This window comes from Limosilactobacillus caccae (genome assembly GCF_900156885.1).
In the GTDB taxonomy this organism is placed as follows: domain Bacteria; phylum Bacillota; class Bacilli; order Lactobacillales; family Lactobacillaceae; genus Limosilactobacillus; species Limosilactobacillus caccae.
Window position 1 is genome coordinate 57180 of record NZ_FTOY01000008.1, and the last position, 55646, is coordinate 112825.

The 55646-nt window shown below is 45.4% G+C and carries 66 protein-coding genes and 2 other annotated features (2 of these 68 cut by a window edge); of the genes, 55 read left to right on the forward strand and 11 right to left on the reverse strand.

What is annotated here, in order from left to right; all coding sequences use genetic code 11:
- A protein-coding gene (locus tag CZ502_RS01265) for an HIT family protein (protein WP_200804208.1) crosses the window boundary here: on the reverse strand, nucleotides 1-101 show its start. It extends 334 nt beyond the left edge of the window; 101 of the gene's 435 nt are visible here — the first part of the coding sequence; the start codon lies at nucleotides 99-101; its stop codon lies beyond the left edge, outside the window.
- A 140-nt stretch (nucleotides 102-241) separates the two neighbouring features.
- Here CZ502_RS01265 and CZ502_RS01270 point away from each other — a divergent pair, with 140 nt between their 5' ends.
- The 3 genes from CZ502_RS01270 to trmB are packed head-to-tail and all read left to right on the forward strand — an operon-like array spanning nucleotide 242 to nucleotide 2826.
- A complete protein-coding gene (locus tag CZ502_RS01270; protein WP_076459303.1) occupies nucleotides 242-979 on the forward strand; it encodes an ABC transporter ATP-binding protein in 738 nt (245 codons plus the stop codon).
- Nucleotides 972-2174 (forward strand): ABC transporter permease, encoded by a 1203-nt coding sequence (locus CZ502_RS01275; protein ID WP_076459304.1) that lies wholly within the window; start codon nucleotides 972-974, stop codon nucleotides 2172-2174. The genes CZ502_RS01270 and CZ502_RS01275 overlap by 8 nt, the downstream gene beginning before the upstream one ends.
- 13 nt (nucleotides 2175-2187) lie before the next feature.
- Nucleotides 2188-2826 carry a tRNA (guanosine(46)-N7)-methyltransferase TrmB gene (trmB, locus tag CZ502_RS01280; RefSeq protein ID WP_076459305.1) on the forward strand — a complete coding sequence of 213 codons (639 nt, stop codon included), beginning with the start codon at nucleotides 2188-2190 and terminating at the stop codon, nucleotides 2824-2826.
- A 41-nt stretch (nucleotides 2827-2867) separates the two neighbouring features.
- On the opposite strand, the gene CZ502_RS01285 is transcribed toward trmB, so the two are convergent.
- Nucleotides 2868-3200, reverse strand: coding sequence for a hypothetical protein (locus tag CZ502_RS01285; protein WP_076459306.1), 333 nt, complete (start codon nucleotides 3198-3200; stop codon nucleotides 2868-2870).
- A 160-nt stretch (nucleotides 3201-3360) separates the two neighbouring features.
- On the opposite strand from CZ502_RS01285, the gene CZ502_RS01290 reads away from it, so the two are divergent.
- The 25 genes from CZ502_RS01290 (at nucleotide 3361) to CZ502_RS01410 (ending at nucleotide 24099) form a co-directional block, all read left to right on the forward strand.
- The gene (locus CZ502_RS01290; RefSeq protein ID WP_076459307.1) at nucleotides 3361-3681 is read left to right on the forward strand and encodes a thioredoxin family protein; all 321 of its coding nucleotides are present in this window, start codon (nucleotides 3361-3363) and stop codon (nucleotides 3679-3681) included.
- Between the two features lie 101 nt (nucleotides 3682-3782).
- Nucleotides 3783-4427, forward strand: coding sequence for a YtpR family tRNA-binding protein (gene ytpR / locus CZ502_RS01295; protein WP_076459308.1), 645 nt, complete (start codon nucleotides 3783-3785; stop codon nucleotides 4425-4427).
- A gap of 135 nt (nucleotides 4428-4562) precedes the next feature.
- Nucleotides 4563-5870: a UDP-N-acetylmuramate--L-alanine ligase gene (gene murC / locus CZ502_RS01300; RefSeq protein WP_076459309.1), complete on the forward strand. Its 1308-nt coding sequence runs from the start codon at nucleotides 4563-4565 to the stop codon at nucleotides 5868-5870.
- Nucleotides 5871-5958: 88 nt separating this feature from the next.
- Nucleotides 5959-6672, forward strand: coding sequence for a Bax inhibitor-1/YccA family protein (locus tag CZ502_RS01305; protein WP_076459310.1), 714 nt, complete (start codon nucleotides 5959-5961; stop codon nucleotides 6670-6672).
- Between the two features lie 162 nt (nucleotides 6673-6834).
- A complete protein-coding gene (gene polA, locus CZ502_RS01310) occupies nucleotides 6835-9495 on the forward strand; it encodes a DNA polymerase I (RefSeq protein WP_076459311.1) in 2661 nt (886 codons plus the stop codon).
- Nucleotides 9496-9507: 12 nt separating this feature from the next.
- The gene (mutM, locus tag CZ502_RS01315) at nucleotides 9508-10341 is read left to right on the forward strand and encodes a DNA-formamidopyrimidine glycosylase (protein WP_076459312.1); all 834 of its coding nucleotides are present in this window, start codon (nucleotides 9508-9510) and stop codon (nucleotides 10339-10341) included.
- A 2-nt stretch (nucleotides 10342-10343) separates the two neighbouring features.
- Entirely contained in the window at nucleotides 10344-10943 is a 600-nt protein-coding gene (coaE, locus tag CZ502_RS01320) for a dephospho-CoA kinase (protein WP_076459313.1), read from the forward strand.
- A gap of 45 nt (nucleotides 10944-10988) precedes the next feature.
- On the forward strand, nucleotides 10989-11453 hold the full coding sequence (nrdR, locus tag CZ502_RS01325) for a transcriptional regulator NrdR (protein ID WP_076459314.1): 465 nt from the start codon (nucleotides 10989-10991) through the stop codon (nucleotides 11451-11453).
- A gap of 15 nt (nucleotides 11454-11468) precedes the next feature.
- Entirely contained in the window at nucleotides 11469-12848 is a 1380-nt protein-coding gene (locus tag CZ502_RS01330) for a replication initiation and membrane attachment family protein (RefSeq protein WP_234982432.1), read from the forward strand.
- A 14-nt stretch (nucleotides 12849-12862) separates the two neighbouring features.
- Complete coding sequence (gene dnaI / locus CZ502_RS01335; protein WP_076459316.1) at nucleotides 12863-13804, forward strand: primosomal protein DnaI; 942 nt, start codon at nucleotides 12863-12865, stop codon at nucleotides 13802-13804.
- A gap of 46 nt (nucleotides 13805-13850) precedes the next feature.
- Nucleotides 13851-13983 (forward strand) — a sequence feature (ribosomal protein L20 leader region).
- 43 nt (nucleotides 13984-14026) lie between these two features.
- Entirely contained in the window at nucleotides 14027-14539 is a 513-nt protein-coding gene (gene infC / locus CZ502_RS01340; RefSeq protein ID WP_076459317.1) for a translation initiation factor IF-3, read from the forward strand.
- A 24-nt stretch (nucleotides 14540-14563) separates the two neighbouring features.
- Complete coding sequence (gene rpmI / locus CZ502_RS01345; RefSeq protein ID WP_076459318.1) at nucleotides 14564-14761, forward strand: 50S ribosomal protein L35; 198 nt, start codon at nucleotides 14564-14566, stop codon at nucleotides 14759-14761.
- A gap of 44 nt (nucleotides 14762-14805) precedes the next feature.
- Entirely contained in the window at nucleotides 14806-15159 is a 354-nt protein-coding gene (gene rplT / locus CZ502_RS01350) for a 50S ribosomal protein L20 (protein ID WP_076459319.1), read from the forward strand.
- A 130-nt stretch (nucleotides 15160-15289) separates the two neighbouring features.
- A complete protein-coding gene (locus CZ502_RS01355) occupies nucleotides 15290-15820 on the forward strand; it encodes a YqeG family HAD IIIA-type phosphatase (RefSeq protein ID WP_076459320.1) in 531 nt (176 codons plus the stop codon).
- The gene (gene yqeH, locus CZ502_RS01360; protein WP_076459321.1) at nucleotides 15813-16937 is read left to right on the forward strand and encodes a ribosome biogenesis GTPase YqeH; all 1125 of its coding nucleotides are present in this window, start codon (nucleotides 15813-15815) and stop codon (nucleotides 16935-16937) included. The genes CZ502_RS01355 and yqeH overlap by 8 nt, the downstream gene beginning before the upstream one ends.
- A gap of 17 nt (nucleotides 16938-16954) precedes the next feature.
- Entirely contained in the window at nucleotides 16955-17266 is a 312-nt protein-coding gene (gene yhbY, locus CZ502_RS01365) for a ribosome assembly RNA-binding protein YhbY (RefSeq protein WP_076459322.1), read from the forward strand.
- A 19-nt stretch (nucleotides 17267-17285) separates the two neighbouring features.
- Nucleotides 17286-17930 carry a nicotinate-nucleotide adenylyltransferase gene (locus CZ502_RS01370; RefSeq protein ID WP_076459323.1) on the forward strand — a complete coding sequence of 215 codons (645 nt, stop codon included), beginning with the start codon at nucleotides 17286-17288 and terminating at the stop codon, nucleotides 17928-17930.
- Nucleotides 17884-18537: a bis(5'-nucleosyl)-tetraphosphatase (symmetrical) YqeK gene (gene yqeK, locus CZ502_RS01375; RefSeq protein ID WP_438267728.1), complete on the forward strand. Its 654-nt coding sequence runs from the start codon at nucleotides 17884-17886 to the stop codon at nucleotides 18535-18537. The genes CZ502_RS01370 and yqeK overlap by 47 nt, the downstream gene beginning before the upstream one ends.
- Nucleotides 18537-18893 (forward strand): ribosome silencing factor, encoded by a 357-nt coding sequence (rsfS, locus tag CZ502_RS01380; protein ID WP_076459325.1) that lies wholly within the window; start codon nucleotides 18537-18539, stop codon nucleotides 18891-18893. Before yqeK ends, rsfS begins: the two co-directional genes overlap by 1 nt.
- Nucleotides 18893-19627 carry a class I SAM-dependent DNA methyltransferase gene (locus CZ502_RS01385; protein WP_076459326.1) on the forward strand — a complete coding sequence of 245 codons (735 nt, stop codon included), beginning with the start codon at nucleotides 18893-18895 and terminating at the stop codon, nucleotides 19625-19627. The genes rsfS and CZ502_RS01385 overlap by 1 nt, the downstream gene beginning before the upstream one ends.
- A gap of 12 nt (nucleotides 19628-19639) precedes the next feature.
- Nucleotides 19640-20776, forward strand: a complete 1137-nt coding sequence (locus CZ502_RS01390; RefSeq protein WP_076459327.1) for a nucleotidyltransferase — start codon at nucleotides 19640-19642, stop codon at nucleotides 20774-20776.
- Between the two features lie 128 nt (nucleotides 20777-20904).
- Nucleotides 20905-21462, forward strand: a complete 558-nt coding sequence (locus CZ502_RS01395) for a DUF177 domain-containing protein (protein WP_076459328.1) — start codon at nucleotides 20905-20907, stop codon at nucleotides 21460-21462.
- A gap of 52 nt (nucleotides 21463-21514) precedes the next feature.
- Nucleotides 21515-21694, forward strand: coding sequence for a 50S ribosomal protein L32 (rpmF, locus tag CZ502_RS01400; RefSeq protein ID WP_003664092.1), 180 nt, complete (start codon nucleotides 21515-21517; stop codon nucleotides 21692-21694).
- A 222-nt stretch (nucleotides 21695-21916) separates the two neighbouring features.
- Nucleotides 21917-22603 (forward strand): response regulator transcription factor, encoded by a 687-nt coding sequence (locus CZ502_RS01405; protein ID WP_076459329.1) that lies wholly within the window; start codon nucleotides 21917-21919, stop codon nucleotides 22601-22603.
- A gap of 11 nt (nucleotides 22604-22614) precedes the next feature.
- Complete coding sequence (locus tag CZ502_RS01410; RefSeq protein ID WP_076459330.1) at nucleotides 22615-24099, forward strand: HAMP domain-containing sensor histidine kinase; 1485 nt, start codon at nucleotides 22615-22617, stop codon at nucleotides 24097-24099.
- 155 nt (nucleotides 24100-24254) lie between these two features.
- On the opposite strand, the gene CZ502_RS01415 is transcribed toward CZ502_RS01410, so the two are convergent.
- The 4 genes from CZ502_RS01415 to CZ502_RS01430 all read right to left on the reverse strand — a co-directional run bounded on the left by CZ502_RS01415 (nucleotide 24255) and on the right by CZ502_RS01430 (nucleotide 27525).
- Nucleotides 24255-25589 carry an MATE family efflux transporter gene (locus CZ502_RS01415; RefSeq protein WP_076459331.1) on the reverse strand — a complete coding sequence of 445 codons (1335 nt, stop codon included), beginning with the start codon at nucleotides 25587-25589 and terminating at the stop codon, nucleotides 24255-24257.
- 140 nt (nucleotides 25590-25729) lie between these two features.
- Entirely contained in the window at nucleotides 25730-26140 is a 411-nt protein-coding gene (locus CZ502_RS01420) for a peptide deformylase (RefSeq protein ID WP_076459332.1), read from the reverse strand.
- Between the two features lie 64 nt (nucleotides 26141-26204).
- Nucleotides 26205-27158 carry a membrane protein insertase YidC gene (yidC, locus tag CZ502_RS01425; RefSeq protein WP_076459333.1) on the reverse strand — a complete coding sequence of 318 codons (954 nt, stop codon included), beginning with the start codon at nucleotides 27156-27158 and terminating at the stop codon, nucleotides 26205-26207.
- 91 nt (nucleotides 27159-27249) lie between these two features.
- Nucleotides 27250-27525: an acylphosphatase gene (locus CZ502_RS01430; RefSeq protein ID WP_076459334.1), complete on the reverse strand. Its 276-nt coding sequence runs from the start codon at nucleotides 27523-27525 to the stop codon at nucleotides 27250-27252.
- A 96-nt stretch (nucleotides 27526-27621) separates the two neighbouring features.
- On the opposite strand from CZ502_RS01430, the gene CZ502_RS01435 reads away from it, so the two are divergent.
- The 9 genes from CZ502_RS01435 (at nucleotide 27622) to CZ502_RS01475 (ending at nucleotide 35855) form a co-directional block, all read left to right on the forward strand.
- On the forward strand, nucleotides 27622-28401 hold the full coding sequence (locus CZ502_RS01435; RefSeq protein WP_076459335.1) for a TrmH family RNA methyltransferase: 780 nt from the start codon (nucleotides 27622-27624) through the stop codon (nucleotides 28399-28401).
- 75 nt (nucleotides 28402-28476) lie between these two features.
- Complete coding sequence (locus CZ502_RS01440; protein ID WP_076459336.1) at nucleotides 28477-28983, forward strand: HD domain-containing protein; 507 nt, start codon at nucleotides 28477-28479, stop codon at nucleotides 28981-28983.
- An 18-nt stretch (nucleotides 28984-29001) separates the two neighbouring features.
- The gene (locus CZ502_RS01445) at nucleotides 29002-29340 is read left to right on the forward strand and encodes a winged helix-turn-helix transcriptional regulator (protein WP_076459337.1); all 339 of its coding nucleotides are present in this window, start codon (nucleotides 29002-29004) and stop codon (nucleotides 29338-29340) included.
- 57 nt (nucleotides 29341-29397) lie between these two features.
- Nucleotides 29398-29604: a binding site (T-box leader), on the forward strand.
- A 39-nt stretch (nucleotides 29605-29643) separates the two neighbouring features.
- Entirely contained in the window at nucleotides 29644-30690 is a 1047-nt protein-coding gene (pheS, locus tag CZ502_RS01450; RefSeq protein ID WP_076459338.1) for a phenylalanine--tRNA ligase subunit alpha, read from the forward strand.
- Between the two features lie 6 nt (nucleotides 30691-30696).
- On the forward strand, nucleotides 30697-33114 hold the full coding sequence (pheT, locus tag CZ502_RS01455; RefSeq protein ID WP_076459339.1) for a phenylalanine--tRNA ligase subunit beta: 2418 nt from the start codon (nucleotides 30697-30699) through the stop codon (nucleotides 33112-33114).
- 209 nt (nucleotides 33115-33323) lie between these two features.
- The gene (locus CZ502_RS01460; RefSeq protein ID WP_076459340.1) at nucleotides 33324-33983 is read left to right on the forward strand and encodes a C40 family peptidase; all 660 of its coding nucleotides are present in this window, start codon (nucleotides 33324-33326) and stop codon (nucleotides 33981-33983) included.
- Between the two features lie 120 nt (nucleotides 33984-34103).
- Nucleotides 34104-34760, forward strand: a complete 657-nt coding sequence (gene udk, locus CZ502_RS01465) for a uridine kinase (protein WP_076459341.1) — start codon at nucleotides 34104-34106, stop codon at nucleotides 34758-34760.
- Nucleotides 34761-34825: 65 nt separating this feature from the next.
- Nucleotides 34826-35302 (forward strand): transcription elongation factor GreA, encoded by a 477-nt coding sequence (greA, locus tag CZ502_RS01470; RefSeq protein ID WP_076459342.1) that lies wholly within the window; start codon nucleotides 34826-34828, stop codon nucleotides 35300-35302.
- 142 nt (nucleotides 35303-35444) lie between these two features.
- A complete protein-coding gene (locus CZ502_RS01475) occupies nucleotides 35445-35855 on the forward strand; it encodes a HesB/YadR/YfhF family protein (protein ID WP_076459343.1) in 411 nt (136 codons plus the stop codon).
- 60 nt (nucleotides 35856-35915) lie between these two features.
- On the opposite strand, the gene CZ502_RS01480 is transcribed toward CZ502_RS01475, so the two are convergent.
- Complete coding sequence (locus CZ502_RS01480; protein WP_076459344.1) at nucleotides 35916-38525, reverse strand: YfhO family protein; 2610 nt, start codon at nucleotides 38523-38525, stop codon at nucleotides 35916-35918.
- 228 nt (nucleotides 38526-38753) lie between these two features.
- On the opposite strand from CZ502_RS01480, the gene CZ502_RS01485 reads away from it, so the two are divergent.
- From CZ502_RS01485 to CZ502_RS01515, 7 genes are all read left to right on the forward strand, one after another.
- Nucleotides 38754-40832: a peptidoglycan D,D-transpeptidase FtsI family protein gene (locus tag CZ502_RS01485; RefSeq protein WP_076459345.1), complete on the forward strand. Its 2079-nt coding sequence runs from the start codon at nucleotides 38754-38756 to the stop codon at nucleotides 40830-40832.
- A gap of 139 nt (nucleotides 40833-40971) precedes the next feature.
- On the forward strand, nucleotides 40972-41121 hold the full coding sequence (gene rpmG, locus CZ502_RS01490) for a 50S ribosomal protein L33 (RefSeq protein ID WP_076459346.1): 150 nt from the start codon (nucleotides 40972-40974) through the stop codon (nucleotides 41119-41121).
- A 149-nt stretch (nucleotides 41122-41270) separates the two neighbouring features.
- Nucleotides 41271-41825, forward strand: coding sequence for a 5-formyltetrahydrofolate cyclo-ligase (locus CZ502_RS01495; RefSeq protein WP_076459347.1), 555 nt, complete (start codon nucleotides 41271-41273; stop codon nucleotides 41823-41825).
- Between the two features lies 1 nt (nucleotide 41826).
- Complete coding sequence (locus CZ502_RS01500) at nucleotides 41827-42486, forward strand: rhomboid family intramembrane serine protease (protein WP_076459348.1); 660 nt, start codon at nucleotides 41827-41829, stop codon at nucleotides 42484-42486.
- 6 nt (nucleotides 42487-42492) lie between these two features.
- Nucleotides 42493-42732, forward strand: coding sequence for a YqgQ family protein (locus CZ502_RS01505; RefSeq protein ID WP_076459349.1), 240 nt, complete (start codon nucleotides 42493-42495; stop codon nucleotides 42730-42732).
- Nucleotides 42733-42753: 21 nt separating this feature from the next.
- Nucleotides 42754-43719: an ROK family glucokinase gene (locus CZ502_RS01510; protein ID WP_076459350.1), complete on the forward strand. Its 966-nt coding sequence runs from the start codon at nucleotides 42754-42756 to the stop codon at nucleotides 43717-43719.
- Between the two features lie 17 nt (nucleotides 43720-43736).
- Nucleotides 43737-44156: a rhodanese-like domain-containing protein gene (locus tag CZ502_RS01515; RefSeq protein ID WP_083673294.1), complete on the forward strand. Its 420-nt coding sequence runs from the start codon at nucleotides 43737-43739 to the stop codon at nucleotides 44154-44156.
- Nucleotides 44157-44222: 66 nt separating this feature from the next.
- Here CZ502_RS01515 and CZ502_RS01520 read toward each other — a convergent pair whose 3' ends face one another.
- Nucleotides 44223-44399 (reverse strand): DUF3042 family protein, encoded by a 177-nt coding sequence (locus tag CZ502_RS01520; protein ID WP_076459352.1) that lies wholly within the window; start codon nucleotides 44397-44399, stop codon nucleotides 44223-44225.
- A gap of 114 nt (nucleotides 44400-44513) precedes the next feature.
- Between CZ502_RS01520 and miaA the strand changes: the two genes are divergently transcribed.
- From miaA to CZ502_RS01550, 6 genes are all read left to right on the forward strand, one after another.
- Nucleotides 44514-45437, forward strand: a complete 924-nt coding sequence (gene miaA / locus CZ502_RS01525; protein ID WP_076459353.1) for a tRNA (adenosine(37)-N6)-dimethylallyltransferase MiaA — start codon at nucleotides 44514-44516, stop codon at nucleotides 45435-45437.
- 166 nt (nucleotides 45438-45603) lie between these two features.
- The gene (locus CZ502_RS01530; RefSeq protein ID WP_076459354.1) at nucleotides 45604-46947 is read left to right on the forward strand and encodes a glutamine synthetase family protein; all 1344 of its coding nucleotides are present in this window, start codon (nucleotides 45604-45606) and stop codon (nucleotides 46945-46947) included.
- Nucleotides 46948-47173: 226 nt separating this feature from the next.
- On the forward strand, nucleotides 47174-48679 hold the full coding sequence (gltX, locus tag CZ502_RS01535; protein WP_076459355.1) for a glutamate--tRNA ligase: 1506 nt from the start codon (nucleotides 47174-47176) through the stop codon (nucleotides 48677-48679).
- 117 nt (nucleotides 48680-48796) lie between these two features.
- A complete protein-coding gene (locus tag CZ502_RS01540; RefSeq protein ID WP_076459356.1) occupies nucleotides 48797-49069 on the forward strand; it encodes a type II toxin-antitoxin system Phd/YefM family antitoxin in 273 nt (90 codons plus the stop codon).
- On the forward strand, nucleotides 49062-49319 hold the full coding sequence (locus CZ502_RS01545) for a Txe/YoeB family addiction module toxin (RefSeq protein WP_076459357.1): 258 nt from the start codon (nucleotides 49062-49064) through the stop codon (nucleotides 49317-49319). Before CZ502_RS01540 ends, CZ502_RS01545 begins: the two co-directional genes overlap by 8 nt.
- Before the next feature lie 240 nt (nucleotides 49320-49559).
- Nucleotides 49560-49895 carry a hypothetical protein gene (locus CZ502_RS01550; protein ID WP_076459358.1) on the forward strand — a complete coding sequence of 112 codons (336 nt, stop codon included), beginning with the start codon at nucleotides 49560-49562 and terminating at the stop codon, nucleotides 49893-49895.
- Nucleotides 49896-50442: 547 nt separating this feature from the next.
- Here CZ502_RS01550 and CZ502_RS01555 read toward each other — a convergent pair.
- Together CZ502_RS01555 and CZ502_RS01560 are read right to left on the reverse strand one after the other, a co-directional pair.
- Complete coding sequence (locus CZ502_RS01555) at nucleotides 50443-50865, reverse strand: OsmC family protein (protein ID WP_076459359.1); 423 nt, start codon at nucleotides 50863-50865, stop codon at nucleotides 50443-50445.
- A 13-nt stretch (nucleotides 50866-50878) separates the two neighbouring features.
- A complete protein-coding gene (locus CZ502_RS01560) occupies nucleotides 50879-51316 on the reverse strand; it encodes an OsmC family protein (protein ID WP_076459360.1) in 438 nt (145 codons plus the stop codon).
- A gap of 126 nt (nucleotides 51317-51442) precedes the next feature.
- Here CZ502_RS01560 and CZ502_RS01565 point away from each other — a divergent pair, with 126 nt between their 5' ends.
- Entirely contained in the window at nucleotides 51443-51883 is a 441-nt protein-coding gene (locus CZ502_RS01565; protein ID WP_076459361.1) for a MarR family winged helix-turn-helix transcriptional regulator, read from the forward strand.
- A gap of 72 nt (nucleotides 51884-51955) precedes the next feature.
- On the opposite strand, the gene CZ502_RS10920 is transcribed toward CZ502_RS01565, so the two are convergent.
- A complete protein-coding gene (locus CZ502_RS10920) occupies nucleotides 51956-52081 on the reverse strand; it encodes a hypothetical protein (RefSeq protein ID WP_255372228.1) in 126 nt (41 codons plus the stop codon).
- A gap of 384 nt (nucleotides 52082-52465) precedes the next feature.
- Between CZ502_RS10920 and msrA the strand changes: the two genes are divergently transcribed.
- From msrA to CZ502_RS01585, 4 genes are all read left to right on the forward strand, one after another.
- Nucleotides 52466-52996 carry a peptide-methionine (S)-S-oxide reductase MsrA gene (gene msrA / locus CZ502_RS01570; protein WP_076459362.1) on the forward strand — a complete coding sequence of 177 codons (531 nt, stop codon included), beginning with the start codon at nucleotides 52466-52468 and terminating at the stop codon, nucleotides 52994-52996.
- Nucleotides 52997-53276: 280 nt separating this feature from the next.
- Nucleotides 53277-54164: an exonuclease SbcC gene (locus tag CZ502_RS01575; protein WP_076459363.1), complete on the forward strand. Its 888-nt coding sequence runs from the start codon at nucleotides 53277-53279 to the stop codon at nucleotides 54162-54164.
- On the forward strand, nucleotides 54154-55206 hold the full coding sequence (locus tag CZ502_RS01580) for a hypothetical protein (protein ID WP_076459364.1): 1053 nt from the start codon (nucleotides 54154-54156) through the stop codon (nucleotides 55204-55206). Before CZ502_RS01575 ends, CZ502_RS01580 begins: the two co-directional genes overlap by 11 nt.
- A gap of 59 nt (nucleotides 55207-55265) precedes the next feature.
- On the forward strand, nucleotides 55266-55646 hold the 5' portion of the coding sequence (locus tag CZ502_RS01585) for a hypothetical protein (protein ID WP_076459365.1). It continues 138 nt past the right edge of the window; only the first 381 of its 519 coding nucleotides appear in the window; its start codon is at nucleotides 55266-55268; its stop codon lies off the right edge, out of view.

The window sequence follows — 55646 nt, forward strand, 5'->3', positions numbered from 1 at the left end:
TGGGAAATATCAAGGAAAGCTTTGACGACGTCATCTTCGTACACCGTGTAACTAGGGATTTCACCCTTAATGATCTTGCAGAAAATACAATTATCCATCATTCTCACTCCTTAGTGGTACTAAACTAGTTCTAGTATACCGAAAAAATTAGCAACGTGCATGATTTAGCTTCAGAAAAGACCTATGATATAATCATATGATATGGTTAAATAAATTCACGGAACACTAAGAAGGAATGACAATGGCTTTAGAGATAAAAAACTTGGTCGGGGGATATTCGCAGCTCCCGGTCCTAAAAGATGTTAGCCTCGCTGTCCAACCAGGCGAGTTGGTCGGCTTAATTGGGCTTAATGGTGCAGGAAAATCGACCACGTTAAACCACATCATCGGCTTATTACGGCCGTTTTCTGGGTCGATTACCCTCAACGGATTAACGTTACAAAAAAATCCGGAAGAATATAAAAAGCAAATTGCATATGTACCGGAGACGCCAATCCTTTATGATGAGTTGACCCTTCGTGAGCACCTCGAATTAACGATGATGGCTTACCAGTTAAATCCAGATGAGACCTGGCCGCGGGCAAAAAAACTATTAAAGCTCTTTCGGCTAGATAACAAGCTTGACTGGTTTCCCGCTAACTTCTCTAAGGGGATGAAGCAAAAGGTAATGATCTGCTGCGCATTTATGACGAATGCCAAATTACTGATTGTCGATGAACCGTTCTACGGCCTTGATCCACTAGCAGTTCACGACCTGTTAAACTTGATTGCGGAAAAAAAGAAGGCCGGCGTCGGCGTGCTGATGTCAACGCACGTCTTGGATACGGCGCAACGCTACTGTGATCGCTTTGTCCTTTTAGCTAACGGGAAAGTTCAAGCCCACGGGACGCTTGATGAACTGCGGGCAGCTGGTGATTATGATGGTGAATCACTCGATGAGATTTATCTCCAATTAGCAAAGGGTGATCACCATGAATAAGCTGTTTAATAAGCGCCGCAGCCAACACTTCTTGCTTCTCTTGCGCTACTGGCGACTCGTGTTTAATGATCACTTTGTCATCGCCTTATTCTTCTTGTTTGGTGCATTGGCATACGGTTATTCACAATTGCTACCGCAGTTGAGCCCTAATCAGTGGCGGACACGGTGGGTACTCGTCATTTGGTTTACCCTTATTCCCCAGCTAGGCCGGCTAGCAACCCTGATCAAGCGGCCAGACCCAGTATTCTTACTCCCCCAGGTTAGCGCAATCCGTCATTACCTAAGTAGTGCTAAACTATACAGCCTAATCCTGGGTGAGATCATTACCGTTGTCGGAACCTTTATCGCCTTGCCGTTTGCCCTTACGACAGAAAAACTTGGGACTGGGGCAATTGTTGCGATCTTTTTAACGGCGGTAGTTACGAAGGCGGATTGGCTTCACCTGACACATAAGGCGATTACTCAACGCTGGGGCCACCAGCACCGCCGGACAGTCCTTGAGTACTGGGCAAACCCATTGCTAGCAGCATTAGCAACGTGGCTAATTAACCCGTTTGTCGGGTTAGGAGTGGCCGTGCTTTTGTACATTGCTGTTTGTTGCTATTACCGTGACCTCGACCTTGACTGGCGGTTGGCGGTCCAGAGCGAACAGGACCGGATGTACAGTGTCTACCGGTTCTTTAACCTCTTCACGGATGTTCCCAGTGTTCAAGGAAAGACAAGGCGCCGCCACTGGGCAGATGGGGTAGTCAACTGGTTGAGCATCCCTAACCACCCGTGGTCGTACTTGTATGCCCGGGCATTTGTGCGCAGTACCGAGGTTAGTGGAATCATTGGCCGCCTGACCGTCCTCGGGATGGTAATTGTCTTTTTACTGCCTGCTGGATGGTTAAATACGGTGATGGTTGCCTTATTTATTTACCTGATTGCTACCCAGTTGATGCCCCTTTATGACCAGTACCAGGCAAATGTCTTTACCCACATTTATCCGGTTGCTAGTGGCCAACAGCAAGAAGACTTCAAACAATTACTTGCGAAGGTGACAGCGGTTGAAGCCTTCCTGGTCGCCTTAGCGAGTGTTGGCTGGCAGCTTAATTGGTCACAACTACTACTTAACCTGGTAATTGCGATCATTGAAGTTGCAATCTTAACCCGGTTCTACTTTAGTGTTCGTGTAAAGAAATTAGTAAAGTGAGGATTTATTGATTATGCGTGTAAAACATAAAAAATGGGCAGACCCACTAATTGCTGCTCACCCAGAGATGATGATTGAGAATGCCCCGCAGTATAAGGGAAAGTGGCAGACACGGTTTGCTAAAGAACAGCCCCTCCACTTAGAAGTCGGCATGGGGAAGGGACAATTTATCATCGGCATGGCGATGGCCCACCCAGAGATTAATTTTATTGGCCTAGAGATCCAACGGACAGTGGCCGCCATTGCCTTGAAAAAGGCCCTTGAAAAAGAGCTCCCTAACCTGCAGTTAATCTGTGGGGATGGTGGTGACCTTGCTGAATACTTTGCGCCGGGAGAAGTCAGCAAGATGTACCTAAATTTCTCTGACCCATGGCCAAAAAAGCGGCATGCCAAGCGGCGGCTAACTTATAAGACCTTCTTAGCAAGTTACCGCAATATTCTTCAAGAACATGGTGCCGTCGAACTAAAGACTGATAACATGGGACTCTTTGAGTTTTCACTAGCCAGCATGAATAATTTTGGAATGCATTTTGATGGTGTCTGGCTTGACTTGCATAATAGTCCAGAAAATGAACATAATGTCGAGACTGAATATGAGCAAAAGTTCGCAGCCAAGGGGCAACCGATCTATAAATTAACAGCTAATTTTTAAATAACAAAAACCTGCTACAGTTCAAGGTAGCAGGTTTTTGTTTACTCCACACGTTTTAATTCTAATAAACTACCGGTGTAAGCATCGGCCACAAAAGTATAATCAACTTTTTGGTTATCTTCTAAGCGGGTGATTCCTCCTTGGTAGGCCGCTGTCTTTACCGCGAAGCGCTGAAATGGGACAACTTCATCACTAATCCAGCTACCACAAACGTCACCTTCGCTTGCAAAGTCGTCCTTGACTAGCTTAAGGATCCGGTCGGCTGAGATTTGCCGGTTGCCAAATAATTTGCCAGCGATAAAGCCGGCGATTCCTGACGCACCAAGGGTGACAGGGATCAACCAGGGATTAAGGGAGTTATTACTTGCGTTCATTTAATTGCTTCCTTTATATCTAAAGTTTCTTCCGTTCAAACATTAGGTCTATTCTATCATCTTAGGCCCTAAAATCCAAACATCATGCCACAGGCAAAATCCTTATAATAGATAAGTTCCATGGTATACTATCTTTAAGAAGTAATGGGAGGTTATTCCAATGGAAAGATTACCACAAATTAAAGAAGACCAGCTTTTAGCAAAAATTGGTCAGGGCAAGGTTGTCCTTTTCTTCACCGCTGATTGGTGCCCGGATTGTCAATTCATCAAGCCCGCAATGCCAGAAATCGAACAAGACTTCAGCGATTACCAATTCTACTTGGTCGACCGTGATGAAAACATTGATTTAGCCGCCGAATTAAATATTTTTGGGATTCCTAGTTTCGTTGTTTATAACAAGGGGCAAGAAATTGGCCGCTTAGTAAATAAGGACCGGAAAACTAAGGAACAGGTAGAAGACTTTTTAACTGGCTTGAAGTAAAATGAAGGGGCGATGCTTTCGCAAATGAAGAAATGCGATGGCCTCTTTTTTTATTTTGTGCCATAATGAAAAAGATAAAAGTTATAGGAGAGGAATATTTGATGTTAATTTCAAGTTACAATCCCAGTGAAATTGGTGATATTTTGGTTGTAATTACCGGTCAAGATACTGCTGAGCAAGATACCAAGGTTGCTGATGACGTTGCCCAAATCACTTCTGACAAGGGTGACTTGCTTGGTTACAACTTTATGAACGCTAGCAAGATTTTACCCGAATTGGTCGACCACAACGGGCAAGTTTTCTTGACTGATGAGCAGGTTGCAAAGTTAAATGACAAGCTGACCGCAGCGGGCTTTGATAAAATGCTTACTGCCGACCATGAGCCAAAGTTTGTGGTGGGTTATGTTGAAAAGATCAGTGACCACCCTAAGTCAGACCACTTAAAGATTACCCAGACCAAGATTAATGCTGACCAGACGGTCCAAATTGTTTGTGGATCGCCGAATGTTGCGGAAGGTGAGAAGGTCGTCGTTGCCCGTCCTGGAGCAATGATGCCTGATGGGAAGATTATTTGGCCTGGTCAACTGATGGGGGTCGACAGTGCGGGGATGCTTTGTGGTTTCCGTGAATTGCGGATCAAGAACGCCCCTGATGAAAAGGGCCTATTCATCATTCCAGATGACTGGCAAGAAGTCGGCGAAGCAGTTGACTTTGCCAAAGCGGATACCTACTACCCGGCAAAGTAAAATTTAGCAAATACTATTGCCAAAATTTTAGAATGCTTTATCATTTAGTGGGGGAAAACTAGTCGTGAGATTGCGCGCGGTGGACCCTCACCTTTATTTTTAAATTAATTGCATTGTTGAAAGGAAATTGGATTAATGGAACAAAAGACATATTATTTTGTTGGAATTAAGGGGACTGGGATGGCTGCCTTAGCACGAGTCCTCCATGACCAGGGCAACGCCGTCCTTGGCTCAGACATTGAAAAGGAAACATTTACACAGGCGCCACTATTAAAGGCGGGAATAAAGATATTGCCATTTGATCCAGCCAATTTGAAGCCGGGAATGGTTGTTGTCCAGGGGAATGCTTTTGATGATAATCACCCTGAAATTAAACGGGCGCATGAACTCGGCTTGACGGTTTTAAGCTATCCAGAAGCCGTTGAAAATGAAGTTACTAACCATACCAGCATCGGGATTGCCGGCGCGCATGGGAAGACCAGTACGACAGCCTTGCTTTCCCATGTTTTAGCAGCGGTTGAACCGACCAGTTTCTTGATTGGTGACGGGGTTGGTAAGGGTAATGATAATGATCGCTTCTTCGTCTTTGAAGCCGATGAATACCGCGACCACTTCCTCGCCTACCATCCTGACTATGCGATTATGACTAATATTGACTTTGACCACCCGGACTACTTTAATGACATTGATGATGTTCGTGACTCGTTTGCGACTTACGGTAAACAGGTTAAGCGGGCAATCTTTGCCTGGGGGGATGACCCTAACTTGCGGCAGTTAAACGTTGATGTTCCGGTTTACTATTACGGGACAAACCCGACTGACGATTTCCGGGCAGAAAACATCCAGCGGACACCGGCAGGGTCGACTTATGATGCCTACTTCCGTGATGAAAAGCTAGGGACCTTCACCATCCACTTGTATGGTGAACACAGCGTCTTAAATAGCTTGGCAGTCTTAGCAGTTGCCTACATGGAACACATTGACATGGCTGAAATTAAGAAGGAATTAGCTAATTTTACTGGTGTAAAACGCCGCTTTAGCGAGACGGATGTGGCGGATGCGACGATTATTGACGACTATGCCCACCACCCACAAGAAATTAAGGCAACAATTGATGCCGCCCGGCAAAAATACCCTGACCGGCAAATCATTACGGTCTTCCAGCCCCATACTTATTCTCGGTTGGCGGCCTACCTTGAGGGCTTTGCTAAGTCTTTGAGTCGTGCGGATAAGACCTTTGTTACGCCGATCTTTGGCTCAATCCGGGAAAATGCGGGAAATGTTTCTAGTGCCGACCTTGAACAACGGATTCCCGGTAGTGAAGGAATTGATATGGATTCAATGGATAAATTGTTGCAATTCCACAATGCCGTCGTTGTCTTCATGGGTGCTGGCGACATTGAGAAGTATGAAGATAAGTACAAAGAATTATTAAATAATTAGCTTAATACTTGAACGAGATGGTGGCCTTTGCTACCATTTTGATAATTAGTCAAATAAAGTCAAATTGAAATAGAAAGAAGGAGCTTTGATGAATAACTTCTCACAAGAACCTGGTCGCCGGGTTGTTACCGATGCGACTGGTTTGAATAGCTTTTTGACCCGAATGTATGGAAATATGACCCTCGCGGTGCTAGTTTCCGCATTCAGTGCCTACCTGACAATGGGGGTCTTTCGTAACGCCGTTTTCGGCTTTTTCGGTGCCCATCCGGCAATGGTGTGGATAATCCTCTTGTTGCCAATCGCCTTGTCAATGGGTGTTAGCTTTAGTGCTACCCGTAACCCGGTCGGCAGTTTTATCATGTTGATGCTGGTGGCGATTATCTACGGGGTTGAATTTGCAATCATCGCCGGAGTATACTCTGGCGCAAGCATTGCGTCGGCCTTCGTTTCATCTGCGGCTGTTTTTGTAACGATGGCGCTGTACGGGACCTTTACTAAGCGTGACTTGAGTACTTTTGGTTCGCACGCCACTGCGGCATTAATTGCCTTGATGATCGCTTACTTCATCAACATGTTCTTAAAGAGCCCCGCAATTGCTTACATCTTCTCATTCATCGCCGTTATTATCTTTACTGTTTTGACGGCATGGGATGCCCAAAAGATGAAGCAGATTTACCTAAATTATGGGGACCAGGTTTCCGTTACCGGGTTAGCAGTGTTAGGGGCATTGCAACTGTACTTAGACTTTGTAAACCTCTTTATCTCACTTCTCCAGATATTTGGAATGAGTGAACGCAACTAATTAAGATAAAGTTCAGTGTGAACGCAACTCACGCTGAACTTTTTTATTACCTCCAAAAGGATCCTTATTCGACAATTATCGCTTAATTCTTTAGTCAAGAAGCTAAACCATCATTGGATTCTTTGGTACAATTACTATTAGCGATAGAAGGGCGGGAATTAAATGACAAAGCAATTACTCTTAATCGACGGAAACAGTATTGTATTCCGCGCATTTTTTGCAATGCATAATCAAATTGATAAGTTTACTAACAAGGACGGCTTACACACGGCGGCAATTTATGGCTTTAAGCTGATGCTCGACCACGTCCTTGAAAACTTTAAACCAGATGCCGGCCTGGTTGCCTTTGATGCCGGCAAAGTTACCTTCCGGACAAAAATGTATGATGACTACAAGGGTGGCCGCAGCAAGACCCCGAGTGAGCTGACCGAGCAATTCCCCTATGTTCGGCAACTAGTGAAAGATTCCGGGCTCCATAGCTACGAGCTGGCAAATTATGAGGCCGATGACATTATCGGGACCCTGGCGAAGCAAGCCGATGAGGCGGGCTACAAGACCCTGATTGTAACGGGGGACCGTGATTTAACCCAGCTTGCCAGTGAAAACACGACCGTTGCAGTGACCCACAAGGGGGTAACTGATACGGAGCACTACACACCAGCGCATGTCGAAGAAAAACTCGGAATTACCCCGACGCAGATTATTGATATGAAGGCGTTGATGGGGGATACTTCTGATAATTATCCAGGGGTCACCAAGATTGGTGAGAAGACAGCAATCAAGCTGGTAAAGCAGTTTGGTTCAATTGAAAATCTGTATGATAACATTGATGACCTGAAGAAGAGCAAGATGAAGGAACACCTGGTGGAAGAAGAGGCAATTGCGCGCCAATGTAAGACTCTCGCCACGATCCTTCGTGACGCCCCGCTAGAGATTGGGCTGCAAGACCTTACCTACAAGGGCCCGCAGACGGAAGACCTAGTTAAGTTCTATCAGGAAATGGATTTTAACTCCTTCTTAAAGAAGATGGACGTTGACGCTGGAGATGACAGTGAAACGATTACGCCAATTAATTACACTGTCTTAACTGCGGCCAACCTTGACGCGGTTAGTACCCTCAAAGGAGAGGTTAGCTTTTACTTAGAAATGCCAGAAGCAAATTATCACACCTCTCCATTTGCGGGCTTCGTTATCGGGGCCGGGGACCAATGGTTTGTCAGCCGCGATGTTGAGCTTTTGAAGCAGGCACCGCTAATGTCCTTACTGACGGGCTCGACCATTAAGAAGAATGTCTTTAATGCTAAGGCGCAGATTGTTGGTTTAAATCGTTTAGGCATTAAGCTAACACCAATTAACTTTGACCTCCTGCTGGCCTCCTACCTATTAAACACTAATGATAATAGCAATGACCTTGGCCAGGTTGCCCACGAGCACGACTATGATGATGTGCTAACTGATGAGGAAGTCTATGGCAAGGGGGTTAAACGCGCTGTCCCCGAAGATGACCAGACCTTTTTCACCCACTTAGCTAATAAAGCCCGGGCAATTGAGCAGTTACGAAAGGCATTGTTTGCTAAACTAGACGACAACAAGCAGACCCCGCTATATACTGACATTGAGCTTCCACTAACGCGGGTCTTAGCACAGATGGAAATTACCGGGGTGCATGTCGATGCGCAGACCCTCAAAGAAATGGGGAGCAAGCTAACGGAGCGCCTAGCTGAAATTGAGGCGCAGATCTACCAAGAAGCCGGTGAAGAATTTAACATCAATTCGACCAAGCAGCTTGGCCATATCCTTTTTGAAAAATTGAAGTTGCCCGTAATTAAGAAGACCAAGACTGGCTATTCAACAGCAGTTGATGTGCTGGAGAAGTTAGCGGACCGGTCGCCAATCGTTGAGCAAATTTTAGAATACCGGCAGATTGCCAAACTCCAGTCGACTTACATTACCGGCTTGCTCAAGGTGATCCACTCAAGTGACCAAAAGATCCACACCCGTTACCTGCAAACGTTAACCCAGACTGGCCGGCTCTCCTCAGTTGACCCTAACTTGCAAAATATCCCGGTCCGCTTGCCGGAAGGGCGGCAAATCCGCCGGGCATTTGTCCCTAGTCATGAAGGCTGGCAGATCTTTTCATCGGATTATTCCCAGGTTGAACTACGGGTGCTTGCCCACATCACTGGTGATAAGAACTTGCAGGAAGATTTTAAAAACGGTGAAGATATCCATGCTAGTACAGCGCGGCGGATCTTCCACCTCGGACCTGATGAAGAGATTGACCGGAACATGCGGCGCCGGGCGAAGGCGGTTAACTTCGGAATTGTTTACGGGATTAGTGACTATGGCTTAGCACAGCGGATCCACGTTAGCCGTGCCGAGGCGCACGAGTTTATCCAAAATTACTTCCATGAATTCCCCGGGGTAAAGAAGTACATCAATGACACGATTGAATTTGCCCGGGAAAATGGTTATGTGGAAACAATTACCCATCGTCGCCGCTACTTGCCAGATATCCACGCGAAGAGTTTTAGCCGGCGGTCATTTGCCGAGCGGACGGCAATGAACACCCCAATTCAGGGAAGTGCTGCCGATATTATCAAGATTGCGATGATCCGGATGCAAGATGAGCTGACTAAGCAGGGGCTTAAGGCCAAAATGTTATTACAAATTCACGACGAACTTGTCTTTGAAGCACCAAAAGAGGAAATTCCAACCCTCCTAAAGTTAGTCCCTGCTGTAATGGATTCTGCCGTCAAGCTGGACGTACCATTGAAAGTCGACAGCAAGTTTGGTGATACCTGGTACGACCTAAAAAAATAGGAGGAATTTTTCATGCCAGAACTACCAGAAGTTGAGACTGTCCGGCGGGGCTTGATGCGCATTGCCGCCGGAAGAAAAATTACCGGCATTGATGTGTATTACGGCAAGACGATCACCAATGATGTTGAAGAATTTAAACAAGCATTGGTCGGGCAGACAATTGAAAAAATTGACCGGCGGGGGAAGTATCTGTTATTTCGCTTTAGCAATGATTTAACGATGGTTTCGCACTTGCGAATGGAAGGAAAGTACTTTAACCAGCCGAATGGTGGCCCGATTGATAAGCATACCCACGTCGTTTTTCACTTTACTGACGGGACGGAGCTTTGTTATCATGATACCCGCAAGTTTGGTCGAATGACCCTGGTGAAGACCGGGGATGAAATGATGGTGGGCGGATTAAAGACAATTGGCCCGGAACCGACTAATGAAGCGTTTAAGCTGGAATTCTTTAACCATGAACTAAAAAGGAGTCGGGGAAAGATAAAGCCATTCCTACTCAACCAGAAGCATGTTGCTGGTCTTGGCAACATCTACGTTGATGAAGTCTTGTGGCAGACAAAAATTAATCCGGAACAGCCAGCTAATACGTTGACTGATGAACAAATTGCCCGCCTACGTGAGAATATTATCAATGAATTGGCGACCGCGATTAAGTACAAGGGCACGACTGTTCATAGTTTTACCAACGCTTTTGGCGATGCCGGCGCATTCCAGAAACGACTAAATGCTTATGGCCATGCGGGGGATAAGTGCCCGCGCTGTGGTACTAAAATGGTTAAGATTAAAGTAGCAGAGCGGGGAACGACTTTTTGCCCGCACTGTCAAGAATTGAAAGAAGAGTAGTTATGACAAAATTAATTGGCTTAACTGGTGGAATTGCGACAGGAAAGTCAACGGTTAGCACCATTATTCGGCAAGCAGGGATTCCAGTAATTGACGCTGACCAAGTTGCCCGGCAAGTCCAGCTGCCCAACACGGTGGGCTTAACCGAGATTGTTAATGCCTTTGGGCAGCAGGTGTTATTAGATAACGGTGAATTGAATCGTCCCGCGCTGGGGAAGATTGTCTTTAATGATCAAAAGGCACGGCAAAAACTGAACGATATTATGCAGCCCTTGATTCGTGATGAAATTTGGCGGCAGGTAGCAGCATTAAAAAAACAGCACTTACCAGCGATAATCTTGGATGCCCCCTTGCTATTCGAACAGCACTATGATGAGGACTGTGACCAAGTAATCGTTGTCTTTACTGACCGGGAAAAGCAGCTCCAACGGCTGATGGCCCGCGATCATTACAGCCAAGACGAGGCCCTTAACCGGATAAAGGCGCAGCTAAGTTTAGCTGATAAAGAGAAGAAAGCTGATATTTTGATTGATAACAACGGCGATGAGCTTCAGCTGCAAAAACAGGTTGCCAGCTTGATTAACAAGTTAAAGAATAATTAATATGGTAAAATAAAGTACTTATATTAAATGAAGGAGGGGAACACATTGCGCTGTCCACATTGTCATAAAAATGGCTCGCGAGTAGTCGATAGTCGGCCGAGTGAAGATGGTAGTTTTATTCGTCGCCGTCGTGAATGTGTTCACTGTGGTTTTCGCTTTACAACCTTTGAACGGTATGAAGAGACCCCATTGCTAGTTATTAAAAAAGATGGTACCCGCCAAGAGTTCAGCCGGCAAAAGATCCTTAACGGAATTGTTCGCTCAGCAGAAAAACGCCCGGTAAGCATGGAGCGGCTGACTAAGATTACGGATAAGGTTGAAAAACAGGTGCGGAGTCTCGGTGAAAGTGAAGTTTCGAGTCAGGTGATCGGTAAGTTTGTCATGAATGAGCTGAAAAACGTTGACGAAATTGCCTATATTCGGTTTGCTAGTGTTTATCGGCAATTTAAGGATGTCGATGCCTTTATGAATGAACTAGAGTCAATGATGAAGACGGAACATAAAAAGTAAGCAGGGGGGATGACAATGGCTGCTTCAACAACATTTGATCCGCAGGCGGGGTACCTTGTTACAGCTAGTCCGTCATTTGTTAATTTTAGTGATGAGACACTTGCAACCTTTTACCAGCCAATTCTCGGCCCGGCGGCTTTTAGCCTGTTTTACGCGTTGAAAGCCCAATTGATCCCCCAACCGACGATTGCTGCCCGGCGGATGCAAAGTGGCTTACTTGCCCAGTTAAATGCCGGCGGACAGCAGGTTAGCCAGGCCCTCCATCGCCTTGAAGCCGTTGGGTTAGTACAGACATTTTTCCAGCATGATGACCTGGGGGATGTTTATGTTTACCAGCTTCAGTCGACGTTAACCCCTGAGCAGTTTGTTGATGATAACCTCTTAAGCATCTTGCTTTTAGAGGAGGTTGGTGACCAAGCTTTTACCCAGTTGGTCAGTCGTGGTCGGCAATTCCAGTTGGCCTCAGAGAATACCCAGCTGAAAAATGTCAGCCACCACTTTTTTGATGAATTCCATGTCGATTCCCGGTCAATCACCGCAACACCACCAGTGATTGCTAACTTGCGCAAGACTGCCCCGGTGGAGAAAAAGCCAGCAATTGATGAGCAAGTAGCGAGTGATTTTGATTGGCCAGCGTTAAATAGTTTGCTGGCTAACCAGCCGGTCGTTAAAGAAGACCTAGAGGCGCACCGTGACCTGATTCAAATCGAACACCAGCTATATGGAATTGATGAACCGACAATGAAAAGGCTGATTTTACGGTCGGTTGATTTGCGCAATAACCATTTTGACGCCAAAAAGTTTAAGCGTGTGGTTGCCTCAACCTATAACATCGTCTATTCATCGACCAAGGACAAGGATAAAGTTGCAGAAGACAACCGTGACCATGGTCAAGAGCAACCAGGCAATTTGACTGCCCAAGACCGGCAGCTATTAGCGAGTGTCGCTAAGTGGGCGCCAGTTGAGTTCTTACAGGTATTAAAGGGACAGACGGGCGGTTATGTTACTTCTGGCGAACGCTACCTGTTAACCCGGCTGGTTGAGGAAGAAAAGCTGCCAAACGATGCGATCAATGTGTTAACCTGGTACGTCATTGCTGACCAGGGAAAGTCAACCTTGAGTGCAAACTTTGTTGATGCGATTGCCAATAATTGGATTAGGAACAAAGTCACTGATGCTAAAGGTGCCCTTGTTCAGCTGAAGAGTCATAATAAGCAGGTAAAAGAGCCAAAGCAACGGCAGCCACGCCGGCGTAATAACTGGCGGAAGACGATTAATGAACCGATGCCAGAGTGGAGTAAAAAAGATAGTAGTGAGCTAACTAAAAAGGCATCAACGCAAGCGGTTGCGAAACTAAAAGAGCGGATTGCCAAGCGAAAAAAGGAAGCTAACTAAAGGAGGTGATAGCGATGCAATCATTGAACAAAACGCTTCAGGAGATGATGCGGGGACAAAACATTGCTGGTGCCTTGCAAAAGACAATGCAACAGGTCTATCAGGATAAGGATGTCCAGGAATTTTTGACGAGCAATCGTGACCGGTTAACTAAGGATGCCCTTAAACGGGGGTCATCAAAACTCTATGAATTTTTCCACGAGAAACAGTTAATTGCTCGCGGTGCCGCCTCGGTTGCCCCCGGTTATTCACCACAATTGATAATGAATGCTGGACAGATTGACGTGACATACGTGCCGACCAAGCAACTGATTGAAAAACAACATCGCCAACATATTCAGCAATTGGTTAAGTCAATTAATATGCCGAAGTTTATTCGTAATGCCTCCTTTGAAAATTTCTATGCTGATGAGGAGACCGGTACTAGTACCCGGGTTGCGGCAATCAGTGCCGCAATGGATTTTACTGATAACTTCCAAGCGGGGCATTTCCAACCTGGCCTATACTTATATGGTAATTTTGGGGTAGGAAAAACTTACTTGCTTGGTGCGATTGCTAACGAGTTGGCGAAGGGGCAGGGCATCGCCACCACGATGGTTCATTTTCCGAGCTTTGCGGTTGAAATGCGGAATTCAATTAAGGATAACAATACTGGGCAAAAATTGGATGCGGTAAAGAAGGCCCCAATTTTGATGCTTGATGATATTGGTGCTGATGCGATGTCCACCTGGGTACGGGATGATATCTTAGGTGTAATTCTCGAATACCGGATGCAAGAAGAACTACCGACTTTCTTTAGTTCTAACTTCTCAATGGATGAATTAGAGCATAACCACCTGGCGATTAATAGCCAGGGAGATAATGAACCCTTGAAAGCAGCGCGAATTATGGAGCGAATTAAGTTTTTATCTCGTGAGTTGCCGATGACCGGGAAAAATTTACGGGCAAAAGGATAATTGCCTTGACATTATAAAGACAGTTTAGTATGCTAGTAAACGTTGAAAGAAAAAGCAGAAGCACCCGCTTCTCGCCTAGGTGATTAGGATTGCCGGGCTGACGAGATGAAATATGGTCAGACATTGATGTCTGTTACTATTAAGCGGGGTGCAATCTGCACCCCGCTTTTTTGCTTGATCTTTCGCTAATAAAATTGGAGGTGCGTTGCCATAGCTCAAGATATGATTGTCAATAACGGTATTCGTGCACGGGAAGTGCGGTTAATCGGTCAAAATGGTGAACAATTAGGCATTAAGTCTAAGCGTGAAGCCTTACAGCTAGCTGAAGAAGCTAACCTTGACCTGGTATTAGTTGCACCAAAGGCACGCCCAGCTGTTGCCCGGATTATGGATTACGGGAAGTACCGTTTCGAGATGCAAAAGAAAGAGCGTGAAGCTCGTAAGAAGCAAAAGACGATAACGGTCAAGGAAATTCGCCTTAGTCCATCGATCGACACGAATGACTTCAATGTTAAGTTGAAGCGGGTTCGTAAGTTTATCTCCAAGGGTGACAAAGTCCGGATTTCACTACGGTTCCGTGGTCGTGCAATTACCCATAAGGATATCGGTCGTGACATGATTGAACGGATGGCTGAAGAAACTTCAGACATCGCTACTGTTGTTCAACGTCCGAAGATGGAAGGGCGGAGCATTTTCTTAACTCTTGCCCCAGCTGCTGATAAAGCAAAAAATTAATTTTACGAAAGTAGGGAATTACTTATGCCAAAGATGAAGAGTAACCGCGCTGCTGCCAAGCGTTTTAAGCGTACTGCAAATGGTGGATTCAAGAGTGCTAACTCATTTACTAGCCACCGTTTCCACGGTAAGACAAAGAAGCAACGTCGTCAATTACGTGGCTTGAGCATGATGGACAAGTCCAACGTAAAGCGTTTCAAGAAGTTATTACCATTCAAGTAAACTTCACTTAAATAAATAATTAATATACGTAGGAGGATTTCAACATGCGAGTTAAAGGTGGAACTGTTACGCGCGCACGTCGTAAGCGCATTATGAAGTTAGCAAAGGGTTACCGTGGGTCAAAGCACCGTCTTTTTAAGACTGCTAAGGACCAAGTGATGAAGAGTTACACTTACGCTTTCCGTGACCGGAAGGTTAACAAGCGTAAGTTCCGTGAACTCTGGATTGCCCGGATCAACGCTGCTGCCCGGATGAATGACATTAGCTACAGCAAGTTGATGCACGGTTTGAAGCTTGCTAACATCGACATTAACCGGAAGATGTTAGCTGACTTAGCTGTTAACGATGCTGATGCATTCAAGGCACTTGTTGACGAAGCTAAGAAGGCTCTTAACTAAGCTAATAATATTGACCACTTATGGTGCGTAAGCATGATAGAGTGGTCTTTTTTATTAGTTGCGTTTAAGTAAGAATCCAGGATATAATTAATCATTAGAGCAAATTATGATATTTTGATGAGGTGCTATTTTGTTAGAAATATTTAAGCCAACATGGATGGTTAAAACAATTTATTCTGTTTCCCCCGCACAGTTAAAGCAGCAGGGGATCCGGGCAGTCTTTAGTGATTTAGATAATACATTGATTGCGTGGAATAATCCCGATGGTACGCCGGAACTACAGAAGTGGATGCAAGAACTTCGTGATGCCCACATCCCGTTAATTGTGATTTCTAATAATAGTAAGGCGCGGGTAGCTAAGGCCACCCACAACTTGGATTTGCCGTTTGTATCGCGTTCTTTGAAGCCATTGAGCTTTGGGATCGACCGCGCCCGGCAAAAGCTAGGCCTCAGTAAGAATGAAGTCGTGATGGTTGGTGACCAATTGATGACGGATGTGGTTGCTGCAAACCAAGCAGGGGTTCGGAGCATCCTGGTCCAACCATTATTAAATACTGATAAGTGGGATACGCGAATTAACCGCTTCTTTGAACGACGTGTATGGAAGCAATTATTAGAAAAATATCCAGAATTAACATGGCAGGAGGATTTGAATGACTGAAGAAGGACAAAATGAAGCATTACGTTGCATTGGCTGTGGGAGTATTATCCAGACTGATGACCCCCAGGGACTCGGTTACACTCCTAACTCAGCTTTGGAAAAGGGGAAGGAGACGGGTGAACTATATTGCCAGCGGTGTTTCCGCTTGCGGCACTATAATGAAATTGCCCCCGTTTCCCTGACGGATGATGACTTTCTTCGGCTGCTTAACCAGATTCGCGATGCCAAGGCGTTAATCGTGTATGTTGTCGACATCTTTGACTTTAACGGGAGCTTGATTCCGGGATTGCACCGCTTTGTCGGTGACAACCCAATCTTGCTGGTCGGCAACAAAGAAGACCTACTTCCGCGTTCACTCCGGCGGCCGAAATTGCAGGACTGGATTCGCCAACAGGCTAACCTGGCGGGCTTGCGGCCAATTGACACGGTCCTTGTTTCTGCAAAGAAGAACCATGAAATTGACCAGTTGCTGGACGTAATTGAAAAGTACCGGCAGGACCGTGATGTTTACGTTGTCGGCGTGACAAATGTTGGTAAATCAACCTTAATTAACCAGATTATTAAGCAGAAGACCGGTGTCCAGGAACTGATCACTACTTCGCGCTTCCCAGGAACGACCCTCGATAAGATTGAAATTCCACTGGATGACGGGCACGTGTTAGTCGATACGCCAGGAATTATCCACCAGGAGCAGATGGCCCACGTTCTTTCGCCAACGGAACTTAAAATTGTGGCACCACAAAAAGAGATCAAGCCGAAGACCTACCAGCTAAATGCTGAACAAACATTATTCCTGGGTGGTGTCGCTCGCTTTGATTACCTCCGTGGTGAACGGAAAGGGATGGTGGCCTACTTTGATAATAACCTCCCAATTCACCGCACGAAATTGGCGAACGCCGATCGTTTTTATCAAAAACACTTAGGAACGCTACTGACACCACCGGTAATGGATGAACGGGAGAACTTTCCCGAACTGGAGCGGTACGAGTTCCACTTAGAAAAGAAGAGCGATGTTGTCTTTGAAGGCCTTGGCTGGATTACTGTTCCTGCCGATACGGCGGTGGCAGCGTGGGTGCCGAAGGGTGTCGGGGCACTTGTTCGCCGGGCAATGATTTAGTTTGAAAGGAAATTATTATGCAATTAAGAGGAAAACAAAAGCGTTTTTTGCGTTCGCAGGCTAACCACCTCCAACCACTTTTTTCAGTAGGAAAGGACGGCCTAACTGATAATTGGCTTGCTCAACTTGACGGTGCATTGGATCGTCGTGAACTAATTAAGGTTAGTATCCTCCAAAATGCGGATGTAACAACTGATGAGGTCCGCGAGATGATTGAAAGCAAGACCGATATTCAAGTAGTCCAAGTCATTGGGCGGGTGCTTGTATTATTCAAGGTATCCGCTAACCGTGATGCACGGGACTTATCATTGCGGGTTGCTAATATCTAAGTGAAGTGGAAGTGATTTTGTGCACAGCAATGAGGTAGTAGAAAATGTTCAAACCCAAGTACAGCCAGAAGTGAAAGTATTTAACCGTCGAAAACGGGTAGGGCTATACGGCGGAACGTTTAATCCTATTCATAATGCCCACTTATTTGTTGCTGACCAGGTCGGCCATGCCTTGTGCTTGGACCGGGTTGACTTTATGCCGGATGCCAAGCCACCGCATGTTGACAAAAAACACTCAATTGATCCCCAGCTTCGTTTACAGATGATCCAACTAGCGATTAAGGATAACCCGTTTCTTGGAATTGAGACTAGTGAGATTCGCCGCGGAGGGGTTAGCTATACCTATGACACTATTAAATCCCTCGTTGAGCAACATCCCGATACTGAATACTACTTCATTATCGGCGGGGACATGGTTGACTATCTCCATAAGTGGTACCGGATTGATGACTTGATTAAGCTGCCACACTTTCACTTTGTCGGTGTCCAGCGAGAAGGCGCTAAAAATGAGACTGCCTATCCCGTAATTTGGGTTGATGTCCCGGAGGTTGATTTTAGTTCAACGGCAATTCGGGAACGGATTAGAAATGGCCAGTCGATTAAGTATATGGTTCCAGATGCAGTTGCAAAATTTATTAAGGAGCATCAGTTATACCGTGACTAAAGAAATTAGTTATCAAAAAAATTATGTGCCACTGACTCGTGACGAGTTAGTTGACCGACTACGGAAGGCATTGCGGGAAAAACGTTTTCAGCACGTGCTACGGGTTGAGCAAACGGCAATTGAATTAGCAAAAAAGAACGGCGTTGATGTTGAAAAGGCCAGTATTGCTGGCTTGTGCCACGACTATGCTAAACAACGGCCTGCCGAAGACTTTATCGCTGAGATTAAGAAAAAGGGGCTTGATCCGGACCTCCTTAATTATGGAAATGCCATTTGGCACGGGGTTGTCGGGGCCGAGCTGGTTAAGGATGAACTAGGAATTTGGGATGAAGATATTTTAAATGCCGTTCGTCACCATACGACCGGGGCGCCGGTGATGACCAAGTTAGAACAAGTCATCTACATGGCTGACTATATCGAGCCTGGCCGTGATTTTGCGGGGGTCGATAAGGCACGTGAGATTACAGCAGCCGACTTGGGGGCTGGTGTTGCTTACCAGACGAAGCAGACATTAGAATACCTTATCACCCGTGCTAAGCCTGTCTATCCGAAGACAATTGAGACTTATAACGCGTGGGTTCCACAATATGAAGGGAAGATCGATTAATGAACAGTAAAGATTTATTACAAATGGTTATTGAAGCCGCTGATGGCCGGCGTGCTGAAGACATCGTGGCATTGAAAGTTGACGAAATTAGCCCGATGGCGGACTACTTTGTCATTATGACTGGTGGTTCGGACCGCCAAGTGCAGGCAATTACAAACGCAATTGTCGAAAAAGCCCATGAAAAAAAGCTTGAAATTGGCAGTGTTGAAGGGAAGAACCATGCTAAGTGGGTCCTAATTGACCTTGGTGATGTTGTCGTTCACGTTTTCCGTGAAGAAACGCGGCAGTTTTATAACCTTGAAAAGTTATGGTCTGATGCGCCACTAGTAGACATTAATGAGTGGGTTAAGGACTAATGATTTACCATAGCTTCGCCCAGTTATATGACCAGCTATTTGACCCTGCAATGTATAGCAAGTGGCGGGATTTTACGGTCGAGAATATTCCTGCTGGTGCTGATATTTTGGATCTGGCGGGAGGAAGCGGTCGTTTAGCAGTGATGCTTGCTCCTGACCACCAGGTGACGGTTGCGGATTTTTCAGCAGACATGTTAAGCCTCGCTGACCAGCATGCCGCTGCCGCCGGGGTGGATTTACAACTAGTTGAGGTTGATATGCGTGACCTCCACCAGCTACCGACTTATGATGCCATTACCTGCTACGCTGATTCGCTATGTTACCTGGAAAACCCAGCAGATGTACAGGCAACGTTCACCGAGGTTGCTAACCACTTACGGCCAGCGGGGGTCTTTTTGTTTGATCTCATCACCCCTTACCAGACTGATGAAGTTTATCCGGGATACATGTACAATTATCAAGATGATGATGGTCAACGGGCATTTATGTGGCAAAGTTATGCTAATGATGATGTTGAACACGGGGTGATTCATGACCTGACCTTCTTCAACCGGCTGCAAAGTGGCGACTATCAGCGGGTCAGTGAGACTCACTATGAACGAACCTATGACCTGCCAGTGCTTGAGGAGATGCTGAAAAACGCGGGCTTCAAGTCAATCGCTGTTGGGGCCAACTTCACAACGACGGCTTTACCAGCTAAGGCGCGCCGGTGGTTTTTTAAGTGTCAAAAGTAAAGGAGAAATTCGATGAAGGCAGTAGGGCTTGTTGTTGAGTATAATCCATTTCATAATGGCCACCTTTACCATCTCCGCCAAGCAAAGCAGCGGACAGGGGCAGATGTCGTTATCGCGGTGATGAGTGGTAACTTTACTCAGCGGGGGGAGCCGACAATTGTTGATAAATGGGCACGTGCCCGGGCAGCACTAGCAAATGGGGTTGACCTGGTTATTGAGTTGCCCATTTTTTATGCGGTTCAGCCGGCCCACCGTTTTGCCGCTGGTGCAATGCGGCTGTTGGCGGCGTTAGGGGTTGATACGCTAGTATTTGGTGCCGAGCATCCGGAATGGGACTTTGCCCAGCTTGTCAGTGCAGAGCGGGCATTTGACCAGGCAGGCTTTAGCAAGTACAATGCCACGTTTGCAACGCAGTTTAACGAGCAGCTAAAAGCACGCACCGGCGTGACCCTGGTTGACCCTAATGATATCCTGGCCTTTGCCTACACCAAGGCTAACCTGCAAAATAATTATGGGATGAAACTTTTGCCAATCCAGCGGCAAGGAAGTAATTACCACGATGAAGAGATTATTGGCAAGATTGCAAGTGCAACTGCTGTCCGTGAGGCTGTCCAGCGTCATGATCTGACCTACCAGCAGGCAGTTCCACCAACAATGGCGACTGCCTTAGCCAAGCAGACGGTTGTTCCAGCCTGGTCAGCCCTGTATCCGCTATTGCGGAATCAGCTTATTCAAGCACCGGTTTCTTACCTGGCAACAACCTACCTGATGGCTGAAGGATTGGAGTACCGGATGAAAGAAGGGGCGCAACGGAGCACGGATTTTGCATCCTTTATGAAGTATGTGAAGACAAAGCGGTACACCTATGCGCACCTTTTACGGGTTAGCCTATATACCCTGCTGCAGTTCAGCCAAGCGATTATCGCCAACCACGAGCAGGAGCCGTACCTTCACGTCCTCGGTTTCGATCAGCGGGGCCGCCAGTACTTACACGATGTTAAAAAGGACCTCGCCATGCCCCTAATTACGAAGGTTGACCAGGACTTGCGCGATAATCGATTAAACCTTGACTACCGGGCCGGCAAACTCTACCAATTATTTACCCCCGTTGAGCAAGACTTAAAACATCCCCCAGTTATATTTAATTAACGCCAGCGCAAATGTTTGATAAAATAAGAAGGGAAATTGTTACCCCAAAAAGGTTGTCAAGGAAAAAACATTGACAACCCTTCTAGGGACTAGTATAATTGCACATGTTGCATTAGGAGGTTAGTACGGTGAAATGGTCGTTAGCCGAATTACATCGTTATCAAGATGAACCACTTCATATTCAAAGTACTTTTGATCTGAACGCATCATTAACGAAGATGTTTCCAGAGACTATCTTAGCTGTTCAACCAGTTAAAGTTGATGGTTACGTTACTTATGACGATGGTGATGCGACGATTAGTGCCCACGTTAAGACGACACTGACCGTCCCATCCAGTCGTTCGTTAACACCCGTTCAATTACCACTCGATTTTACGTTTACTGAGACGTATACCGATGATCGCTCACACCTTTCTCGTTATGAGGACGAGAACGATGTTATCTTTCTCCTTGAAAAGGGGGAGATGATTGACTTCGATACTGCCCTTGCAGAGAATATCGTTGAGCAGGTACCATTGCGGGTCCTTTCTGCCGAAGAGGAGTCTGGCAAGCCAATGCCAAACGGAAAAGGGTGGAGCGTTATCTCAGAAGATGATTACGAAGCCAGTAAGCAGAAAGATAAAAAAGTTGATCCACGTCTCGCTAAGTTGCAAAAACTTTTTCCTGATCAGGATGATAAGAAATAGCGGACGGTTAAAAACCAATGTGGATAATTTCATTTCTTAGGAGGTGTCAAACATGGCTGTTCCAGCACGGAAGACTTCAAAGACTAAGAAGCGTATGCGTCGGGGTCACATCAAGTTAAATGTACCTGGCCTTACCCCTTGCCCAAACTGTGGTGAACTTCGCAAGTCACACATGGTATGCCCAAGTTGTGGTTACTACGATGGCAAGCAAGTTGTTAACACTAACAACTAATTAAGTTAAAAACTATCCTTTAGGCGCCGGACCTGGGATAGTTTTTTATTTTTAAATTTTTCTCAGAAATTAAGAAATAATCGTGTTATAATCTACATCTTTGATAAAACAATATTAAAAACATTAAGAATGCTGGGGTTTATTAGAAAATTGTGATAAAATTATTGTGTTTTATTAATACGAATACCAAATAAAAGATTATAAATAGTAGGTGAATTATTAATGAGTCGAATTTTAATTATTGAGGATGAGGAAAATTTAGCAAACTTTGTTGAACTCGAATTAAAGCATGAGGGGTACGACACTGATGTTGAATTAGATGGCCGGGCAGGATTAGATGCTGCGCTGAGCCAAGACTTTGACGTTATCTTATTGGACTTAATGCTCCCAGAATTAAACGGGATTGAAGTTGCTCGCCGGGTGCGGGAACTAAAGGACACTCCGATTATCATCATGACTGCCCGTGATTCCGTAATTGACCGGGTTTCCGGGCTAGACCACGGGGCAGACGATTACATTGTAAAGCCATTTGCCATAGAAGAATTATTAGCGCGGGTCCGAGCACTATTGCGGCGGATCAGTATTGAAGATGGCAACAACAAGGAACACCAGACAACGGTTAACTACAAGGACCTGACAATTGAAAAGGAAAACAGGGTTGTTCGCCGGGGGGACGAAGTAATTAACTTAACAAAGCGGGAATACGAATTGCTGCTGATTTTGATGGAAAATATCAATGTGGTAATGTCGCGGAAAGACCTCTTGAGTAAGGTGTGGGGCTATGACTCCAAGGTTGAAACAAACGTTGTTGATGTTTATATCCGTTACCTCCGTAACAAGATTGACCGCCCTGGTGAAAAGAGTTACATCCAGACAGTGCGGGGGACGGGATACGTTATTCGTTCCTAGGATGACGCGCCATGGATGAAAAAGTTGAACGACGGTTTGTGTCGTTAAAGATTAAGTGGGCATTTGGGACGGCTGTGGGGTCGCTAATCATCTTTATGGTGGTTGTCTTTGCCTTGTTTACTTCCTTTACCCAAAACCTGTTTCGCCAGGAACGGCAGCTCATCAATGAGGGGATGACAAACATTACCCGCCAGCTGGGGACGATTAACCAGCCGTTGACACGAAAAAACATCAGTCATTTAATTGATCCCAGCAATGACGGGACTCAGCTTATTTCCGGTGAGGAGTACCAACGGCCAGTGGTAAAAGAACTGAGTGACGGTCACCTGGTGGTCAACGTCTATAATCCAGACGGAAAAAATATTTTAAGCACGGGCCACTACATCAAGGCGCCACGTTTTTCGACGGCCCGCAGCATTCGGGTGGCCGAGGGGCCGGACCATGATGTTCTCGTTGGACAAGCTCCCGTATACGCGCAAAAGTCACGACAATTAATTGGTTACTTGCAGGTTGAAAATAACCTTAACTCGTATAACCGCAGTTACCACCAATTATGGTTGGTCTGCGTTTTGGCGATGTGTTTAGTCATCATTGCCAGTGGCTTGTTGGGGTACTTCCTGTCGCTCTTCTTGTTGCAGCCGCTGGATAACATCCACGACACGGTTAAGGAGATTAGCAAGGATCCAACTAAGGACGTGCGGGTACCAGTCGTTAATCGCAATGATGAGCTGGCTGAGCTGACTACTATGTTTAATGACATGCTTGATCGGATGCAGCGTTACATCGACCAGCAGAGTCAATTTGTTAGTGACGTCAGTCATGAGCTACGGACACCGGTAGCGATTATCCAGGGACACCTCGACATGTTGCAACGGTGGGGTAAAGATGATCCGAAGGTGTTGGATGACTCCATTAAGGCAACGTTGATTGAGATTAAGCGGATGAAAAACCTTGTTCAGGAAATGTTGGACCTTAGTCGGGCAGAACAAGTTGAAATTAATTTCCGTAACCAGCATACCGTGGTTAATGATGTTGTTCACCAAGTGTTTAACAACTTTAAGATGCTCTATCCGGAATTTACCTTCCGGCTAGACGATGACCTAAAGGAACCAATTACGGTCGATATTTACCGCGACCACTTGGAACAAGTCCTCGTAATTTTGTGTGATAATGCTGTTAAGTATTCAACAGAGGACCGGCAAGAGATCCACCTGATTCTTTCGCGGGGGATGAATACGGTTGAGATTGGTGTGCAGGACTTCGGTGAAGGAATTTCGCCGGAAAATGTTAAGCGGGTCTTTGACCGTTTCTACCGGGTAGATAAAGCCCGCAGCCGCAAGAAGGGTGGCAATGGCCTTGGCCTGTCGATTGCCAAACGGTTAATCGAGGGTTATCATGGATCAATTAGTCTTGAGAGTTCGGTCGGTGCCGGCTCACTCTTTAGAATTGTGCTGCCAATTGCCGATGACCCGGAGGAAAAAATCACTGCAAAGTAAAATGAGGCTGGGAATAAACTCAGCCTCTTTACTATTTTAAAAAATATTAATGTTACAGCGCGGTAGCTGGCTGGATTCTGAACGTTGATAAATCAACGCCCAGAACGCCTAGCCATCCTCGCGGGGGTTCGAAGACAAAGTCCAAAATCAAGATTTTAGACTTTTTTCTCACTCCATTTTCGTAATGCATTAAGCCGCTGGAAGATAATGATTGCTCCTAGGCAAGTGATTATTAACTCAGTGAAAGGAACAGCGGCCCAGACCCCATTGATTCCAGCAAACTTAGCTAGGAAGAAGATCGCGGGTAATAAGATGATGTAGCCACGTAAGATTGACAGGGTAAAGGAAGCTCTAGCAGCGCCGATGGCAGTTAGGAATAAGATAAACAGCAGGTTTAGCGCGCTGAAGAAGACACTGACGAAATAAATTGGCAGGCCGACGCTGGCGTAGGTAACTAATTGGCTTGAATGAGCTGTGTTAAATAGCTCAATAATTGGTAACTTGAAGGCGATTAAAATAATAAAACTGACTGCCGCCAACGAAAGGGTAATCACAATTCCGTTTTTGAGACTAGTGGCAACGTTGCGGTAGTCATGCAGGCCAAACTCACGACTGGCAATTGGCTGAACCCCCAGGGCAACCCCATTGGCAATTGCTAAGACGACAATTGCGATGTTGGAAATAACCCCATAGGCCGCCACAGCATAGTTATTCGCTAATTGAAGCAGGACGTGGTTAAAGAAGTAGATGCTAACCCCTGTGCTGAGTTCGTTTAGCGCGGCAGCCACCCCGAGGCGGGCTGCTCGCCAAACGTTTTTAATCCGGGGCATGGTCCAGTGTAGTTCGAGCTGCCGGTTAGGAAAACGCCGGTGGAAACTTAGGACAGCGAGACTGATTGCCGGCGAAAAGAGCACGGCGAGGGCTGCCCCCTCAATCTTCAAGCCCAAGCCAAAGATGAAGAACCAATCGATCACAATGACTGACAGCGTCTCAGTTAACGTGGCCTTCATTGTCAGCGTCGGGTTATTGTCGTTGCGGACAAAGTTAATCGAAATATAGTTGACCATGTACAACGGGCCGCTCCAAGAGATAATGCGTAAGTAGGTCAGGGCCATCTGGCGCGTCGCATCATCTGCTCCGAGGAAATTAACGACGGGAACCGCGAAAATGTTTAATAAGACGGCTAGGATTAGACCAAAAGTAGACGCAAAAATCATCAGTTGGCTGTAGAGCGACCGGACTTTTTCGGGGTGCATCACTTTGTTTAACGAGAAGATGGTCGCCCCACCAACACCCAGCAGTAGGCCGGTACCGTTGAACACGTTGAATAATGGCAACACCAGGTTAAGGGTAGTCAGCCCCATCGCCCCGGCGGCAATCGAAATAAAAAGAGTGTCAATGATAACATACATTGACATCCCCAGGGTGGCAATTACGTTTCGTAGGACATAGTGCCGTACTTCAGCCGAAATTGACATTGAAGAATTCATCTAAAGACCTCCACAAACTTATGCTCCCATCCTCCTTGTTGGACGCCTGTTTGAGAAGCATGATTTAATTTTGCGTAAAACCCGGCGATTTTACTTTCCCTATTTCATTCATTGTTATTTTAGCAAATTCATTTTTGCGTTTAAATTATAATCCCGTTACAGTGGTCAATCTCGTGCTGGACAATTTCCGCAGCAAAGTCGCTAAGGTTGAGTGTTTGCTCTTGCCAGGCCAGGTTGAAAAACTTAACGGCGATCTTCTTGAACCGGGTGGTCGGTCGCTTACCGTCAAGGGAAAGACAGCCCTCCTCCGTCTGGTAGGGGAGACTTTTGGCGGTAATTTGGGGGTTAAACATCACGACGTTCATTGGCCCGAGGCTAGCGATGATGATGCTTTTGTTAACGCCAATCATGTTAGCGGCCATCCCGACACACTCCGCCTGGTGGGCAGCAAGGGTGTCCATCAGGTCACGGGCAATCGGCAGGTCAGCCTTACTAGCCGGCTGGGCCTTCTTATTTAATTGCTGTTCGTCTTTAACAATCGGTTTAATCATCGATCAAATTCTCCTTATAGTAAAAGAAGCTGTCCCGTCATCTGGGCAACAGCTTCTTTTTTCGTTATTTTTTGTGGTGTTGCTTACCAGCATTCCGCTGCCGGTTACGGTTGCTATTCTTGGCGCTAGTTGCATTATTACGCAATTGATCAATCGCCTTGCTTGTGTCTGTCGCTGCCTTTGGTGAACTGGCAGGACTAGTAACCGGTGCTTCTGGCATCTTGATCGGGTTGTTCTTACTTTCTTCTTCAATCTTCTTGCGGATCCGTGGCCGGTAAGCATTGACCATCAGGGTCTGGAGAATCGCGAAAAGTCCGCCGATGAAGAAGTAGAGCCCTAACCCGGCAGAGGAACTAATGGAGATAAAGAAGGTCATTACTGGACTCATCCAAATTGCCATCTTCATTTGCTTTTTCTGTTCTTCGGGAACACCGATCAAGCCAAGGTAACTCTGGACAGCGTAAGCAATGAATGAAAGGACTGCTAAGATAAAACTTGGCTTCCCTAAGGCGATGCCAAAGAAGGTCGCATGGTAAAGGTCTGGTGAGTAGCGGATGGCAGCGTATAGGGCAGCAAAGATTGGTAACTGGATCAACAGTGGTAAACAGCCGATCCCCCCAGTCAGACTGATGTTGTTGTCCCGGTACAGGGCCATCATCTGTTGACTAACAGCTGCCTGTTCTTCCGGCGTCTTGGCGGCCTTTTGCTTGGCGGTCAATTCCTTAATCAGTGGTTGCACCTTTGCCATCTTTTCCTGGGTAATCGTTGACTTTTTCATCTGTGAGTACATGACTGGCAATAAGACAGTCCGCACAATCACCACAATCACGATGATTGCCCAGCCGTAGTTGTTGCCCATATGGCTGGCAAGCCACTCCATCAAGTGCTGCATTGGCTTAGCCATATACGTGTATACGAAGCCGTAGGGGCGGCCGCTCTTAGTAGTCCGCACACACCCACTCAGCACCATGAGCAGGGCAAAGAGACCACCGGCAATCGTAATTCGTTTCCGTTTCATATTAGTGAATCAAACTCCCTTTAATTTAAGTTGAAAATTTCAAACTGATAGTAGGTATTTTACCCTATCTAGCCGCTGAATTCTAGCGTTACTATCGGCTGATACTAAAAGAATTATTATAATTTGCTATTTCACCCCGGCTAATCTGGACGTCAATGACCTTGGCATAGGGGGTCGGTCCGGCTTTAATCTGGGTGATTAATTCTTTAACGGCAGCTTCTTGGCCCTGGAGTTCACAGTAGACACTGCCGTCAGCCTGGTTGCGGACTAAGCCAGTTAGTTGTTGGTGATTGGCGAGTTGAAAGACTGCCCAGCGAAAGCCAACTCCCTGGACACGACCGTAAATTGTTAGGTGATAATTAACCATTTTTTACCTCCTTTATAAAAACTTATCGCCTAAAGAGCAAATTGTCCACTCTGAACATGGTATAATTTAAATAAGAGAAGGAGTAATGTTATTAACATGGAACAACTTACATCGATTCACAATCAGCACGTCAAAGATTGGAAAAAGTTACAGACAAAAAAATTCCGCCGGCAAACAGGAACCTACCTCCTCGATGGCTGGCACCTGGTCGAAGAAGCGTCGAAGGCTGGAATTGAGCTAATCCAGCTAATTGGGACAGCTGGCCAGCTTGCCCTGCACAGCGAGCTAGTTGCTAAGGCAGCAGCGTCTTATGAAGTGACAGATGAAATTATGAAACACATTACTGACACGGTTACCCCTCAGGGAATCGCGGCGGTAGTTGCATTGCCTAATGCGCACCAGCTTCCCGCTGGCCCCCTGCACGGTGCATGGCTATTCCTTGACCGGGTACAGGACCCGGGTAATGTTGGGACGATGGTTCGGACTGCCGATGCTGCAGGTTTTACTGGGGTTGTTGTTGGGCAAAAGTCCGCAGACTTGTTTGGCCCTAAGGTAGTGCGGTCAATGCAAGGGAGTCAGTTCCACCTGCAGATGTTTGAAGGGAACCTCCGCAAGTGGATTACCGACTTTAAGCAGGTCAATGCACCGGTCTATGGGACTCAGCTTAATCCGGCCGCCAAGAACTTCCGCTCGGTTGACCCGGGAGAGACCTTTGCCCTGGTAATGGGCAATGAGGGGCAGGGGATGAGTGACGACCTCCTCACGATGACAACTGACAACCTCTACATCCCGATGCGCGGGGAAGCAGAATCATTAAACGTGGCAATTTCCGCGGGAATTTTAATGTTTCAGTTAAATAAGGACCTGGGCAATTAGTTTTTGATTAAATTGATTTATTTTTGCCGGTAAATCGTGTATGATTGATGGCAACAAATAGAAAAGGGGTATTACATGAAATCAAATAATGAATGGCGCAACGATAAGGAGTACGTAGCAATTGTTGCCGATTTATTAGCTCAGCCAGCTGTTAAGAAGTTAGCTAACTATACGCAGCATCACCACTCTAACCGCCTGCAACATTCTATTGCGGTTTCGTATGATAGTTATAAGATTGCCAAGAGGATGCATCTCGACTACCGGAGCACCGCCCGGGCAGGGTTATTGCATGACCTGTTTTATTATGATTGGCGGACGACCAAGTTTAACCTTGGAACGCACGCCTTCATTCACCCACGGGTAGCGCTTCGGAATGCCGAAAAGCTGACCCCGCTAAACAAAAAGGAAAAAGACATTATCCTAAAGCACATGTTTGGTGCGACGCTGGCCGTTCCGCGTTATCCAGAGAGCTTAATCGTTTCGTTAGTTGACGATTTTGAAGCGGAGCACGAATTCTTCGGTCCATTGCGTGCCAAGATGCGCCGGAAGATTAAGAAACGCCGGATGCGGACTACTTGGTAAAGGGAGGATTATTAATTTATGGAGCAATTAGTTACAGATAACGTGATTGATGGTGCCTGTAAATTATGCCCAAAGTTTACTCACACGTTTACGATTTTGGGAAAGAAATGGAATGGATTGATCATCGAAGTCTTATTAGAAAAGGGCAATATGCGGTTTAAAGATATTGCAAATAGCATTGCAAAGTGCAGTGACCGGGTATTGTGTGAGCGACTAAAGGAGCTGGAAGATGAACAGATCGTTAGCCGCAACACCTATGAAGGGTCGAGCCGGGTTGACTATTCGCTTACGGAGCGTGGTCAAGAGTTAGGGCCGGTTATGCAGGCCGTTCATTCCTGGAGTAATAAGTGGATTTAGGGTTAGGCAAATTTTTGCTTGACGCTTAGAAAATGATTGTCTAGAATATGTAATGAATTAAAGGCATTGATGGAAACTAGTAACCGGCAAGCCCTGGCAGAGAGCCACAGCGGATTCTGCAAGCTGTGGTCAGTGGCTGAAGGCGAATTTCATTTCCGGAGCTGATACGTAATGGTATTCCGGTTGATCACCGTTATTGATTAGTTTGAGTGTGCAGGTATAATCCTGCAAACTAGGGTGGTACCGCGAAGCCTCGTCCCTATGTGGGATGGGGCTTTTTGTTTTAGATTAAGGAGTGAAAACATGGGATTAAAAGAGAAACTTGCTGACCTTCGCAACGAGGGATTAGAAGATATCAAGAATTCAAAAGACTTGCAAAAAGTTAACGAAATCCGGGTTAAGATGCTCGGTAAGAAGGGCCCCATTACGTCTGTGCTGCGGGGGATGCGTGATTTAAGCGCTGAAGAACGGCCAAAGGTTGGTCAATTCGCCAATAAGGTCCGTGACGAACTGACTGCGGCGATTGAAGAAAAGCGGGCGGAACTAGAAAAGGCCGCAATGGATGCTAAGCTTGCTGCCCAGACGATTGATGTTACCTTGCCAGGGACCCCGGTTGACCAGGGGCAACCACACGTTATCCAACAAATCATTGACCAGGTAGTTGACCTGTTTGTTTCAATGGGATACGAAGTGGCCGTTGGTGATGAAGTCGAACAAGAAGTATATAACTTTGAAAAGTTGAACTTACCAAAAGACCACCCAGCGCGGGATATGCAGGATACCTTTTACGTTACCCCATCCGTCTTAATGCGGACCCAGACCTCACCAATGCAGGCGCGGATGTTGGAAAAGCATGACTTTAGCCAGGGGCCACTTAAGATGATCTCCCCCGGGAAGGTTTACCGACGTGACACCGATGACGCAACCCACAGCCACCAATTCCACCAGATTGAAGGGATGGTTGTCGGAAAGAACATTACCATGGCAGATTTGAAGGGCACCTTAGAAGCAGTTGCCCAGAACCTGTTTGGTGATAAGTTGCAGGTTCGTTTGCGGCCAAGCTACTTCCCATTTACGGAACCATCAGTAGAAGCTGATATTACCTGCTTTAACTGTCTGGGAAAGGGATGTGCAATTTGTAAGCATACCGGCTGGATTGAAGTTCTCGGTGCCGGGATGGTCCACCCAAATGTCTTGAAGATGTCTGGTGTTGACCCTGAAGAATACGGTGGCTTTGCCTTTGGCCTTGGCCCTGACCGTTTCGCAATGTTGAAGTACGGGGTAGATGATATTCGGAACTTCTACCAAAATGATGTTCGCTTCCTCAGCCAATTTGATCAGAAAGGATAATGTGCAATGAAAGTATCATACCAATGGTTACAAGAATATCTTGATTTAGATGTTAACCCCCGTGACTTAGCGGAAAAAATTGCCCGGACATCCGTTGACATTAATGATGTGTACTCATTAAGTGACGGGTTAAAAAAGATTATCGTGGGGGATGTGGTGAAGTGTGAACCGCATCCTGATTCAGACCACCTCCACGTTTGCCAAGTCGATGTTGGTGAAGATGAACCAATTCAGATCGTCTGTGGGGCACCAAATGTCCAAGAAGGCAAGAAGGTAATTGTCGCCCTTCACGGTGCCCGGATTGCTGATAACCAAAAGATTAAGCGGGGAAAGATCCGTGGCCAACAATCAAACGGGATGCTTTGTGCATTACAAGAAATTGGCTTCAGTGACAAGATTGCGCCGAAGGATTATGAAGACGGCATTTACTTCCTCCCTGACGATGCTAAAGTCGGTACCCCTGTCTTTAGTTACCTGGGGATGGATGACACAATTATCGATACTGATGTAACGCCAAACCGCGGTGATATGCTTAGCATTTACGGCAACGTCAATGATATTGCCGCCTTTTACGGCTTAAAGCCTGATTTCAAGGAGTTGACGGTCAAAGACGAAGCTGCTGAAAAGACCAGTGACTTCCTTCAAGCGGATATTACTGATCCAACGATTGCCCCAACATTTAAGTTGCGGCTAATTAAGGGCGTAAAGGTTGCTGATAGTCCACTATGGCTCCAAATCCGTCTGTGGAACAGCGGAATCCGCCCCGTAAATAACGTGGTCGACGTCACTAATTATGTCCTGCTGAAGTACGGCCAACCGTTGCACAGTTATGACTATGACCAATTACCTGGTCATGACTTTGCAGTTCGCCATGCTGAAGAAGGGGAGAAGTTTACCACCCTTGATGGCGAAGAACAAAGCTTAAAGGCGGATGACATCCTCGTAACTGCCGCCGGGAAGCCCGTTGCCCTTGCTGGAACAATGGGTGGTGAAGGGACTGCCGTCAGTGATCGCACCACAACGGTTGCCCTTGAAGCAGCAATCTTTGACTCAGTAATGGTTCGCAAGCAAGCACGGCGGTTGGACCTGCACAGTGAATCATCAATGCGTTTTGAACGGGGAATTAACCCGGCAACGGTTGAAACGGCGTTAGACGAAGCGGCTGGGATGATTAAGGAGTTAGCCGGTGGTCAAGTGACTGCCGGGATTGTTACCGGGAGTGAAGCAAAGGTTGCTGACAAGCCAATTAAGCTTTCCCTCAGCAAGGTTAACCATGTTTTAGGGACAGCATTGACAATGGACCAGGTAACGAATGTCTTTGACCGCCTTGCCTTTGCCTACCATGTTGATGGGGATGACCAGTTGACGGTAATCGCACCAGCTCGCCGGTGGGATATCAGTATTGCTGCTGACCTCTATGAAGAAATTGCCCGGATCTATGGTTACGATAACCTTCCGTCAACCTTGCCGGTAATGACGAGAAACCGGGGTGGTTTAACGCCACGGCAACGTTTCATCCGGGCAAGCCGGCATGATCTTGAAGGAATGGGACTTAACCAGGCAATCAGCTATTCATTGACAACGGTTGATAAGGCAAAGAAATTCCAGATTGACCCTGTTGATGAACCGATGAAGCTTGACTTCCCAATGAGTTCTGACCACGTTGCAACGCGGATGAACATTATCAGCGGCCTGCTCGATGACATTGCCTACAATGTTGCCCGGAAGGTTGATAACGTTGCCCTTTACGAACAGGGGCGGGTCTTCATTCCTCGTGGTGGTGAACGTCCAGAAGAGCAAGAACACATCGCTGCCGCAGTGACCGGCCAGATGGTTGCCAATAGTTGGAACAAGAAGGACCAGCCGGTTGATTTCTTCCAGCTTAAGGGAATCGTTGAACGCTACCTGCATAATATCGGGGTAGCGGGCAAGGTTACCTATACTGCCACGGCTGAGCGGTCCGATATGCACCCTGGGCGGACAGCTGATATTAAGATCGATGATCAATTAGTTGGTTTCATTGGTCAAGTTCACCCACAAACTGCGAAGGAATACAAGATTCCTGAGACCTATGTCTTTGAACTAAACCTGGAACAACTACTCGCAACTGCTAAGGTCGAAAACGAGTACACCCCGATCAGCAAGTACCCATCAATTACCCGGGATATTGCCTTATTGGTTGATTCAACAGTTGAAAACGCCACGATTGTTGACGCTATTGAACAAAAGGGTGGAGCCTTCTTGAAGAAGGTACACTTGTTTGATGTTTACGAAGGGGTTCACTTACCAGCTGGCAAGAAGTCCCTGGCTTACACATTGACTTACCAAGATGACAATGATACCTTAACTGAAGAACAAGTTAATAAGGCCTTTGATAAGGTTACATCATTCTTAAAGGAACAAGTTAACGCGGAAATCCGTTAATGTGGGTTGCTGCATTAACATTATCGAGAAAAGACTGGAAAAAATTCCAGCCTTTTTTCTATTTTAAAAGTGCAAAACCGTTTCAAATACGTATATATAAATAGGGGCCTAATTATTGCGAGTTGAAGTTTGCAAGATTATCTGCTATTTTATTAATAGTTTGATAAGGCTTTAGAAAAAAATTAATAAAAGAAGGAAACAGGAAAAATATGAAACCAACTACTAAAAAAATTCTTGCATCGTCGTTAGGAATGGCTGGCGCAATGGTCGTTGGGACCGTCAATGCCAAGGCCGACACTACGATTACCGTTAGTGCCGGGGACAACCTAAATAGTATTGCCCAGAAGTACAACGTCTCGACAGATGACTTAGCAGCTGCTAACAATATTCAAAATAAGGAGTTAATTTTTGCGGGGCAAAAGTTGACGATTCCTGGTGAAGATAAGGCCACTGATAACACAGCGGATAAGCCAGCAGTAAGTTCTCCAGTAACAGGACAAGATAAAAACAATAAGGGGGCGGACCACCTGAAGCAGTCCGTCAATAAGGCAATGTCGTACATCGGTACTCCCTATGTTTGGGGCGGAAACAAACCGGGTGGTTTTGACTGTTCGGGCCTTGTCCAGTACTGTTACGGGATTCCGCAGCGGACAACTTATGAGCAACAAGCGCTCGGACCACACATTCATGATAACGTCTTAAACGCGCCGTACGGGGCCCTTGTCTTCTATGGCTCCGATGATGCACCGTACCACGTTGCAATTTCCCTTGGTGACGGGCGGATTCTCCAGGCACCAAACGAAAATGAGACGGTGAAGATTACCGACCAGCAATACTTCCCTGGAAATTACTACGTGGTAATGCACTAAAATGTCTCTTTTAATAATTAATCTTGCTAGTCGTAATTTAACTAAATAATCAGCTTGCGGAACCGCGGTGAGTGCTATATACTATTTCAGATTAGAAAGTTTAATTGAGGAGATAAATTGATGAGCATTCAACAGAATAAGCGTCCCGTTGTTATTGGTGTTACGGGAGGTTCCGGTAGTGGTAAGACTACTGTAAGTAACGCAATTTACAACCAATTGCATGGTCAGGCAATCCAGATCATTACCCAGGATACCTACTACAATGACCAGTCAGAGATGACAATGGCGGAGCGGAAGGCGGTTAATTATGACCACCCGCTGGCCTTTGATACGGACTTGTTGATTGAGCAACTGGCCGCCTTACGGAATAACCAGGCGGTTGAGATGCCGGTATACGATTACAAGCAGTATACTCGTTCGCAGGAGACCGTCCATGTGGAACCGACAGACGTGATCATCTTAGAAGGGATCTTGATCCTTGATGATGAACGTTTGCGGGACTTAATGGACATTAAGGTCTATGTTGACACTGATGACGATATTCGGATTATTCGGCGGATCCAACGGGATATGGTTGAGCGGGGCCGGTCCCTTGACTCAATCATCAACCAGTACCTGGCAACGGTTAAGCCAATGTACCATCAATTTGTTGAACCGACTAAACGCTATGCGGACATTATTGTCCCTGAGGGTGGCGAAAACCAAGTGGCAATTGACTTGCTTTCGACAAAGATTCGCGACATTTTGGTTAAGCGTGGCCACACAGAATTACGATAAGTATTTACAAGTGTGACAAGAAATGTTAATGTGACACTGGATTAATTATGAGGAGTGTTTATTAAATGGCTGAAGAAAAAACTTTTCCAATGACTCTCGAAGGGAAGCAGAAACTGGAAGAGGAACTTGAAGAATATAAGATGAAGCGTCGTCCAGAAGTAATCAAGCGGATAAAGATTGCGCGGAGTTACGGGGACTTGTCAGAAAACTCAGAATACGAGTCAGCCAAGGACGAACAAGCAATGGTTGAAAGCCGGATTGCGCAAATTGAAAACATGCTTCAATATGCGGAAATCATTGATAACGAAGATGTTGATAAGGACGAAGTATCAATGGGCCGGACGATTACCATCCAAGAATTGCCTGATGAAGAACCAGAAGAATACCAAATTGTCGGTGAATCAGAATCCGACCCATTCAAGGGAAAGATTTCAAACGAATCACCAATGGCAAAGGGACTTCTCGGTCACAAGGTTGGCGAAGATGTCGAAGTTGAAGTGCCAAATGGGACAATCAAGGTCAAGATTCTTAAAGTTGAATAAGCTAATAAGGGGTACTAGCATACTGGGATTTTCCGGTTACTAGTACTTTTTTGATCAAGCAGATCACTTGGTTAATGGTGATGGACATGGTACATTGAAAAGTATGAAAGTGCTATCATGAAACAGTGGAGGTGTTACCGTAATGAAATTAGAAATTACAGATGCAGCTAGCAAGTGGTTCCAAGATGAGATGGGTCTCCGTCCCGGCGATGGAATTAAGTTTTACGGCAAGACATACGGTCGGACTGAGGTTCACCATGGCTTTTCCCAGGGCTTCACGCGCGAGGATAAGCCGGTTGAGCCAATCCTTGAATTAAAAAAGGACGGGATCAATTATCACATTGATTCACTTGATGAATGGTTCTTCTCCGGTTTAGTGACGACAGTTGATTACAGTGCCAAGCTAGACGGCCCGGTCTTTCACTTTAAGCATGAAAACGGGGATGATACTCCCGATGTGGCGGGCTTAAAGAAGGATGCAGATGACCACTCTGATAGTAAGGCTGATGCATCAACCAGCGCATCACGCAAGTATGAGGAATATTGGGAATAAAATAGCTAAGACTAAAAAGGGCGCACTCACAAGTCAGTTAGACATGCGGGTGCGCTCTTTTTAATAATGAGGCCACTTATTTTTTCGTTCGGCGACTAACAACAAAGAAAAGCTGATAAGACTCAGGAGGGTAATTATGGCACCGAGAATTAGGTATGGTGGCCGGTAATAAAAGACAACCTGGTGGGTCCCAGCAGTCATTGGCACGGCCATGAAGGTGTTGATTGCCGTCCGTGGCTTCACGGCATGGCCGTCGACCTTCACGTGCCAACCGCTTGCTGCCGGAATCGTCGTCATTAAGACTTGCTGGTTGTGGTGGAGGGTCACGGTCCCACTAATCTTATTGCTGGTGTATTCCTTGATTTTTAGTGGTGACCGTTGCAGGCTCTTAAGGCTAGCGGCAAATGGCCGTTGGTTTAACCGGTAGACGCTGACGTTTTGCATCCATAATGACGATTTTTTGAGCCGCAGGGTGACGGTGATTTTCTTTCCCTTTTGCTGGTGGGCGAGGTTGACCACCACCGTATTGCGGTAGGTATCGTACTGGGTAAACCGGTGGTTGTTCATGCTGATGCTTGCGTCGTCCTTGACATCAGGTCCCAGGGTTAAGTAGTACGAATCATTCGTTGGGGGAGTGAATTCTAACTCAACGCTTGCTGGCTTGAGGAGGTTTTGTTTCCGGAAGATTGTTCCAGTAATCTGCTTTGCTGTCTGAACATTGTTAAACTTAACGTTGGTAAAGTTTTGCACCGTAAAAAGGGGGTGCATGATTGGACGGCCTGCCAGTGCTTGGAATATTTGTGACTGGTAGTTCAGGGGGTCCAGAGTAGTGCGTCGCAGGTTAAGGATCGCCTCATTTGCCCCAAAGGCAAGGGGAAGGACGTGGTCATTTTGCCGGATTGTCACTGCCGGCGTTGCTGAAAAGATCGGGTAGCTGTACCAGTCTGGCCGGTAACCAGAAGCAGGGAGGGCATTACCGGCTTCATTTTCGCGGGCATTCATCGTGTACTTATAACCAAGGAGGGCGTCAGTAACCTGGGTGCCGTTTGCGTAAGTGATGAAGCCGTCGCCGTCTGGTTGCCCAATAGCGCCCATGAATGCCGGAATTGCTGGCTCTAAGGTTGATCCGAAGTGGTCGCCAGAGTTGAAATCGGCCTGGAAGGGGTCGTCCTTGGTCCGCATGAATGTCTTGGCGACGCGGTAAAGACCGTCATCCCCCTGTTTCACCTTATTAACGGCCTGGTCAAGCTTCACGGTGTAGTCGCCAAATTCCGGCTGTGATACATAGGAAATCTTATTCAAGGCAGTGTAACCGCTCATTGAAATGTCACAGACGGCAAGGAGAATCAGCAGCGCGTCGTATAGGCGGGGCGAATTGGCGCGGGGGATGCTGAGACAGCCAATAGCAATTAAGGCAAAGCAGAGACCAATATTTCGCTGATCGCTATTGATGTAGCTTAGCTTGAGGGTACCGAGATAAAAGTACAGGCTGACGCAAAGAACTACCAACGCCAAGCTGGCATACTTATTGAGCTTAAAGGCGGGCTGGATAACCGTGGCAGCAAGGTAGATGCACCAGAATGAAAATAAAAAGGAAAAACGATAGGGGTACCAAACCGGGAACTGCCCCGCGTGCCAGAGGAGGTCAAGTGGTTCATAGCAAAATGAAAGGATGAAAAAGATGGTGATAACAGCAGCAATCAAGCGCTGTTTTGCATCAATCCGCCGGGTGAAAAAGTAGCCTAAGGCGCCCATCATCATTACCATTCCGACATAAAAGTTAGGTTGCCCACTAGGCATCTGGCCGAAGTTAAATGCTCCCGGAACTAACTTGGCGAGCATCTTCGGGGCAAAGTATTCGAACCGGTTGTGGATGCTGGTCTCGGTATAAGTTCCCTTACTCTGCATGAGGGCATAGAAAGTCGGCAACAAGACGATCGCTGCCAGGCCGCCTGCGAGGAGTGAGCTGCCGAGGTAGTGGAGGCTAGCAATTTTGCGTTGCTGCCAATTTTGAAGTGTTGGCAGTTGCCAGACAAAAAAGAGGATGGTAAACAGGGCGATCATCCAGGCCATGTAGTAATTATCAACCATCATTACTGCCAGCCAGGCGGTATATGTCCCGAGCTTTTGCTGGTGAATTAGTTTGATTAGGCCCCAGATAATAAGGGGGAGGATAATCAGGGCGTCTTGCCAGAGCATGTTAAGCTGGTTAGCAATCATCCACCCGTTTAACGCGTAGGCGGTACTAAAGGCAATCGCCCGCCACCCCTGCTGTAATTCGGTCTTGTCAAGTAGCCAGGCGAAGCTGAGACCGGCAAGGCCATACCGCAGAATAGTAATCAGCGCGATCCCAAGAGAAAGATGCTGGGCGGGGAAAAAGAGGAAGATAAAATTGAGTGGGCTTAATAAGTAGTAAGCATTAGTTCCCAGCATCTCCCCGCCTAATCCCTTGCTAAAGGAATAAAAAAGGCTGCTAGGATGGTGTAAGATGGTTGCCCGAAAATAGGCAAAAAAGTCAACGTATTGCTGGCCGAGATCGACGGTCAAGAGGCTGCTGTCGCCAAATGGCACCATTTTTCGGTAGGCAATGTAGCTGGTCATTAGAATAACCGGCAGTAAAAAACTTGCGAGTAGTATAAAGCGTCGTTGCGGACGCGACTTAATATGCACGAAATAATTCTCCTTCTTCTTAAAATAAACGTATCGTTCCTATGATATAACGTTTGCCAATGATTATCATTAATGAACTTCGTTAAATTTAATTAAATCATTGGCATAAGGGATTTATTTTAGCTACAATAAAGAGTATGATTTCACGTTAGTAGTGGTAATCATCTGCACAGCCAGCTGATTTTTGCTAAAATAAAGAGCACTACGATGAAGGAGAACTGAAGAACTGTGAAATTCTTTGATCGAATGGTGAACTTGTTGGGTTCACGTACAAAAAAACGGCAAAATGCCCAGTCGATTATTCCGTCGCGACTAAATCTGTTGCTATGGATCGTGGGCATTTTGTTGCTAGCATTGACGATGCGCCTGTTTTACCTACAAGTTCTGAACGGCACTTCCTATAAGGCGGAGGTCAAGCGATCAGATACGAGTATTCAGACGAATAATGTTCAGCGGGGGATGATCTATGATTCCCAGGGAAATGTCCTTGTTGGTAACCAGACGCACCAGGCAATTACCTACACCAAGGGAGCTAATGTTACCAATGCGCAGCTTTACGCGATTGCTAACCGGCTAGGACGTTATATTTCAGTTTCTAATAAGAATTCACGCCTGACCGACCGGAATGAAGAGGACTATTACCTTGCTGATAAAGAACGGTTAAAGAGCGTCCTTAAACATGTTAAGACGACAGAGGATGATTCCGAAGACGATAAGTATGATAAGGCGTTAGATTACCTGAGTTCGCACCCCGATTCTTGGGAGCTGACCAGTCAGCAAAAAAACAATGCCCGGATCTACGCAGCAATGAGTGGGGCTTATTCGCTTTCGACTACCTATATTAAGGAGACGGGGGTGTCGGCAAAGGAACTCGCCGCCGTTGGTGAACACTTAAACGAAATGCCCGGGGTCAAGATTGGGACTGCCTGGACACGTAACTACCCACAAGGAACTGACATCCAGTCGTTGACCGGGACTGTTTCGACTACTGGTTTGCCGAGCGATAGCGTTAACTCCTTACTTGCCCAGGGTTACTCCCGGAATGATAGTGTTGGGCAAAGTTACCTTGAAAAGCGGTTCCAGGCGACACTCGCCGGGTCAAAATCCCAGACCCAGGTTACGACCAGTGGTAATGATGTTACTAAAGAAACCGTTAAGTACAAGGGAAAGAAGGGGGATAACCTCGTCTTGACCATTAACGCAAAGTTCCAAAAGCGGGTGCAAGAAATCCTGAAAGACAACTATGGGTCTGCCGGAAAGCAGTACTCTACCGGGGTCTATGCTGTTGTGATGAACCCGAATACCGGGGCAATCTATGCAATGGCCGGGATTGACCGCGACCCTGAGACCGGGAAAGAGACGCCCGATGAAATTGGGGCTATCAACCACCCGATTACAATGGGGTCAGTGGTTAAGCCGGCGATGGTCATGGGGGCGTTGATGGACGGGGTAATTACTCCTAGCAATAACACCCTGGTTGACCAACCGATTAAGGTTGCTGGGACCTCATCAAAGGGTTCTTGGTTTAACCACGGTGGGTCAGCAAACATGGCATTAAATGCCGCAACCGCCCTAGAAGTTTCCTCTAACTCTTACATGATGCAACTGCTCATGAAAGAAGGGGGGATGAAGTACTCACCAAATGCGCCGATTACGCTAAAACCAAGTATCTTTGCCAAGGCGCGGGGATACTTCAACATGTTTGGTTTAGGGGTTAAGACCGGGATTGACTTGCCTGGTGAGACCAGTGGTTATACTGGACCCGCGGACCAAAAGCATATCGGATCGGCACTGGACTTGTCCTACGGGAACTATGACGGTTACACAACAATTCAACTTGCCCAATACATGTCAACAATTGCGAACGGAGGTAACCGGATGCGGCCATACGTAGTACAGTCAATCCGGGGGACCAAAGCTGATGGTAAGTTAGGGCCAGTTCAATATACGACTCAGCCGCAGGTCCAAGCCACGATCCCGGCAAGTAAAGCCGACTTTGATGTTGTCCGGCAGGGACTTTACCAGGTTGTCCACGGTAGTAACCAGTACATCACTGGGCGGGCCCTCGCTTCTGTTAAACCGTCAATTTCCGGGAAGACCGGGACAGCGGAAACATACTACAAGAAGCACGCGACAACCACGCTTAGTTTTGCCGGTTATGCACCATCTAATAATCCGCAGGTGGTTGTTGCGCTGGCAATCCCCGGCGCTTCCGACTCTGATGGCGGCGCAAACCTTAACATGGCAAAGCAAATTTTCCAGGCATACTGGAAGATTGTCCAAAGTCCTAGTGACGTCAACAAGTAGTCAGGACTGTCAAGGAGATTTCCTTAACAAACTTGAACAAACTACTAGCCAAAAAGCAGAATAAATGATATAGTTGTACGAGTTAGGGTTACGTTATATAACCACGTTAAATAAATGAAATAGTTTGGAGGTCAAAAACATGCGTGTCAACATTACTCTTGAATGTACTTCATGCCACGAACGGACTTACTTAACTAGCAAGAACCGTCGTAACAACCCAGACCGTCTTGAATTAAACAAGTACTGTCCACGGGAACAAAAGGTTACATTACATCGTGAAACGAAGTAATGACCAAAAGCGGGAAGGAGCCAATCGTTTCTTCCCGCTTTTTTATTTACTTGCTTTTCAAAAAAACGCTTGCATAAATCTTAACAAGCGGTGATAATAAAATTTGATACCGTTTGTTATTTCACTGATAAAGGAGCGGTTGTAATAAAATGGCATATTCAAAGAAAGAATTACGGCAAGCATATATTGCCCGCTTGCAGCAGTTAGACCTTAATACACGGCTTAATGAAGAACGGCGACTGGCTTCACTGCTCTATGACCAACCGGAGTGGGGGAAGGCAAAGACGATTGCCTTGACGATGAGCCAATCCTTTGAGATTGACACTGCCCCGATGATCCTTCACGCACGTCATATGGGACAGCAAGTCGTTGTGCCACGGACGCTGCCAGATCGGCAGATGGAATTTGTTGAGTTAAATGAGGACACTGATTTTGACGAGACAGCATTTGGCATTTTGGAGCCACACGATGGTAAAGTATACTCGCCCGCCGAGATTGACTTAATGGTTGTTCCAGGAGTGGCATTTACTGCTTCTGGACGGCGGCTTGGCTTTGGTGGCGGTTATTATGACCGCTACTTACAAAACTATTCGGGAAAGACAATCTCGCTTGCGCTGACGACCCAGTTAGCCAATGACGGTGAGTGGGTTCCTGAAGACTTTGATCAACATGTAGATAAAGTATTGCACTTACCGGAGATATAATATGCGAGTTCAGCGAGTTAAATTAGCGCCGGTAACGGCTACATTAATAATTCTGCAAATACTGATCTATGGCATGGCAGTCTATTTTGATGGTACCGTTAATTCTAGTGTCCTTCTTAATATGGGGGCAAGAAGTACGCCCTTGATTAAGGAGGGACAGTGGTGGCGCCTAATATCGCCGGTTTTCTTGCATGTTAATTTAACGCACCTCATCATTAATAGTGTGACACTACTATATATCGGCCGCTATATCGAAGAGTTTTTTGGTCACTGGCGGATGATTGTGATTTATTTCGTGAGTGCAGTCTTTGGTAACCTGGCGAGTGCGGTCTTTATGCCGAATAATCTTTCGGCCGGGGCTAGTACCGCAATCTTTGGCCTATTTGGCGCATTTGTGATGCTTGGCATCTGTTTTCACAAGAATGTTGTTGTGCGGGTGTTGAGTCGGACATTTTTATTTTTTATAGTGATAAATATTGTAATGGATGCTTTCATTTCAGGGATTGACCTGGTCGGGCATGTCGGTGGTTTATTCGGTGGCTTTTTTATGGCCGCTGTTGTTGGGGCGCCAATTTTAGGAAATATAGACTTGATAAAGCGCTTCCTAAGTGGCACTATATTAACTGTGAGTTTGATAATCCTATCTTTGGAATTGAGGTGATTAGTTATGGCAGTCACCTCACGCGAATACCGCACACTTTATGATGTTCAACAACTGTTAAAGGAGTTTAACGTCTTTGTGTATGTGGGCAAACGGTTGTATGATATTGAGTTGATGGCAATTGAGCTTGACCACTTGTATCAGGCAGGCGTTATTGACAAGCAGACCTACATGAAGGCCAAGATTGTTTTACGCAAAGAGCATCGGGAAGAACAGACGAGAATTAAAGAGGGTAAAGAATACTAATTGCCCAGGAAAGGAATCATTATGGCTAAAAAATTAATTGGTGTTGACCTTGGTGGGACAACCATCAAGTTTGCAATCTTAACGGAAAACGGTGAAATCCAACAGAAGTGGTCATTACGGACTAATATTTTGGACGATGGTTCACACATTGTTCCAGATATTATTAATTCAATTAATCACCACCTTGACTTATACAAGATGACCCGTGATCAATTTGTTGGAATCGGGATGGGTACTCCAGGGACCATCGACCGGGAAGCTGGGACCGTTATCGGTGCTTACAACTTGAACTGGAAGACAACCCAAAAAGTTAAGGACCAAATCGAACAAGGTACTGGAATGAAGTTTGCCTTAGACAACGACGCAAACGTTGCTGCCTTGGGTGAACGCTGGAAGGGTGCTGGTAACGAAGGTGACGATGTTGCCTTTATCACCCTTGGTACTGGTGTCGGTGGAGGACTTATCTCAAATGGTAAGTTAGTCCACGGGATTGTCGGTGCCGGTGGTGAAGTTGGTCACATGATCGTTAAGCCAAATGGTTACCTTTGTACTTGTGGAAACCACGGTTGTCTTGAACAATACGCTTCTGCTACGGGGATCGTTCACATCGCCCAGGATAAGGCAGAAGAATATGAAGGTAACAGCCGTTTGAAGGCTATGATTGATAACGGTGACGAGATTACTGCCAAGATCGTCTTTGACCTAGCAAAGGAAAATGACTACCTTGCTAACACCGTTGTTGACGAAGTTTGCTTCTACTTAGGATTGGCAACTGCTAACTTGAGTAACGCGCTTAACCCTGAATACCTTGTTATCGGTGGTGGGGTTTCTGCAGCCGGTGAGTTCTTATTGAAGCGGGTAAAGCAAAACTTTGAAAAGTTTGCCTTCCCAACAGTACGGACCTCCACCCAGTTGAAGTTAGCTGAATTAGGTAATGATGCTGGTGTTATTGGTGCCGCTTCATTAGCACGTCAATTTGAAGATTAATTTATTTGTGAGGAGAAATTATTTTGGTACTTGGCATTAGTTCTGGCTTAATGATCTTGAATTTCGTTATTCTGTTCATTTTGCTAGTATGGATTTTTAGTTGGGCTTTTCAGGCATATCGGCGGAAGCGTTATGCGACGGTGATCGATCAGGAGACTTTCCGTAGTGGGATGCGGAAGGCCCAAGTGATTGATTTGCGCCAGGAGAGTGAGTTTAAAAAAGGACATATCCTCGGCGCACGTAATTTGCCTTACCCATACTTGCGGCAGCAATACGGTGAATTACGTAAGGACTTGCCCGTATACCTTTATGATGACACGATGACAATTAGTACCCAGGCGGTTTCCTTTTTAGGCAAGCATGGGTACCAACAGCTTTTCATCTTAAAGGATGGCTACCGTAACTGGGAAGGTAAGACTAAGAAGTCCAAGTATTAATAAACAAAAATAGGAGCGACGGCATTTTGTCATCGCTCCTATTTTTTATATAATATAAGTGATTGATTAAAGTTGGTGTGCAGAGCGACCCTTACGGATAGCTGCCCGACGGTTTTCGTCAAACTTTTCTTCCTCTTCTTCGGCTGGCTTGATTACAGTCTTATGGAAGGTAACAGCACCACTAGCAAGGGCAGCAATTGTCGCCAAGCTTCCAACAAAAATCCCTTTTGCAAATTGTTTCATAGCATAAAACCTCCTCGAATTTATAGGTTACTACCATTATGCAAGAAATAGCGGGGATTTACCAGTCTGAAGGGGAAGTTTTAAGATAAAATTTGGAAAAACGGAGAATGAATTATGACTAAAGTAATTGCGATTGTCGGGCCCACCGCTGTAGGGAAAACTGCGCTCTCAATTAAGCTGGCCCAGGCCTTTAATGGGGAAGTCATTTCTGGGGATTCGATGCAGGTATACCGCCACTTAGACATTGGAACTGCCAAGGTGACGCCAGCCGAAATGGCGGGCGTCCCCCACCACCTGATTGATATCTGTGATATTAGTGAGCGCTTTTCAGCTGCGCGGTTCAAGCAATTAGCCGGCAATGCGATTGATGAGATTGCGGGCCGCGATCACCTGCCGATTATTGCCGGGGGGACCGGTTTTTACTTGCAGGCTCTGATGCAAAACCTGGCCCTCGGTAGTGACCAGTTTGATGACCACACCCAGGCAATCCGTGACCACTGGAAAGAACTAGCAAAAGAAAGGGGGGCCGAATACGTCTGGCAGCAGTTAAAGCAGCGTGACCCCGCAGCAAGTGCCCAGATTCCGGTGGGAAATACCAGGCGGGTCATTCGGGCCCTCGAGGTGATTGAGCAGACGGGACAGCTCTTTTCTGACCAGCCCCAGTATGCTAGTGAAGATGACTTCCTTATCATTGCACTGAACACCGCCCGGCCGGTCTTATATGAGCGAATCAACCACCGGGTGGACCTAATGGTTGAGAATGGCTTGCTCGATGAGGCACGGTGGTTATTTGATCACGACGGCCAACACCAACCGGCGGGGAAGGGAATCGGCTACCATGAGCTCTTTCCTTATTTTCTGGGGACGACCAGCTTAGATGACGCCGTCGCCAAGATTAAGCAGGACTCTCGCCACTATGCCAAACGGCAGCTAACCTGGTTCAGGAACCAGACTGATGCCCACTGGTTTGATTTAGTGGAACGGCCAGCAGATATTAAGCAAATTAAGCAATTAGTCGGCGATTGGTTAAAAAAATAAAGCGGACTTACTTTATTTGCTTTTATTTGGATGAAATGGTCTAAATGGAATTGACTTATTAATAATCAATTGTTATCCTATCCACAGTGTTAAGGAGAAAGACAGATAGATTTAAGTAATTAATTGGTCTATTTGCCGTTATTGATGAAAGGGAATGAAGAATTTTATGGGTAAACACGTATTTACTAAGGATGAAGTACGGCAGATGGTAAAGGAAGATAACATCCACTTTTTGCGGGTGATGTTTACTGACCTGCTAGGGATGATTAAGAGCGTTGACTTGCCAGTTAGCCAGCTGGATAAGTTGATGGATAATAAGATTATGTTTGATGGCTCTTCAATTGACGGTTTTGTCCGGATTGAAGAAAGTGATATGTACCTTTACCCTGATATGTCAACTTGGCTTACATTCCCTTGGGGTGCTGAACACGGTAAGGTTGCCCGGGTAATCTGCAGTGTTTACAAGACTGATGGCACCCCATTTGAAGGTGACCCGCGGAACAACTTAATCCGTGTCTTAAATGATATGCAAAAGATGGGCTTCAAAGACTTTAACATTGGACCGGAACCAGAGTTTTTCCTCTTTAAGACCGATGAGATGGGCAAGCCAACGACCAACCTCAACGATAAGGAAAATTACTTTGATATGGAACCGGCCGACGTTGGTGAAGATTGCCGGCGTGATATCGTCTTAGCCTTAGAAAAGATGGGCTTTGATGTCGAAGCCGCCCACCACGAAGTCGCACCTGGTCAGCACGAAGTTGACTTTAAGTACGCCGACGCGCTTGAAGCAGCTGATAATATCCAGACCTTCAAGTTTGTGGTTAAGACGATTGCAAAGAACTACGGACTTCACGCAACCTTTATGCCAAAACCATTGTCAGGAATCAATGGCTCGGGGATGCACCTCAATATGTCCCTCTTCAAGCAGGATGGGACGAATGCATTTTATGATGAAAACGGTAAGGAACAGCTTTCATCAACGGCCTACCACTTCCTTGGTGGTTTAATGAAGCATGCGCGGAGCTACACGGCAATCTGTAACCCAATCGTTAACTCCTACAAGCGGTTGGTTCCTGGATACGAGGCACCAGTATATGTTGCCTGGTCAACTTCTAACCGGTCGCCACTGATCCGGATTCCAAGTGACCGGAAGATGGGTACCCGCCTTGAATTGCGGTCAGCCGACCCATCGGCAAATCCTTACCTTGCAATTGCGACTGTGCTTGAAGCAGGACTGGACGGCTTGCGGAATAGTTTGCCACCGATCCACAATGTTGATGAAAACATCTACGAAATGACCAAGCAGGAACGCGACGAAAAAGATATCCGCAACTTGCCTGATACCCTTCACAACGCCTTGAAGTCCTTGGCAAACGATGAAGTGATCAAAAAGGCAATGGGTGACCACTTATTCCACAGCTTCATGGAAGCTAAAACGAGAGAATATGCCTCTTACCGGCAACACGTTTCTGATTGGGAACGGCAACACTACATGGAGCAATTCTAAAAATAGACTAAACCAACGCCTGGGGATTAGCTTTGTTAATGCCAGGCGTTATTTATGCCAAAAGTGGTGGCTGGTCAATTGACAAATGTGTTCTTTAATATACAATAATATTTGTTGCAATGGGAGCTTCGCAAAGAGTGCGGGCTTTCGGGGGATGCTTTAGATCCCACCAAGAATCAACAAAGAGATATGATCTCGATAAGTTACTAAAGGAGAGTCTTAGACAATGGATAAAAAGGTCAGAGTTCGATACGCACCTAGTCCAACCGGTTTCTTACACATTGGAAATGCGCAATCAGCATTATTTAACTACTTATTTGCCCGCCACTTTAACGGGACAATGGTATTACGGATTGAAGATACCGACACCAAACGGAACGTTAAAGATGGTGAAGCCAGTCAACGGGACAACCTTCACTGGTTAGGAATTGACTGGGATGAAGGGCCAAACAAGCCAAATCCTGAATTTGCTCCTTACCGCCAAAGTGAACGGAACGAACAGGGAATCTACCACAAGTACATCCAAGAATTGTTGGACAAGGGGATTGCCTACAAGGATTACTCAACTGAAGAAGAATTAGCTGAAATGCGCGAACGGCAAAAGGCTAACAATGAACCACCGCACTACGATGGTCGCTGGTACGGTAAGAGCGAAGAAGAACAAAAGGCGGCGGAAGCAAAGGGCTTGAAGCCAACGATTCGTTTCCACTTCCCGAAGGACCGCGACTACGAATGGGATGATATTGCCCGTGGGCACGTATCATTTAACTCTGACAACCTTGGTGGGGACTTCATCATCGAAAAGAGTGATGGGATGCCAACTTACAACTTCGCGGTTGTTGTTGATGACCACTCAATGGACATTACCCACGTATTGCGGGGGGCAGACCACATTTCTAACACCCCTAAGCAAATTGCTATTTACGAGGCACTTGGCTGGGATCACCCAACCTTCTGCCACATTCCACTGATCTTCAACCCGAAGACTCGCAAGAAGCTCAGTAAGCGGGATAAGGACACCTTGCAATTTATCAACGAATACAAGAAGCACGGTTACCTTCCAGAAGCAATCTTCAACTTTATTGCCTTCTTAGGTTGGTCCCCAGTTGGCGAACGGGAAATCTACTCCAAGGATGAATTGATTAAGGTTTATGACCCTAAGCGGATGTCCAAGGCACCAGCATACTTCGACCAAAAGAAGCTTGACTGGATGAACGCCCAATACATCAAGAACATGACGATTGATGAATTAGCAGACCGGACGATGAGCCTGGTTAAGGATGGGGAGACTGACGAAGCCAAGCGTCTCCAAAGTATTCCTGAAGACCAGTTATTAGACTTGTTGAAGAAGACCATCAAGGTTCACCAACGGGACGTTAACAAGTTACTCGAAGTGATTGAATATGCTTGGAGTTACTACACCGTGCTTGATCAATCATTTGACTATGCCTTGTTGAAGGACAACGATGATTTTGCCAATGAAGAAGTTTTAGCCGTTATCAAGGGCTTGAAGGATAAACTTGAAAACGGTGGCGATGACCTTGATTACAGCCAAGCCATCAAGGAAGTTGGTAAAGAAACTGGTATCAAGGGCCGGGGATTATACTTCCCATTAAACCTTGCCTTCACTGGTTCAACGTCAGCTCCACAAATTTACGAGATTATGGCAATTTACTCTCGCAAGACAGATATTGAATTACTTGACCGGATGATCAAGGCATTTGAAGCATAAAACGGGTGCATTAAAAAGTGAAAGATTGATTAATCTAATTAAAGGTGTTAGCGATGATTTTTATCCTAAATTGTACAAAAAATGGTACAATATTATTAACAAGGAAGGGATGATTATATGGAAGCTGTTGCATATTCGAACTTTCGCAAAGGCTTAAAAGATTACTTTAAACAGGTTAATGATAATAGTGAACCATTGATTGTGACTAATAAGAATCCGGAAGATAATGTTGTTGTTATGTCAAAAGCCGACTATGATGCAATTATGGAAACATTAACTGTTAATGCAAACGATTATTTAATGCAAAAAATTGCGCGCGGCGAAAAGCAGTTTAAAGCTGGTGAATTTAAACAACATGACTTAATTGAGGATGACGATATTAATGATTAAAAGTTGGTCCGATGATGCGTGGAACGATTATTTGTATTGGCAGAATCAAGGTCAAAAGAAAATAGTAAAGAGAATCAATAAAATAATTAAAGATATTGATCGCCATCCTTTTGAAGGGTTAGGAAAGCCAGAACCGTTGCAATATAATTTATCTGGAAAATGGTCAAGAAGAATAAATCAAGAAGATCGGATAATTTATATGGTTGATAAAGATACAATCTATATTTACTCTTGCAAGGATCATTATTAGTGAAAGGTACAATTTAATAGTTTTAGTTATATGGTCACCTTATTTAGTAGTAATGAGGTGATTTTTTTGATGAGGTAAAAATGCCTTTTGCAACTTTAAAGTTGGTACATGGTGATTGATACAGAGATCGTTCGTAGAAGACACAAGGGGATAGCAAAACTCATCGTAATCGTGTCGTTTGGTATACTGGGAACATGAGCTACGATATAGACTAATATAATAAATTAAGGTTTAGAGAATATGAAAATAGATAAAAATTTGAATGTTATTCTAACAACATTGGGACTAGTGATTGTTGGTTTAGTTGTGTTTACTATTTTTAAGGCTGATAGTTCCGCTAGAAATAGTAACGATGCTGAATCTTCAAAGACCAGCAAACAAAAACGTTCCAAAAAAGACATGAAGAGCAAGCGAGAAAAAAATAGTGATAGTGACGTTAGAAGCCAGAGAGCTGACGTAGCTACTAATAGTGAGATCAATAAAAATCCTAACGCTGGAAAGATCTTAAAATTTAATAGCGTTGAAGAGGCTGAAAAGGCAATTAAACAACACGAAACAACTTGTCCTTATGAATAGGAGCCGTTTTACCCAGGGCTTGTCTACACAGGAACCTATACTTGTAAATGCAGCTTATTATATAATTTTTGGTGATAAGAGTGAGGTGGATGATAGAGGAAATTTTAGAAAATATAAGAGTGTAACATATCAATACCGGAATAATGTTGAAAATGAAATAAAGGGAAATTCACGTCGGCCAATCATTAATTTACAATGGCCTTTGAATGGATGGTATCAGCTGCCAAATTAGGGAAATGTGGTAAAAATCAGGATGGATAACTTATTATTACTCATCCACCACCTAAGAAGAAAAAGCTTTGATTAATCTTAGAACTAAAAAGCGTAGAATTGCGGTAATTGACCGTCATTCTACGCTGATTAAGTATTAAAATAGTAAACGCAAGGACTCTCCTTTATCACTTTAGTAATCAAAACAAAGCAAAAAGAAGCGCTTGCATAATGGAAAACAGGAATGAATTAATGTTAAAGGTCATTCCAAAGTTCCCTTAACTAGGCGTTATTACTTGGCTGTTAGAAGTTGTCTTTATTAGCAGCTTATAACAGATTATTGATTAGTCTGTATCTGTTTGGTGATAATCGGAACTTTGTTAACCAGGTTGTCCCTAACTGGACACGTTTCTTCCATGAATTTTACAAAGCTCTCAATTTCTCTCTTACTTTTAGAAGTCCGAAAGTGGATATCTAGGTCAATTGTGTCAAAGCCAGGGCGGTTATTAGAAATTTCTCCCTGGAGAAGGATGTAAAGTGAACTGTATTCAAATTGTTCCTTTTTATAAAAAGATTCAGCAACGATATCCTCACATGCACCTAAGGAAAAAAGTAGGCCTTCGTTAGGCGTAATCCCCTTATTGTAGCCGTTTTGTTTTTGAGTTGCTTCAAAAGTAGTTGTAAAGTCACGTGACTGAGAAACAAAAGTGAATGGTTCATCCGTGCTGGAAACAGTAGCCTTGAATGTTGTTAAAGACATTGCAAATTACCTCCTAGTCTTTAATGATATTACTAATATTTACATTGGTGCCGTTTGCAAGAGTGTCAAAGATAGGGGAGTTTTGCTCAATTAATTGTACGAATCTTTGACATTCTTCTTTACTATGTTGTGTTTTGAAATCATAGGAAATCCGAATTTCTTGGAAACCATTTCGCACGTTGGGGTCACCCATAAAGCCACGAAAATCAAGGTCACCTTCAAGAGAAATCACCAGTTTTTCGTAATTAAATAAATTATCATCAGCAATTTTTCTTGCTGTTTCTTGAAGAGAGGCTCCTAAGGCACCGAGTTCCATTTCAACAGGGTTGAGTCCTGTATTAGCCCCACCAATATCCTCTGGTTCATCAAGAATATTGTGGATTCCCCGAGTATGAGCATCTACTTGTAGACTAAGATTTGTTTTCCTAGCAGTCGCACTGTATTTCTTCATTTTTTAAGACTCCTTTCACGGCATAAAGCGCTTACATAAATATTATATTATTATATCAATTTAAATCAATAGTTAGTTAACTATCTATTTTAAAAACGTGATATGATGAAGACGGAGGATAAGAGCATGGAAAAATTCACTTTGCAAAGCTGTATGATGTTTACTACTAACCATGGTGCTAAGCTTTTTCAATCAGTTCTCACGCAAAAACTGAAAACAGTTGAAATTAATTACAATACCTGGCTAGCTTTATACTTCATTAATTCAAATAATAAGATAACTCAAAATAATTTAGCAAAATTGGTCGGCATTACGGGACCTAGTATGGTTAAAATTGTTGAAAAAATGAGGCAGGCTGGGTTAGTAGATGAAGAAAAAGACGAGCAAGACCATCGTCAAAAACATATCTATCTTACTAATCAAGGTATTGAAAAGTATGATCAAGCACTCAAAATTGTTACGGATTATCAAACCTTAATGACTTCAGGGGTAAGTCAATCAGACCTTAATACTGCTGCAACTGTTATAAATAAGATGATTGAGAACGCACAGCAGGAATTAGAGTGAGCTTACTATAAATAAAAAACGAGGCAGCGGATACTGTCTCGTTAAAAGTATAAGTAAGTTGCTTTAAAAAAGTTATTCGCTCAGTTTCTTGGCGTCAGCATCAATTCTTGCAAGGCCAGAACCATCTGGCTTCTTGCTGCCACGCTTTTCCATGGCCTTCCGTGCCATTTCCTTACGCTCTTGCTTACTAAGTGCCATTTCACTTCGCCTCTTTCCAAAAGCTTCGGGTCGCTAACATTTAGCTCCCGTGATCATTATAGTTCAGTATGCCAAAAATGCAAAAGCTTGTAGTTAACTCTTAAGTATTAGTTACCTAAATCAAGCATTTGATAGCCTGGTTATAATAGTAAGGATGATGGGTGAAAATTAACTAGGAGGATGCTCATGATCCTTAGCTAACGAATGAGTGGCACAAAGTAAAAGCGATACCTGAATTAAAAAAGGTGTCGTTAATTTGTATGAGGGGGCACTGAGGGGGCAACATTATGTTATTTTCTTGGAGTTTGTCGACATTTTCTCAGAAAAATAATGATTATAAATTTCCCTCAATCCCTTTGTAGACTTGAAGAAAGGTTGATATATATGAGTTTAGATACAGCGATATTTGCCGGCGGATGTTTCTGGTGCATGGTGCAGCCGTTTGATACTTATCCGGGAATTGAAAAAGTCGAATCGGGTTACACTGGTGGTCACGTTCCTAACCCGACCTATGAGCAGGTCTGCTCAGGAACAACTGGTCACACGGAGGCGGTCAAAATCACTTTTGACCCGGACCAGGTTTCTTATAAGGAGCTTGTTGAAATTTATTGGCACCAGACCGATCCTACTGATGCAAGTGGGCAGTTTCAAGACCGGGGCGATAATTACCGGCCAGTGATTTTCGTCAAGGATGAAGAACAGCGACGGATAGCCGTGGCATCAAAGCAGGCCCTGCAAGAAAGTGGGCAGTTTGGCGATGATAAGATTGTCACCACCATTGAAGATGCGCAACCATTTTACCCCGCAGAAGACTACCACCAAGATTTTTATAAGAAGGACCCACAACGCCTTGCCTTAGAAGAAGCTGGTGGCCGGCAGCAATTTATTGAAAAGCACTGGCGAGATAATAAGTAGGATAAAAGTAAACTTGCTTGTGTTAACTTTGGCTGTAGTGAGTGTTTTTTAGCGACCTTGTAGATCCCAGAAGTGGATATGCATTGATGAAATATTAGGAAGCGTGTGCCATTACAGTGGTCCATGCTTTTTTAGCTTGCAAAATATGGCTACTATGGCAAAATTGACTGTAGTTTGACTACTGATTTATAAAGTTTTTAAAAATAATTTAAAAATAGTGGAAAAACAGGGGGCAAGTTCTTTATTATAAAAGGTAGTTATTTAGACAAGGAGCATGCTTATGGCGAGTGTAGAGACTAATAGTGGTGCACTTGATGTATCTCAAGTGATTAACCAACAGATTATAACGAAGATTAAGTATTTGCGACAGTTCAATGATGCAATCTCTAACCACCGGGACCGGGAAATCTACCAATTATTAGATAACCAGCGGTACGCAAAAGAGATTGAACATCGGGAACAGCAGCCAAACGACAAGGGAGTAATGAATCTGGTCGATGATTTGGCTGACCAATTGAGCAACTACCTCAGTGTTAACCTAATTAAGTATTTAGGTAAGACCTACCCATTCTTTTACTACGAAGAATACCAAATGGGCCATTACCGGATTTACTTTGGTAACTGGTGGGACCGGCGTCAATTTGGGGAACTAGATGTTTTGAATGTCCGTTTTTCCTTTGACCAGACTGAATATGATAAGTTACAGACGGCATTTGAGCTGTCCCGTGACAATAAGCGTTACAATAGCGAACGGATCAACAAGATCTCCAGCGAAAATGACCGCCTGCAAGATTTGATCGACCACCAACAAGAACGAGAAGAAAAGCGGAACGAACTGCAAGAACAGCTAAAAGACGTTAGTTCTCGTTCTGGTATCTGGGAATCTAGTCGAAACAAGGAGAGCCGGCAAGAGATCGTTGACCAGTTGCAAAAGCTAGAGGAGCAAGAAAAGGAAGCCCGGACAGCAGTCCAAACGATTAAGGACAACGAACGGGTAGTGTTGTCCTTATCAAAGGAAAACACGATCCTCAGTTATGAGCAAAAGAGCATTATTGATACCTTTGGTAGTTTTGAAGACTTTGAACTAGCCAATCGCAACCTTTATGCTAACTACTTAGCAAGTCTTAACGGCGAAAACGGAAAGCAGGTGGATGACGATGAGCAATAATCGGATCGTTACTTCACCAAGTGAACGGGTACAAGCACTATCCGCTTCATTCAAAGATGTTTTAAGCCTTGGGCAGCGCTACGTGGCCTTACTTGACCAATTAGCAGCGACTGACCGGGCAGCTGATTTATTAGCGGCAACGACGAAGCTGGCGAAGATGGACCTCGCCAATGCCTTCGTTGATTTTCCACCGCACTACCGGGCTAACGACTATTACTTAATCTTTATGGACCGCCTGCTAAAGATGCACGGTGACACTGCCATTAAAGTGAGTGAAAATGAGATTAGCCACCAGTTTGAGGCGACCGCTGATTCTATCGGCGAGGAAGCAATTTTTAAGTTTGAGATTGACAGTCGGGGAGAAGCAGCCTTTACTGAGCAGAACCAGCATGAACCACTATTCTACTTGAGCCTGGCGGACCGGTTAATGCAGTTTAACAACCGGGCCCTAGTAAATTACTTCATCGTCTATGCATTGCAACATCATACTGACTTGGAATTGCGGGATGCAGTTAAACCGTTGATTGCCTTTGCTAAGTACCTTCAAGAAGACCTGGACTTTACGATTGACCTTGGTATCTTAGCTACCGCCAATGATCGACGCTTTATGCTTGATAAGCCGGACTTAGCCTTAACCGTGATCGACCGGTTATTCGTTGCGACGGCGGACCAGGACTATATGCTAATGAACTTACCACATAATAATGGGGCGGAGTTATTGCTTGACCATGACACCAAGCTGGACATTGCCTTTGACCCTGATGACTATAGTCAAGAATGGGCCTTTATGGTCAAGGATCCGGATGAGCAGATTTCGTTCTTCGATGTCTTGCTCCATTATGACCTGGTACGGAAGTGGTACCTTGATGATCGTGATGCCTTGGCGGTACGGACGGACCACATGGTTTTGGCAAGCGATGATGACCAGCTGCTTGACGAGCCGGTGAGTCCAGTTGAGGATTTGCCAGCAGAAGAGCCGTCGACTGATGAGCCAGCAGATGACCAGGAAGAACGCGCTGAAGACGACCAAGAAGATAAATAATCAATTGGGACTGCGACATCTGTCAGGTCCCTTTATTATTTAACTGGGAAGGAGAAAAAATGTTTAATATCACAAAGATGCTCCACGAAATTATTGACCTAGAGCTAGAAGTTGATGACGCTAAGGAATTGATGATCGGCCCGGACGCCCGCCGGCAGACGATTTTTGTTGAACTTGACCAGGCCTTGTCACGGATGGCCGCAGCGGCTGGCTGGTATAAGGTGGTTAACCCGGTCGAGCTGGACCATTCCCGGTTAACGAAAGAATATGCCCAGGCAGTGGCGTTAATGCTGTTATTCAGTGCCAAGATGCAGTGGACGCACCTGGATGTTTTAGATGAAGCGACGGCTAACCGCATTACGGCTGCTAAACAGTCGACCAAGCTGGCGGACCTTAATAAGTCTTACCTAGCAATTAAGCATTTCTTAAACGATGGCTAT

Bases quoted from the DNA above. Each gene is read 5' to 3' on its own strand.
- CZ502_RS01270 (WP_076459303.1), top strand. From the start codon at position 242: ATGGCTTTAGAGATAAAAAACTTGGTCGGGGGATATTCGCAGCTCCCG.
- CZ502_RS01275 (WP_076459304.1), top strand. From the start codon at position 972: ATGAATAAGCTGTTTAATAAGCGCCGCAGCCAACACTTCTTGCTTCTC.
- trmB (WP_076459305.1), top strand. From the start codon at position 2,188: ATGCGTGTAAAACATAAAAAATGGGCAGACCCACTAATTGCTGCTCAC.
- CZ502_RS01285 (WP_076459306.1), bottom strand. From the start codon at position 3,200: ATGAACGCAAGTAATAACTCCCTTAATCCCTGGTTGATCCCTGTCACC.
- CZ502_RS01290 (WP_076459307.1), top strand. From the start codon at position 3,361: ATGGAAAGATTACCACAAATTAAAGAAGACCAGCTTTTAGCAAAAATT.
- ytpR (WP_076459308.1), top strand. From the start codon at position 3,783: ATGTTAATTTCAAGTTACAATCCCAGTGAAATTGGTGATATTTTGGTT.
- murC (WP_076459309.1), top strand. From the start codon at position 4,563: ATGGAACAAAAGACATATTATTTTGTTGGAATTAAGGGGACTGGGATG.
- CZ502_RS01305 (WP_076459310.1), top strand. From the start codon at position 5,959: ATGAATAACTTCTCACAAGAACCTGGTCGCCGGGTTGTTACCGATGCG.
- polA (WP_076459311.1), top strand. From the start codon at position 6,835: ATGACAAAGCAATTACTCTTAATCGACGGAAACAGTATTGTATTCCGC.
- mutM (WP_076459312.1), top strand. From the start codon at position 9,508: ATGCCAGAACTACCAGAAGTTGAGACTGTCCGGCGGGGCTTGATGCGC.
- coaE (WP_076459313.1), top strand. From the start codon at position 10,344: ATGACAAAATTAATTGGCTTAACTGGTGGAATTGCGACAGGAAAGTCA.
- CZ502_RS01330 (WP_234982432.1), top strand. From the start codon at position 11,469: ATGGCTGCTTCAACAACATTTGATCCGCAGGCGGGGTACCTTGTTACA.
- dnaI (WP_076459316.1), top strand. From the start codon at position 12,863: ATGCAATCATTGAACAAAACGCTTCAGGAGATGATGCGGGGACAAAAC.
- infC (WP_076459317.1), top strand. From the start codon at position 14,027: ATGATTGTCAATAACGGTATTCGTGCACGGGAAGTGCGGTTAATCGGT.
- rpmI (WP_076459318.1), top strand. From the start codon at position 14,564: ATGCCAAAGATGAAGAGTAACCGCGCTGCTGCCAAGCGTTTTAAGCGT.
- rplT (WP_076459319.1), top strand. From the start codon at position 14,806: ATGCGAGTTAAAGGTGGAACTGTTACGCGCGCACGTCGTAAGCGCATT.
- yqeH (WP_076459321.1), top strand. From the start codon at position 15,813: ATGACTGAAGAAGGACAAAATGAAGCATTACGTTGCATTGGCTGTGGG.
- yhbY (WP_076459322.1), top strand. From the start codon at position 16,955: ATGCAATTAAGAGGAAAACAAAAGCGTTTTTTGCGTTCGCAGGCTAAC.
- yqeK (WP_438267728.1), top strand. From the start codon at position 17,884: ATGCAGTTGCAAAATTTATTAAGGAGCATCAGTTATACCGTGACTAAA.
- rsfS (WP_076459325.1), top strand. From the start codon at position 18,537: ATGAACAGTAAAGATTTATTACAAATGGTTATTGAAGCCGCTGATGGC.
- CZ502_RS01385 (WP_076459326.1), top strand. From the start codon at position 18,893: ATGATTTACCATAGCTTCGCCCAGTTATATGACCAGCTATTTGACCCT.
- CZ502_RS01390 (WP_076459327.1), top strand. From the start codon at position 19,640: ATGAAGGCAGTAGGGCTTGTTGTTGAGTATAATCCATTTCATAATGGC.
- rpmF (WP_003664092.1), top strand. From the start codon at position 21,515: ATGGCTGTTCCAGCACGGAAGACTTCAAAGACTAAGAAGCGTATGCGT.
- CZ502_RS01405 (WP_076459329.1), top strand. From the start codon at position 21,917: ATGAGTCGAATTTTAATTATTGAGGATGAGGAAAATTTAGCAAACTTT.
- CZ502_RS01410 (WP_076459330.1), top strand. From the start codon at position 22,615: ATGGATGAAAAAGTTGAACGACGGTTTGTGTCGTTAAAGATTAAGTGG.
- CZ502_RS01415 (WP_076459331.1), bottom strand. From the start codon at position 25,589: ATGAATTCTTCAATGTCAATTTCGGCTGAAGTACGGCACTATGTCCTA.
- CZ502_RS01420 (WP_076459332.1), bottom strand. From the start codon at position 26,140: ATGATTAAACCGATTGTTAAAGACGAACAGCAATTAAATAAGAAGGCC.
- yidC (WP_076459333.1), bottom strand. From the start codon at position 27,158: ATGAAACGGAAACGAATTACGATTGCCGGTGGTCTCTTTGCCCTGCTC.
- CZ502_RS01430 (WP_076459334.1), bottom strand. From the start codon at position 27,525: ATGGTTAATTATCACCTAACAATTTACGGTCGTGTCCAGGGAGTTGGC.
- CZ502_RS01435 (WP_076459335.1), top strand. From the start codon at position 27,622: ATGGAACAACTTACATCGATTCACAATCAGCACGTCAAAGATTGGAAA.
- CZ502_RS01440 (WP_076459336.1), top strand. From the start codon at position 28,477: ATGAAATCAAATAATGAATGGCGCAACGATAAGGAGTACGTAGCAATT.
- CZ502_RS01445 (WP_076459337.1), top strand. From the start codon at position 29,002: ATGGAGCAATTAGTTACAGATAACGTGATTGATGGTGCCTGTAAATTA.
- pheS (WP_076459338.1), top strand. From the start codon at position 29,644: ATGGGATTAAAAGAGAAACTTGCTGACCTTCGCAACGAGGGATTAGAA.
- pheT (WP_076459339.1), top strand. From the start codon at position 30,697: ATGAAAGTATCATACCAATGGTTACAAGAATATCTTGATTTAGATGTT.
- CZ502_RS01460 (WP_076459340.1), top strand. From the start codon at position 33,324: ATGAAACCAACTACTAAAAAAATTCTTGCATCGTCGTTAGGAATGGCT.
- udk (WP_076459341.1), top strand. From the start codon at position 34,104: ATGAGCATTCAACAGAATAAGCGTCCCGTTGTTATTGGTGTTACGGGA.
- greA (WP_076459342.1), top strand. From the start codon at position 34,826: ATGGCTGAAGAAAAAACTTTTCCAATGACTCTCGAAGGGAAGCAGAAA.
- CZ502_RS01475 (WP_076459343.1), top strand. From the start codon at position 35,445: ATGAAATTAGAAATTACAGATGCAGCTAGCAAGTGGTTCCAAGATGAG.
- rpmG (WP_076459346.1), top strand. From the start codon at position 40,972: ATGCGTGTCAACATTACTCTTGAATGTACTTCATGCCACGAACGGACT.
- CZ502_RS01495 (WP_076459347.1), top strand. From the start codon at position 41,271: ATGGCATATTCAAAGAAAGAATTACGGCAAGCATATATTGCCCGCTTG.
- CZ502_RS01500 (WP_076459348.1), top strand. From the start codon at position 41,827: ATGCGAGTTCAGCGAGTTAAATTAGCGCCGGTAACGGCTACATTAATA.
- CZ502_RS01505 (WP_076459349.1), top strand. From the start codon at position 42,493: ATGGCAGTCACCTCACGCGAATACCGCACACTTTATGATGTTCAACAA.
- CZ502_RS01510 (WP_076459350.1), top strand. From the start codon at position 42,754: ATGGCTAAAAAATTAATTGGTGTTGACCTTGGTGGGACAACCATCAAG.
- CZ502_RS01520 (WP_076459352.1), bottom strand. From the start codon at position 44,399: ATGAAACAATTTGCAAAAGGGATTTTTGTTGGAAGCTTGGCGACAATT.
- miaA (WP_076459353.1), top strand. From the start codon at position 44,514: ATGACTAAAGTAATTGCGATTGTCGGGCCCACCGCTGTAGGGAAAACT.
- CZ502_RS01530 (WP_076459354.1), top strand. From the start codon at position 45,604: ATGGGTAAACACGTATTTACTAAGGATGAAGTACGGCAGATGGTAAAG.
- gltX (WP_076459355.1), top strand. From the start codon at position 47,174: ATGGATAAAAAGGTCAGAGTTCGATACGCACCTAGTCCAACCGGTTTC.
- CZ502_RS01540 (WP_076459356.1), top strand. From the start codon at position 48,797: ATGGAAGCTGTTGCATATTCGAACTTTCGCAAAGGCTTAAAAGATTAC.
- CZ502_RS01545 (WP_076459357.1), top strand. From the start codon at position 49,062: ATGATTAAAAGTTGGTCCGATGATGCGTGGAACGATTATTTGTATTGG.
- CZ502_RS01550 (WP_076459358.1), top strand. From the start codon at position 49,560: ATGAAAATAGATAAAAATTTGAATGTTATTCTAACAACATTGGGACTA.
- CZ502_RS01555 (WP_076459359.1), bottom strand. From the start codon at position 50,865: ATGTCTTTAACAACATTCAAGGCTACTGTTTCCAGCACGGATGAACCA.
- CZ502_RS01560 (WP_076459360.1), bottom strand. From the start codon at position 51,316: ATGAAGAAATACAGTGCGACTGCTAGGAAAACAAATCTTAGTCTACAA.
- CZ502_RS01565 (WP_076459361.1), top strand. From the start codon at position 51,443: ATGGAAAAATTCACTTTGCAAAGCTGTATGATGTTTACTACTAACCAT.
- CZ502_RS10920 (WP_255372228.1), bottom strand. From the start codon at position 52,081: ATGGCACTTAGTAAGCAAGAGCGTAAGGAAATGGCACGGAAGGCCATG.
- msrA (WP_076459362.1), top strand. From the start codon at position 52,466: ATGAGTTTAGATACAGCGATATTTGCCGGCGGATGTTTCTGGTGCATG.
- CZ502_RS01575 (WP_076459363.1), top strand. From the start codon at position 53,277: ATGGCGAGTGTAGAGACTAATAGTGGTGCACTTGATGTATCTCAAGTG.
- CZ502_RS01580 (WP_076459364.1), top strand. From the start codon at position 54,154: ATGAGCAATAATCGGATCGTTACTTCACCAAGTGAACGGGTACAAGCA.